The 56,780-nt window shown below is 65.6% G+C and carries 51 protein-coding genes (1 of these 51 running past the window's edge); 23 read left to right on the forward strand and 28 right to left on the reverse strand.

The genetic code is table 11. The features are described 5' to 3' along the window. Window positions 1-292 precede the first annotated feature (292 nt). Together AX672_RS09130 and AX672_RS09135 are read left to right on the forward strand one after the other, a co-directional pair. Entirely contained in the window at window positions 293-592 is a 300-nt protein-coding gene (locus tag AX672_RS09130; protein ID WP_066650836.1) for a hypothetical protein, read from the forward strand. Continuing rightward, window positions 589-954, forward strand: coding sequence for a hypothetical protein (locus AX672_RS09135; RefSeq protein WP_066650837.1), 366 nt, complete (start codon window positions 589-591; stop codon window positions 952-954). The genes AX672_RS09130 and AX672_RS09135 overlap by 4 nt, the downstream gene beginning before the upstream one ends. Here AX672_RS09135 and AX672_RS09140 read toward each other — a convergent pair. Together AX672_RS09140 and AX672_RS09145 are read right to left on the reverse strand one after the other, a co-directional pair. Then, entirely contained in the window at window positions 951-2,108 is a 1,158-nt protein-coding gene (locus AX672_RS09140) for a saccharopine dehydrogenase family protein (protein WP_066650838.1), read from the reverse strand. The two genes, AX672_RS09135 and AX672_RS09140, sit on opposite strands and share 4 nt — an antisense overlap. A gap of 188 nt (window positions 2,109-2,296) precedes the next feature. Further along, the gene (locus AX672_RS09145) at window positions 2,297-4,072 is read right to left on the reverse strand and encodes an ABC transporter transmembrane domain-containing protein (RefSeq protein ID WP_066650839.1); all 1,776 of its coding nucleotides are present in this window, start codon (window positions 4,070-4,072) and stop codon (window positions 2,297-2,299) included. 157 nt (window positions 4,073-4,229) lie between these two features. On the opposite strand from AX672_RS09145, the gene AX672_RS09150 reads away from it, so the two are divergent. Then, window positions 4,230-5,447, forward strand: a complete 1,218-nt coding sequence (locus AX672_RS09150) for a polyhydroxyalkanoate depolymerase (RefSeq protein ID WP_066650840.1) — start codon at window positions 4,230-4,232, stop codon at window positions 5,445-5,447. Window positions 5,448-5,516: 69 nt separating this feature from the next. On the opposite strand, the gene AX672_RS09155 is transcribed toward AX672_RS09150, so the two are convergent. From AX672_RS09155 to AX672_RS09170, 4 genes are all read right to left on the reverse strand, one after another. Continuing rightward, window positions 5,517-5,993: a pyridoxamine 5'-phosphate oxidase family protein gene (locus tag AX672_RS09155; RefSeq protein ID WP_066650841.1), complete on the reverse strand. Its 477-nt coding sequence runs from the start codon at window positions 5,991-5,993 to the stop codon at window positions 5,517-5,519. A gap of 405 nt (window positions 5,994-6,398) precedes the next feature. After that, window positions 6,399-7,577, reverse strand: coding sequence for an acetyl-CoA C-acyltransferase (locus AX672_RS09160; RefSeq protein WP_066650842.1), 1,179 nt, complete (start codon window positions 7,575-7,577; stop codon window positions 6,399-6,401). A 12-nt stretch (window positions 7,578-7,589) separates the two neighbouring features. Continuing rightward, window positions 7,590-8,138 carry a carboxymuconolactone decarboxylase family protein gene (locus AX672_RS09165; RefSeq protein ID WP_066650895.1) on the reverse strand — a complete coding sequence of 183 codons (549 nt, stop codon included), beginning with the start codon at window positions 8,136-8,138 and terminating at the stop codon, window positions 7,590-7,592. A 117-nt stretch (window positions 8,139-8,255) separates the two neighbouring features. Further along, window positions 8,256-8,693, reverse strand: coding sequence for a MaoC family dehydratase (locus AX672_RS09170; RefSeq protein ID WP_202189291.1), 438 nt, complete (start codon window positions 8,691-8,693; stop codon window positions 8,256-8,258). 156 nt (window positions 8,694-8,849) lie between these two features. Between AX672_RS09170 and putA the strand changes: the two genes are divergently transcribed. Next, window positions 8,850-11,798 carry a bifunctional proline dehydrogenase/L-glutamate gamma-semialdehyde dehydrogenase PutA gene (putA, locus tag AX672_RS09175; protein ID WP_066650844.1) on the forward strand — a complete coding sequence of 983 codons (2,949 nt, stop codon included), beginning with the start codon at window positions 8,850-8,852 and terminating at the stop codon, window positions 11,796-11,798. Here the strand turns inward: putA and AX672_RS09180 are convergent. Continuing rightward, window positions 11,795-12,952, reverse strand: a complete 1,158-nt coding sequence (locus AX672_RS09180; protein WP_066650845.1) for a mechanosensitive ion channel family protein — start codon at window positions 12,950-12,952, stop codon at window positions 11,795-11,797. The genes putA and AX672_RS09180 overlap by 4 nt on opposite strands. A gap of 176 nt (window positions 12,953-13,128) precedes the next feature. On the opposite strand from AX672_RS09180, the gene AX672_RS09185 reads away from it, so the two are divergent. Then, window positions 13,129-13,683 carry a type 1 glutamine amidotransferase domain-containing protein gene (locus AX672_RS09185; protein ID WP_066650846.1) on the forward strand — a complete coding sequence of 185 codons (555 nt, stop codon included), beginning with the start codon at window positions 13,129-13,131 and terminating at the stop codon, window positions 13,681-13,683. Window positions 13,684-13,686: 3 nt separating this feature from the next. On the opposite strand, the gene AX672_RS09190 is transcribed toward AX672_RS09185, so the two are convergent. The 4 genes from AX672_RS09190 to AX672_RS18870 form a co-directional block, all read right to left on the reverse strand. Further along, window positions 13,687-14,826 carry a cytochrome-c peroxidase gene (locus AX672_RS09190; RefSeq protein ID WP_168727416.1) on the reverse strand — a complete coding sequence of 380 codons (1,140 nt, stop codon included), beginning with the start codon at window positions 14,824-14,826 and terminating at the stop codon, window positions 13,687-13,689. Window positions 14,827-14,957: 131 nt separating this feature from the next. Further along, a complete protein-coding gene (locus tag AX672_RS09200) occupies window positions 14,958-16,091 on the reverse strand; it encodes an acyltransferase family protein (RefSeq protein WP_331711185.1) in 1,134 nt (377 codons plus the stop codon). Beyond that, a complete protein-coding gene (locus AX672_RS09205; RefSeq protein ID WP_066650849.1) occupies window positions 16,037-17,398 on the reverse strand; it encodes a putative O-glycosylation ligase, exosortase A system-associated in 1,362 nt (453 codons plus the stop codon). Before AX672_RS09205 ends, AX672_RS09200 begins: the two co-directional genes overlap by 55 nt. Further along, window positions 17,391-17,657: a hypothetical protein gene (locus AX672_RS18870; RefSeq protein WP_202189293.1), complete on the reverse strand. Its 267-nt coding sequence runs from the start codon at window positions 17,655-17,657 to the stop codon at window positions 17,391-17,393. The genes AX672_RS09205 and AX672_RS18870 overlap by 8 nt, the downstream gene beginning before the upstream one ends. Here AX672_RS18870 and AX672_RS09215 point away from each other — a divergent pair. Further along, window positions 17,656-18,897 (forward strand): TIGR04063 family PEP-CTERM/XrtA system glycosyltransferase, encoded by a 1,242-nt coding sequence (locus tag AX672_RS09215; protein ID WP_066650851.1) that lies wholly within the window; start codon window positions 17,656-17,658, stop codon window positions 18,895-18,897. The genes AX672_RS18870 and AX672_RS09215 overlap by 2 nt on opposite strands. After that, window positions 18,867-19,664 carry a hypothetical protein gene (locus tag AX672_RS09220; RefSeq protein WP_066650852.1) on the forward strand — a complete coding sequence of 266 codons (798 nt, stop codon included), beginning with the start codon at window positions 18,867-18,869 and terminating at the stop codon, window positions 19,662-19,664. Before AX672_RS09215 ends, AX672_RS09220 begins: the two co-directional genes overlap by 31 nt. Here the strand turns inward: AX672_RS09220 and AX672_RS09225 are convergent. Then, window positions 19,661-19,969, reverse strand: coding sequence for a hypothetical protein (locus AX672_RS09225; RefSeq protein ID WP_066650853.1), 309 nt, complete (start codon window positions 19,967-19,969; stop codon window positions 19,661-19,663). The genes AX672_RS09220 and AX672_RS09225 overlap by 4 nt on opposite strands. Continuing rightward, the gene (locus tag AX672_RS19195; RefSeq protein ID WP_269454045.1) at window positions 19,969-20,097 is read right to left on the reverse strand and encodes a hypothetical protein; all 129 of its coding nucleotides are present in this window, start codon (window positions 20,095-20,097) and stop codon (window positions 19,969-19,971) included. The genes AX672_RS09225 and AX672_RS19195 overlap by 1 nt, the downstream gene beginning before the upstream one ends. A 129-nt stretch (window positions 20,098-20,226) precedes the next feature. On the opposite strand from AX672_RS19195, the gene AX672_RS09235 reads away from it, so the two are divergent. After that, on the forward strand, window positions 20,227-20,844 hold the full coding sequence (locus tag AX672_RS09235) for a S24 family peptidase (protein WP_066650897.1): 618 nt from the start codon (window positions 20,227-20,229) through the stop codon (window positions 20,842-20,844). A 3-nt stretch (window positions 20,845-20,847) separates the two neighbouring features. On the opposite strand, the gene AX672_RS09240 is transcribed toward AX672_RS09235, so the two are convergent. Then, the gene (locus AX672_RS09240) at window positions 20,848-21,027 is read right to left on the reverse strand and encodes a hypothetical protein (RefSeq protein WP_066650855.1); all 180 of its coding nucleotides are present in this window, start codon (window positions 21,025-21,027) and stop codon (window positions 20,848-20,850) included. A gap of 123 nt (window positions 21,028-21,150) precedes the next feature. Between AX672_RS09240 and AX672_RS09245 the strand changes: the two genes are divergently transcribed. From AX672_RS09245 to AX672_RS09255, 3 genes are all read left to right on the forward strand, one after another. After that, entirely contained in the window at window positions 21,151-21,396 is a 246-nt protein-coding gene (locus AX672_RS09245) for a hypothetical protein (RefSeq protein ID WP_066650856.1), read from the forward strand. Between the two features lie 80 nt (window positions 21,397-21,476). After that, entirely contained in the window at window positions 21,477-23,456 is a 1,980-nt protein-coding gene (locus AX672_RS09250; RefSeq protein ID WP_082730471.1) for an autotransporter assembly complex protein TamA, read from the forward strand. Continuing rightward, complete coding sequence (locus tag AX672_RS09255; RefSeq protein ID WP_231731246.1) at window positions 23,453-27,562, forward strand: translocation/assembly module TamB domain-containing protein; 4,110 nt, start codon at window positions 23,453-23,455, stop codon at window positions 27,560-27,562. The genes AX672_RS09250 and AX672_RS09255 overlap by 4 nt, the downstream gene beginning before the upstream one ends. Here the strand turns inward: AX672_RS09255 and AX672_RS09260 are convergent. From AX672_RS09260 to AX672_RS09285, 6 genes are all read right to left on the reverse strand, one after another. Further along, complete coding sequence (locus AX672_RS09260; RefSeq protein ID WP_202189288.1) at window positions 27,556-28,380, reverse strand: ATP-grasp domain-containing protein; 825 nt, start codon at window positions 28,378-28,380, stop codon at window positions 27,556-27,558. The genes AX672_RS09255 and AX672_RS09260 overlap by 7 nt on opposite strands. Window positions 28,381-28,397: 17 nt before the next feature. Further along, complete coding sequence (locus tag AX672_RS09265; RefSeq protein WP_066650857.1) at window positions 28,398-29,822, reverse strand: aldehyde dehydrogenase family protein; 1,425 nt, start codon at window positions 29,820-29,822, stop codon at window positions 28,398-28,400. 339 nt (window positions 29,823-30,161) lie between these two features. Continuing rightward, a complete protein-coding gene (locus AX672_RS09270) occupies window positions 30,162-31,100 on the reverse strand; it encodes a hypothetical protein (protein WP_066650858.1) in 939 nt (312 codons plus the stop codon). Continuing rightward, on the reverse strand, window positions 31,097-33,028 hold the full coding sequence (locus AX672_RS09275) for a tetratricopeptide repeat protein (RefSeq protein ID WP_066650859.1): 1,932 nt from the start codon (window positions 33,026-33,028) through the stop codon (window positions 31,097-31,099). Before AX672_RS09275 ends, AX672_RS09270 begins: the two co-directional genes overlap by 4 nt. A gap of 134 nt (window positions 33,029-33,162) precedes the next feature. Next, a complete protein-coding gene (gene glnA, locus AX672_RS09280) occupies window positions 33,163-34,575 on the reverse strand; it encodes a type I glutamate--ammonia ligase (RefSeq protein WP_066650860.1) in 1,413 nt (470 codons plus the stop codon). 100 nt (window positions 34,576-34,675) lie between these two features. After that, window positions 34,676-35,014 (reverse strand): P-II family nitrogen regulator, encoded by a 339-nt coding sequence (locus tag AX672_RS09285; protein WP_066650861.1) that lies wholly within the window; start codon window positions 35,012-35,014, stop codon window positions 34,676-34,678. A 261-nt stretch (window positions 35,015-35,275) separates the two neighbouring features. Here AX672_RS09285 and AX672_RS09290 point away from each other — a divergent pair, with 261 nt between their 5' ends. After that, complete coding sequence (locus AX672_RS09290; protein ID WP_066650862.1) at window positions 35,276-36,436, forward strand: sterol desaturase family protein; 1,161 nt, start codon at window positions 35,276-35,278, stop codon at window positions 36,434-36,436. A gap of 54 nt (window positions 36,437-36,490) precedes the next feature. Here AX672_RS09290 and AX672_RS09295 read toward each other — a convergent pair whose 3' ends face one another. Then, entirely contained in the window at window positions 36,491-37,393 is a 903-nt protein-coding gene (locus AX672_RS09295) for a LysR substrate-binding domain-containing protein (protein ID WP_082730472.1), read from the reverse strand. A gap of 86 nt (window positions 37,394-37,479) precedes the next feature. On the opposite strand from AX672_RS09295, the gene AX672_RS09300 reads away from it, so the two are divergent. Beyond that, the gene (locus tag AX672_RS09300; RefSeq protein ID WP_066650863.1) at window positions 37,480-38,838 is read left to right on the forward strand and encodes a pyridoxal phosphate-dependent decarboxylase family protein; all 1,359 of its coding nucleotides are present in this window, start codon (window positions 37,480-37,482) and stop codon (window positions 38,836-38,838) included. Here the strand turns inward: AX672_RS09300 and map are convergent. Beyond that, the gene (gene map / locus AX672_RS09305; protein ID WP_066650901.1) at window positions 38,832-39,659 is read right to left on the reverse strand and encodes a type I methionyl aminopeptidase; all 828 of its coding nucleotides are present in this window, start codon (window positions 39,657-39,659) and stop codon (window positions 38,832-38,834) included. The two genes, AX672_RS09300 and map, sit on opposite strands and share 7 nt — an antisense overlap. 105 nt (window positions 39,660-39,764) lie before the next feature. On the opposite strand from map, the gene AX672_RS09310 reads away from it, so the two are divergent. Then, a complete protein-coding gene (locus tag AX672_RS09310) occupies window positions 39,765-40,520 on the forward strand; it encodes a competence/damage-inducible protein A (RefSeq protein WP_082730473.1) in 756 nt (251 codons plus the stop codon). Window positions 40,521-40,646: 126 nt separating this feature from the next. After that, on the forward strand, window positions 40,647-44,150 hold the full coding sequence (locus tag AX672_RS09315; protein WP_066650865.1) for an autotransporter domain-containing protein: 3,504 nt from the start codon (window positions 40,647-40,649) through the stop codon (window positions 44,148-44,150). Between the two features lie 48 nt (window positions 44,151-44,198). Here the strand turns inward: AX672_RS09315 and AX672_RS09320 are convergent, their stop codons facing one another. Continuing rightward, window positions 44,199-45,086 (reverse strand): LysR family transcriptional regulator, encoded by an 888-nt coding sequence (locus AX672_RS09320; protein ID WP_066650866.1) that lies wholly within the window; start codon window positions 45,084-45,086, stop codon window positions 44,199-44,201. 156 nt (window positions 45,087-45,242) lie between these two features. Between AX672_RS09320 and AX672_RS09325 the strand changes: the two genes are divergently transcribed. The 5 genes from AX672_RS09325 to AX672_RS09345 all read left to right on the forward strand — a co-directional run bounded on the left by AX672_RS09325 (window position 45,243) and on the right by AX672_RS09345 (window position 49,265). Further along, window positions 45,243-46,013 carry an enoyl-CoA hydratase/isomerase family protein gene (locus AX672_RS09325; RefSeq protein ID WP_066650867.1) on the forward strand — a complete coding sequence of 257 codons (771 nt, stop codon included), beginning with the start codon at window positions 45,243-45,245 and terminating at the stop codon, window positions 46,011-46,013. A gap of 40 nt (window positions 46,014-46,053) precedes the next feature. Next, on the forward strand, window positions 46,054-46,728 hold the full coding sequence (locus AX672_RS09330) for a peroxiredoxin-like family protein (RefSeq protein WP_066650868.1): 675 nt from the start codon (window positions 46,054-46,056) through the stop codon (window positions 46,726-46,728). 101 nt (window positions 46,729-46,829) lie between these two features. Then, a complete protein-coding gene (locus tag AX672_RS09335) occupies window positions 46,830-47,447 on the forward strand; it encodes a glutathione S-transferase family protein (RefSeq protein WP_066650869.1) in 618 nt (205 codons plus the stop codon). A gap of 4 nt (window positions 47,448-47,451) precedes the next feature. Further along, window positions 47,452-48,162 (forward strand): SDR family oxidoreductase, encoded by a 711-nt coding sequence (locus AX672_RS09340; protein ID WP_066650870.1) that lies wholly within the window; start codon window positions 47,452-47,454, stop codon window positions 48,160-48,162. 191 nt (window positions 48,163-48,353) lie between these two features. Continuing rightward, complete coding sequence (locus tag AX672_RS09345; RefSeq protein ID WP_066650871.1) at window positions 48,354-49,265, forward strand: AraC family transcriptional regulator; 912 nt, start codon at window positions 48,354-48,356, stop codon at window positions 49,263-49,265. On the opposite strand, the gene AX672_RS09350 is transcribed toward AX672_RS09345, so the two are convergent. The 3 genes from AX672_RS09350 to AX672_RS18875 form a co-directional block, all read right to left on the reverse strand. After that, a complete protein-coding gene (locus AX672_RS09350; protein WP_066650872.1) occupies window positions 49,229-50,134 on the reverse strand; it encodes a transporter in 906 nt (301 codons plus the stop codon). The two genes, AX672_RS09345 and AX672_RS09350, sit on opposite strands and share 37 nt — an antisense overlap. A gap of 120 nt (window positions 50,135-50,254) precedes the next feature. Further along, window positions 50,255-51,166, reverse strand: a complete 912-nt coding sequence (locus tag AX672_RS09355; protein WP_066650873.1) for a helix-turn-helix domain-containing protein — start codon at window positions 51,164-51,166, stop codon at window positions 50,255-50,257. Between the two features lie 176 nt (window positions 51,167-51,342). Then, complete coding sequence (locus tag AX672_RS18875; RefSeq protein ID WP_202189289.1) at window positions 51,343-51,636, reverse strand: hypothetical protein; 294 nt, start codon at window positions 51,634-51,636, stop codon at window positions 51,343-51,345. Between AX672_RS18875 and AX672_RS09365 the strand changes: the two genes are divergently transcribed. The 3 genes from AX672_RS09365 (at window position 51,626) to AX672_RS09375 (ending at window position 55,997) form a co-directional block, all read left to right on the forward strand. After that, on the forward strand, window positions 51,626-53,152 hold the full coding sequence (locus tag AX672_RS09365; RefSeq protein WP_168727417.1) for a hypothetical protein: 1,527 nt from the start codon (window positions 51,626-51,628) through the stop codon (window positions 53,150-53,152). The two genes, AX672_RS18875 and AX672_RS09365, sit on opposite strands and share 11 nt — an antisense overlap. 173 nt (window positions 53,153-53,325) lie before the next feature. Then, window positions 53,326-55,362 (forward strand): TonB-dependent receptor, encoded by a 2,037-nt coding sequence (locus AX672_RS09370; protein ID WP_066650876.1) that lies wholly within the window; start codon window positions 53,326-53,328, stop codon window positions 55,360-55,362. A gap of 83 nt (window positions 55,363-55,445) precedes the next feature. Next, the gene (locus AX672_RS09375) at window positions 55,446-55,997 is read left to right on the forward strand and encodes a hypothetical protein (RefSeq protein WP_066650902.1); all 552 of its coding nucleotides are present in this window, start codon (window positions 55,446-55,448) and stop codon (window positions 55,995-55,997) included. Here AX672_RS09375 and AX672_RS09380 read toward each other — a convergent pair. Further along, on the reverse strand, window positions 55,991-56,575 hold the full coding sequence (locus tag AX672_RS09380) for an NADPH-dependent FMN reductase (RefSeq protein ID WP_066650877.1): 585 nt from the start codon (window positions 56,573-56,575) through the stop codon (window positions 55,991-55,993). The two genes, AX672_RS09375 and AX672_RS09380, sit on opposite strands and share 7 nt — an antisense overlap. 120 nt (window positions 56,576-56,695) lie before the next feature. Further along, a protein-coding gene (locus AX672_RS09385) for a cupin domain-containing protein (protein ID WP_066650878.1) crosses the window boundary here: on the reverse strand, window positions 56,696-56,780 show its end. The gene runs 365 nt beyond the window's last position; 85 of the gene's 450 nt are visible here — the last part of the coding sequence; its start codon lies off the right edge, out of view; the stop codon is at window positions 56,696-56,698.

Below are 56,780 nucleotides of genomic sequence, written 5' to 3' on the forward strand. Positions count from 1 at the left end.
GGGCGGCGGTAATCACCGCGCACCCCCGCCCGACCGCGGCAAGCGCGTGATCAAACGCCGCGGCCGCCCCGCCAACATCCGGCACCAGGGGCGCAAGCGCTAGGGGGCCGTACCGATCCTTTGACCCGCTTGTTTCGAGCGAAGTCGAGAAACCGCCACAAGCGATGTACCCTTTGCTTGTTTCTCGACTGCGCTCGAAACGAACGGATGGGAGTCAGTGGGGGGCAGGTCGGGGGCGGAATTGCGATGCGCCAATCGCCGTGCCACACTCGGCCCTGCAAAGGAGTCGATCATGGCCACTGCCGCTGCCGCCGTCGTCGCAAAGGCGCGACGCACCGTCATTTCGCATTTCATGTCGGCCAATGCCGTGTCGGCGGACAGCGCAATTGCATTTGCGTCCGACCGCCGGATCGAACGCCGCATCTTCGATCGCTTCGTCGCCGCCAAGGTGCTGCTGCCGACCCCCGACGGCCGCTATTATCTCGATGTGCCCGCCTGGGACGCCTATTCGAAGAGCCGCCGGCGCCGGGTGGGCATGCTGCTCGGCGGACTCGCCGTCGCGGCGGGTGCCGCCGTGGCGCTGTTGGGGTGACCCTCGCGCTGCTCGCCCTGATCGCGGCTGTTCAGCAGGCCGCCAGCGAGCCGACCAACGCTGCCGGTCCCGAGCGCCCCCCGGTCCCCGCGCCGCTGGTTGCGCGCCAGCCGTGTCGCCCGGACGCTTCGGCGACCGATGTCACCGTCTGCGGATCGCGCCGTGCCGAGGAACGCTACCGCCTCAAGCCACTGAGCGACCGCTACGAGCCCAAGCCGCTGGTGGCTGCGATCGGTCTCAACGAGTCTACGACTGCCTCGGTCACTGCCGAACAGCGCGAGGTCGGCCCCGGCGGGACGACACAGGCGATCATGCTCAACTTCAAATTCGCGCTTGGCGGCAAGAAGAAGCGGAAGCGTTAGCCCGCCGTAAACGTCAGCCCCGCCTTCTCAATCAGCCGCTTGCGTAAAGGTGCCCCCATGATCGCGCCGGGGGTCCAGATGCCGCCCTTGGCGTCCGCCACGTCCTCGACCAGGCAGAGCGCCGCCTCGGCGATCATCTTGCTGGTGGAGCCATAGCCGGGGTCGCGGTCGCCGGTGACGACCGCGTCGATCCGTTCCCCGCCGCCCATCTCGCCGACGAACAGAATGTCGTAATGGCCGCTGTCGCGCTCTTCCTTCGACGGGCCTTCGCCGGGCTTGGGGCCCTTGTCGCCCGCGAGCGGATTGATCTTGGCGATCGCTTCCGCCGCGGCCTTGCCCATCTCGCCGAGCCCCGCGACCATCATCTCGTCGTAAACGAAATCGGCGCCATAGGCCTCGCCCAGCAGGAAATTGGTGCGGTGGACATTCTTGGTGTTGATCGGCGCCATGATGAACGGCGCGGTCCAGGCTTCGATCGTCCGGTCATATTCGGGCAGCATGCCGTTCGGCTGACTGGGCCCGGTAAAGCCCGGCGTCAGCGCGAAGGGATTGGTGAGCAGCGCGATGATGCCCGGATTGCGCGCCGCGGCGGCAAGCGTCGCCTTCAGGCTCGCGGCAGTGCCGCCCGAGAAACCGCCCTTCATCACCCGCACGCGGCCCTTCACGCGCGGGCAGGGGCGGCCGAAGCGCTCTTTCGCGGCTTCCTGCAAGGTCAGCACGCCGAGATCGAAGGGGATCGAATCGAAGCCGCAGCTGAACACGATCCGCGCGCCGGTCGCCTGCGCGCGGGCGTGGTGCTTGTCGATCATCTCGCGCATCCACGCGGGCTCGCCGCACAGATCGACATAGGCAGTGCCGCTGTCGGCGCAGGCCGCGACGAGATCATTGCCGTAAAGCTGATAGGGGCCGACGGTGGTGAGCACCACGGTGGTGCGTTCGCACAGCGCGCGGAGGCTCGCCGGGTCATCGGCATTGGCGGTGACGAGCGGCGTGTCGGCGGGTGCGCCGATCAGGTCGCGCACTTCCTGCAGCTTGGTGAGCGAGCGCCCCGCCATCGCCCAGCGCTGCGCGCCCGACTGCACGAGATATTCGGCGACGAGGCGACCGGTGAAGCCGGTGGCGCCATAAACGATGATGTCGAATTCGCGTGGCATGCTTGTCTCCCTTCCCCCATTCCTCTCCCTGAAGGGAGAGGGTTACGTAGACTAGGCAGCTTGCTGCCTGGTCGGCTTTGGGTGAGGGTGTCGCGTCATCGATGGCGCGTCACCCTCACCAACCTGCGCTAGCGAGCAAGCTCGCAAGCTTCGGTATCCTCTCCCTTCAGGGAGAGGATTCTTTGCCGTTACGCCGCTTCGCTGAACTGCAAGCTGGCCAGCCTAGCATAAAGCCCGTTCTGGCCGATCAGCGCGCCATGGCTTCCCGATTCGACGATGCGGCCTTCGTCCATGACAATGATCCGCGCCGCCGCCCGCACCGTCGCAAGCCGGTGCGCAATGACGATCGTCGTCCGGTTCGTCATCAGCCGTTCGAGCGCCTGCTGGACCAGCCGCTCGCTTTCGGCGTCGAGGGCGCTGGTCGCTTCGTCAAGCAGCAGGATCGGCGCGTCGCGCAGCAACGCGCGGGCGATCGCGACGCGCTGGCGCTGGCCGCCCGACAGTCGGGCGCCGCCTTCGCCGAGGAAGGTATCGAGCCCGTCGGGAAGCTTCTGGAGGAATTCGGCGGCATTAGCGGCCTCGGCCGCGGCCCACAGCCGGTCGTCGCTCGCCTCCCAATCGCCATAGCGCAGATTGTCGCGTGCCGACGCGCCGAAGATCACGGTTTCCTGCGGCACCATCGCGATGCGGCGGCGGATCTCGGCGGGGTCGGCGCTCGGCAGCGGCACGCCGTCGATCGACACCACGCCCTCGCTCGGGTCGTAGAAGCGCTGGATAAGCTGGAACAGCGTCGACTTGCCTGCGCCCGACGGGCCGACGACCGCGACGGTGTCGCCCGGCGCGACGTCGAGCGTGAAGTCGTGGAGCGCCGATACGTCGGGCCGCGTCGGATAGCGGAAGGTCACCTGATCGAACCGAACGGCGCCAAGCGGAGGTTCCGGCAATCGGACGGGCGTGGCGGGGGCGCGAATTTCGGGCACTTCGCGCAGCAGCTCGTCGATCCGCCCGGCGGCGCCCGCCCCGCGCAATAGATCGCCATAGACTTCGGTCAGCGCACCGAACGCGCCGGCGACGATGCCCCCGGTCAGCACAAAGGCCGCGATCGATCCGCCGCTGATCCGCCCGGCAGCGACATCGACCGCGCCTTCCCACAGCACCAGCGTGATCGAGCCGAAGATCAGCGCGATGACGATCGACGTCATCACCGCGCGCAACAGGATGCGGCGCTTGGCGGCGGCAAAGGTAGCGGCAACGGCAGCTGCGAAACGTCCGGCCTCGCGCTGCTCCTGTCCAAAAGCCTGCACGATCTTCATTGCCGACAGTGTCTCGACCGCCATCGATCCGACATCGGCAACGCGGTCCTGCGACGTGCGCGAGACGTTGCGCACGCGCCGCCCGAGCAGCACGATCGGCAGAATCATCACCGGAATCGCGAGCAGCAGCAGCCCCGCGAGCTTCGGCGACAGCGCGAACAGATAGACCATGCCGCCGATGCCGGTGAAGGCATTGCGCAGGGCAACCGACACGGTGGTGCCGACCACCGTTTCGATCAGCGCGGTATCGCTGGTGAGGCGGCTGGCGATTTCGGACGGGCGGTTCTCCTCGAAGAAGCGCGGTGCCATTGTCATCAGATGCGTGTGGACCCGGGTACGGATGTCGGCGACGACCCGCTCGCCCAGCCACGACACGAAATAGAAGCGGAGCGCGGTGCCGATCGCGAGCACGCCGACAATCATCAGCAGATAATGGAACGACGATGCGACGGCGTCAGTCCCGGCAGTACCAAAGCCGCGGTCAATCACTCGCTTGAAGCCATAAGGGATGGCAATCGTCGCAGCAGATGTGATCGTGAGCGCCAAGCCCGACATGATGAGCGCCCCCGGATAACGCAACACCTGTTGCCAGACGATGCGGAGACTTGCGAGGCGGCGCTTGGAGGCGGGCGCGGGATGTTCTTCGGCCATAACGACATGCCCTAGCAGCCGCTCCCGCGCCTCTCAACGGCTATGCCGTGGCGACGGCGCCTTGCGCTTGCTGAACGCGATGTTCATTGCTCCGCCACCATATGCTGCTATGCGGCGTTGGTGCGGGTGATAGCCTTTCGGGCGACGGGGATTTGCGATGCTGTACAATGCCTATGAATTGCAGAAATCGATGTTCGCAGGCGCGAGCGCGATGGCCAATTTTGGGGCGGGCGTGTTGCAGAACCCGGTCAATCCGTTCGCTTATTTCGGCGGCGGGCCGATCCTCGCCTCCGCGCTCGAAGTTTTTGCGCATGCCTCGGCGCCGCGCGGGAAGCCCGAATTCGGGCTGCATTCGACCCAGATCGACGGTCGCGAGGTGCTCGTTTCCGAACAGATCGTGCTGCGCCGTCCGTTTGGCCAGCTCAAGCGCTTTGCCCGCGAAGGGGTGGAGGGCGGCCCGAAGCTGCTGATCGTAGCGCCCATGTCGGGCCATTATGCGACGCTGCTGCGCGGCACGGTCGAGCGCATGCTGCCGTTTGCCGACGTGTACATCACCGACTGGCGCGACGCGAAGCTGGTGCCATTGGAAGACGGCAAGTTCGATCTCGATGATTACATCGATTACATCGTCGAGTTTCTGGAGCAGATCGGCCCGGGCGCGCACATGCTGGCGGTCTGTCAGCCGTCGGTGCCCTGCTATGCCGCGGCCTGCCTGATGAGCGCCGACAAGCATCCGTGCCGCCCCAAGACGCTGACGATGATGGGCGGGCCGATCGATACGCGCGAAGCACCGACCGCAGTCAACACGCTTGCCACCAAGCGCCCGCACGCGTGGTTCGAGCAGAATGTCATTGCGACCGTACCGATGACCTATCCGGGTGCCGGCCGCAAAGTCTATCCGGGCTTTCTCCAGCTTGCCGGGTTCATGTCGATGAACCTAGGCAACCACATGGTCTCGCACTGGGAGATGTTCAAACATCTCGTCCAGGGCGATGACGAAAGCGCCGATGCGACCAAGGATTTTTATGAGGAATATCGCTCGGTCTGCGACATGACCGCCGAATTCTACCTTCAGACGATCGAAGTCGTGTTCCAAAAGCACGCGATCGCGAACGGCACCTATACGCACCGCGGCCGCCCGGTCGATCCGGGCGCGATCACCGACATCGCCCTGCTCGCGATCGAAGGTGAGCGTGACGATATCTCTGGGCTCGGCCAGACCAAGGCGGCGTTGTCGCTCGCGGCGAACCTGCCGGTGGCCAAGAAGCGCTATCTGATGGCCGAAGGCGCGGGCCACTACGGCATCTTCAACGGCAGCAAGTGGCGCTCCAAGATCGCGCCAGTCGTCGAGGAATGGATCACCGCGCACAGTTAAGGCGAGCCGCACTCGGGTCGCCACCCCGGCGGCAACCGGGGCGGCGTGCCGCTTTGACGGTGCGGACCCTTACAGCGTCACTTCGGCATGGCTGCCCGCTTCCTGCGGCTTGATCGTGCCGCCGAACAGCATCTTGAACTGGCCGGTCAGCGAAACATCGCTCTGCCAGATCTCGGCATCCTCCAGATCATAGCGCATCAGCAGCAGATTGGGGTCGGCCTTGCCTTCGGGAAACCAGGCTTCGACTTGCTTCGACCAGAGCCGGTCGATCATCGTGCGATCGCTTTCCGGCGTCAGCGTGCCGTGCAGGCAGGCGAACAGATCATGCCCCTTGCCGACATATTGCGCCATCGCCGGACCACCGATCGACAGCTTGTTGTCGCGTCCCATGAAGATCCAGATCGCATGGCGCGCGCCGTCGTCGTCGAGCACCTGCGCGGTCATCGGCTGGCTGTGGTCGGGCGTGTCGTCGAGCCCGATCATGATGAAACCGCTGCTGCGCAGAGCCTTGAACAGATTGTCGGTGATCTGCTGCGGGTCGGTCATGCGGTCTCTCCTCGAAATGGTGGAGAGGAAACGGCGCGGGCCAAGAATGGTTGCCGCAGTCTGGCGAAAAGCAACCCGGTAAACGCAATCGATTTACCGGGTGAAGATAACATCGCTTCCGCCTATTTTGCCCGCGTCGGCAATCACGCCGACACATCGAAAGGAGAACACAATGTCATTCGCAGACTTGTGCCTGCTGCTCGGTGCGATGTTCGCTTTTGCGACCTTGATCCTCAAGGTCGTCGAAGTGTCTCGTAAGGAGTAGCGACACAGGGGCGGGGCTCGGGCTGCAACCCGGGCCCCAAACGATTTGAGCCCCGGCCGCTGCAACGACCGGGGCTCACATCGAAAGGCACAATGTCATTCGCAATCGTTAGATACACGAAAGCGGTGAAAATTTCAACCTCACAAAACCTCGAACAGCCCCGCCGCGCCCTGGCCGCCGCCGACGCACATCGTGATGACGACGTACTTCGCACCGCGGCGCTTGCCTTCGATCAGCGCGTGGCCGGTCATGCGTGCGCCCGACATGCCGTAGGGATGGCCGATCGAGATCGCGCCGCCGTTGACGTTCAGCAGCTCGTTCGGGATGCCGAGGTGATCGCGGCAATAAAGCACCTGCACGGCAAAGGCTTCGTTCAGTTCCCACAGGCCGATGTCGTCCATCTTCAGGTTGAAGCGTTCGAGCAGCGCCGGGATCGCATAAACCGGGCCGATGCCCATTTCGTCGGGCTTGGTGCCGGCAGCGGCCATGCCGATGTAGCGGCCGAGCGGGGTGAGTCCGCGCTTTTCGGCGAGCTTTTCCTCCATCAGCACGCTGGCCGAGGCGCCGTCCGACAGCTGGCTGGCATTGCCCGCGGTGATCGTCTTGTCGGGACCGAGCACGGGCTTCAGGCCATTGAGCCCTTCGAGCGTGGTTTCGGGGCGATTGCCTTCGTCCTTTGTGACCGTGACTTCGTGATGCGTGACTTCCTTGGTTTCCTTGTTGGTCATCGCCATCGTCGCGGTGACCGGCACGATTTCGTCGTCGAACTTGCCGGCGGCTTGGGCGGCGGCGGTGCGCTGCTGCGACTGGAGCGAATATTCGTCCATCACTTCGCGGCTGATGCCGTAGCGCGCGGCGACGACTTCGGCGGTCTCCAGCATCGACATGTAAACGTCGGGGTGCATCGCGACGAGCTCGGGGTCACCCTGCACGCGCATCTGCGGCGTCTGCACCATCGAGATCGACTCGACGCCGCCGCCGATCGTCACGTCCATGTTGTCGACGACGATCTGCTTGGCGGCAGTGGCGATCGCCATCAGCCCGCTCGCGCACTGGCGATCGATCGACTGGCCCGACACGCTGATCGGCAAGCCGGCGCGGAGCAGCGCGTTACGGCCGATGTTGCCGCCCTGCACACCCTGCTGGAGCGCGGCGCCCCAGACGACATCCTGCACTTCGGCAGGGTCGATCCCAGCGCGCGCGACGGCGGCCTTGATTGCGTGCGCCGACAGCGTGGGCGAGGGGGTGTTGTTGAAACCGCCGCGATAGGCGCGGCCGATCGGCGTGCGGGCAGTCGAAACGATGACGGCAGAGCGCATGGCTATTCTCCTTCAGGCGGCCGGGAAACGGGCCGCATTGGCTTCGAGGGGCAGGTCGAGCGCGCCGCAGATCAGCGACACGCCGTGGTAAAATCCGACAAGCTGGATGATTTCGAGCACCTGCGGCTCGTCATAGGCAGCGCGCAGCGCGGCCCATTCGGCGTCGCTCAGTTTTTTGCGATCGATCAGCGCGTCGACGGTGGCGATCAGCACTGCTTCAGCGGGGTCGGTCCAGGCCGGATCGCTCGCATCGCCGAGTACGGTCGCGCGGATCTGGTCGTCGGTCAGGCCGATATGGGCGGCGAAACCTGCGACATGGACCCCCCATTCATATTCGTTGCCGCAGCGCGCGCAGGTGCGGTCGATGACGATTTCGCGCACCCGCATCGACAGCGGCGATCCCTTGTCGAGCAGCGACCCGCCGCTGAACTTGGTCCAGGCGCGCTCGTTGGTGGCAAGGGTCGTGAACAGCACCAGCGGCTCGGCGCCGCGCATCAGCACCTTCATCCGTGCATCGAATTCGGGCGGGTAAGGCTTGGCGAGCGGGGCGATGCGGGTCATTTCGAACTCCACTCCCCTCCCGCTTGCGGGAGGGGTCGGGGGTGGGCGTGATCGAGGGTCCGCCTGTCCACCCAGGCCCACCCCCAGCCCCTCCCGCAAGCGGGAGGGGAGCAATCGTCAAACGAAAATCTGGCTGATCCATTCGGCGATCATCGCCGGCTTGTCCTCGCCTTCGATCTCGACCGTGAATTCGTTGGTCTGTTGCCACTGGCCGGGCCGCTTTTCAGCGAGTTCGAGCAGCTTGAACCGCCCGCGCACGCGCTTGCCCGAGCGGACCGGCTGGAGGAAGCGGACTTTGTTGCCGCCGTAATTGACGCCCATCTTCACGCCCTCGATCTTGGGCGCGTCGGTGATCTTCGACGACAGGAGCGGCATCAGCGACAGCGTCAGGAAGCCGTGCGCGATCGTGCCACCAAACGGCGTCATCGCCGCCATCGCCGGGTTGACGTGGATGAACTGGTGATCGCCGGTTGCGTCGGCGAACTTGTCGATCATTTCCTGGCTCACTTCGACCCAGTCGGAAACCTGTTCGGTGCCGACGCGCGTCGCGGCCATTTCCTGTATCGTGATCGTGGTCACGGCATTCCCCTCCGGCCTGTTTGCTTGCATAGCGCGGCGTTGAGATAGGCCCGCAAGGCTGGTTCCCGCAAGTCTTGCAAGACCGGATAATGGAAGATGTTGGCTGACGTAGCGTCCACCCCCCGTGAAACCATGAAAAAGCTGCACCGCGCGAGCGAACCCGATGTTCTAAAGGGCCTGCTCGAGCGCGCCGCCTCGACCCCCGACTCGCGCAACCGGATCTTGGGGCACGCGTCCGGGCTGCTGGCGGACCTGCGCGCGGCGCAAGGGAAAGGATGGGTCAATCGCTTCCTGCAGGAATATCGGCTGAACTCGTCCGAAGGCGTGGCGCTGCTGTCGCTCGCCGAGGCCTTCCTGCGCGTGCCCGATCCCGAGACCGCCGATCTGCTGATCGCCGACAAGCTGGGCGATGCCGACTGGCGCGCCCACACCGGACAATCCTCGTCGGCACTTGTCAACACCGCGACCTGGGGGCTGGTGATCGGCCGCGCGCTGGTGGGGGAGGGTGAGAAGCAATCGGCGCTGCGCCGCCTGATCGCGCGCGCGGGCGAGCCGTTCGTGCGGCAGGCCGTGGGCGCGGCCATGAAGATGATGGGCGAAATCTTCGTGATGGGCCGCAGCATCGACGAAGCGATGCGGCGGATGGCGAAGCCCGAACATGCGGGCTTCACCGCGAGCTTCGATATGCTGGGCGAGGCGGCGCGGACGACCGCCGACGCCGAACGCTATTTCCGCGCCTATGTGCAGGCGATCGATGCGGTTGGCGGCAATGCCAAGGCGGGGCATTCGATTTCGGTCAAGCTGTCGGCGCTCCACCCGCGCTACGAAGTCGCGCGCTGGGACGACTGCGTGCCCGCGCTGACCGAAATGCTCGAAGCGTTGGCGGTGCAGGCGGCGGGGAAGGGGATCGCGCTGACGGTCGATGCCGAGGAATCCGAGCGGCTCGAGATGAGCCTCGACATCATCGGCGCGGTCGCTGCGCTGCCGACGCTCAAGGGCTGGGACGGCTTCGGCATGGCCGTGCAGGCCTATGGCAAGCGCGCGCGGCCGGTGATCGCCTGGGCGAACGACCTCGGCCGGGTGATGAACGTACGGCTGGTCAAGGGCGCCTATTGGGACTCCGAGATCAAGCGCACGCAGGTCGAGGGGCTGAGCGACTATCCGCTGTTCACCCGCAAGGCGGCGACCGATGTGTCCTACCTCGCCTGCGCGCGCGACATGCTGGAGGCGGAGCATATCCGTCCGGCCTTTGCGAGCCACAACGCGCTGACGGTGGCGACGATCATCGACTGGGCGGGGAATGCCCGCGATTTCGAATTCCAGCGGCTCCATGGCATGGGCGACGGCCTGTATGAGCGGCTGGTGCGCGAGCATGGCTATCATTGCCGTATCTATGCCCCCGTCGGCGGGCACCGTGACTTGTTGGCGTATTTGGTACGACGGCTGCTGGAGAATGGCGCCAATTCGAGCTTCGTCCACCAGCTCGCCGACGAACGGCTGAGCGAGGACGAGATTCTCGCCGATCCGGTGGAGAAGATCGCGTCAGTCGGCGGCATGCGGCATCCGAGCATTCCGCTGCCGGTCGACCTGTTCGGCGCGCAGCGCAAAAATTCGTCAGGCGTCGATCTCGCTGATCGGTCGATATTGGCGCAGACCACTTCTTCGCTTCGTGCCTTTGCGTCTTCGTGTGAGTCAAAAAATGATCTCACACAAAGCCACGAAGACGCGAAGCAGGCCGTCGACCGTGCCGCCGCTGCGTTTCCGGCTTGGTCGACGCGGTCGATTGAGGATCGCTGCGCGATCGTCGAGCGCCTCGCCGATTTGCTGGAGGAACACCGCGATGCACTGATGGCGATCTGCGTGTCGGAAGCCTTCAAGACCATCCCCGATGCGCTCGGCGAGGTGCGCGAGGCAGTCGATTTCTGCCGCTATTACGCGCAGCAAGCACGCGACGGCCTCAAACCCGTCGAACTTCCCGGGCCGACGGGTGAGCGCAACGTGCTGCGGATGGAAGGGCGTGGCGTGTGGGCGACGATTTCCCCCTGGAACTTCCCGCTCGCGATCTTCCTCGGCCAGACCGTCGCGGCGCTCGTCACGGGCAACACGGTCGTGGCCAAGCCCGCACCGCAGACGCCGCGCATCGCCGAGTTCGCGCTCCGGCTCGCGCATGAAGCAGGCGTACCGAAGGACGCGCTGATCCTCGTCCCCGGCGGCCCCGACGTCGGCGCGGCGCTCACCGCCGATCCCCGCATCATGGGCGTGGCCTTCACCGGCTCGACCGCCACCGCGCGGAAGATCGCCCGCGCATTGCTCGAAGACGACAACCGCCCGATCGTCCCGCTGATCGCCGAAACCGGCGGCATCAACGCGATGATCGTCGATTCGACCGCACTGCCCGAACAAGTCGTGGCCGACGTCGTCACCAGCGCGTTCCGCTCGGCGGGCCAGCGCTGCTCGGCGCTCCGGCTGCTGCTGCTGCAGGAGGAAATCGCCGCGACCGTCATCGAGATGCTGTCGGGCGCGATGGACTTGCTGAGCCTTGGCGACCCCGCCGATCCGCGCACCGATGTCGGCCCGGTGATCGACCGCGCCGCCTACAACAAGCTGATGGCTTATCGCGCCGATCAGGAAGCGCGCATCGTCAAGACGCTCGACGCGCCGACCACTGGCCTGTTCGTGCCACCGACCCTGATTCGCCTGAACTCGCCCGACGAACTGACACAGGAATGGTTCGGCCCGATCCTCCATGTCGCGACTTGGCCCGCGGGCAAGCTCGCCGAGACGATCGAACGCATGAATGCCAAAGGCTATGGGCTGACGATGGGCCTCCACAGCCGCATCGCCCGCGCCGGTGAACTCGCGGAGGAGCGCGCCAAGGTCGGCAATCTCTACGTCAACCGATCGATGATCGGTGCGGTCGTCGGCTCGCAACCCTTTGGTGGCGAAGGGCTGTCGGGCACCGGGCCTAAGGCGGGCGGGCCGCACTACCTCGCCCGCTTCTGCGTCGAGCGTCACACCTCGACCGACACCACCAGCGCGGGCGGCAATGCGACGCTGCTCAGCCTTGACGAAGCCGACTAGGTCGCGGGCGGACTCGGCAGCGCGTATGGCATTACCATCGTGCCGTCCGGCCCGGCAGTGAACGTCGTCTGCGTCGGATAGGCGAATTCGATTCCTTCGGCCGCGAAACGGCGCAGGATGGCAAGGCCCACTTCGTGCCGGGCCTGATACCAGGGATCGAATGCCGGGCTCGGCGTGTCATATTCGAGCTCGATGTCGATGCTGCTCGCGCTGAACGCCGCGAAACCGGCTTGCACGAACTGCTGGCCGCACGCCTCGACTTCCTCGCGCAGCATGTCGGGGATGCGCGCAATCACCTCGGGCGGCGTCTGGTAGATCACGCCAAGCACGAACTTGTTCCGGCGATACGCGCGCCGGGTGATGTTGCGGATTTCCTTTTCCAGCAATTGCTTGTTGGCGACGATATGCTCTTCGCCGGTGGTCGGGCGCACGCGGGTTGATTTGAGCCCGATTTCCTCGACGGTGCCGGTGGTCTGATCGAAGCTGATGACGTCGCCGACGCGGAACGGGCGGTCGAGAATGATTGCCAGCGCGGCGAACAGATCGGCGAAAATCCCCTGTGCCGCCAGACCGATGGCGATGCCGCCCACGCCCAGACCCGCGATCAGGCCGGTGACGTTGACGCCGATATTGTCGAGCACCACCACCAGCGCGATCGCGAAAACCGCGAAAGTGACGATGATGCGGATGATGTTGATCGCGCTCGACAGCGCTTCGCCATTCGCGCGCGCGGGGCCGCTGTGATGCTCGACCGCGCCGATGATCAGCTCGCGCGCCCAGAGCGCCCCCTGGAAGACAGCGGCAATCGTGAACAGCGTCTTGATGACCGCGCCGACGCCTTCGGGCGGCATCGCAATGCCGCTCGCCAGCTCGAGCCCGACCATGACGATGAAGAAATTGCCCGTCCGCGCCAATGTCCGCCCGGCGATCCGCCACCAGCCGATGTCGCCTGGCCGGTCGCGGTTGCAGATGTGCACCGCAAAGCTGCGGAGCATCCGCAAGCCGATGATCGCGATTACCGCAACCGCGACCGCCACACCGATCCGCACCCAGTGGTGCTGCACCCAGTACAGGCTGTCGGCGTAGAGCCTGGCAAGGTCCAGATCGACGTCGGGAACCCTGATGGTCGGGGCAGGGGTGGAAGAATTGGCCATGATGATCCTCGTCGGATTGCTTAGGGCGCCGCTGCGCAAACAGAAAGGGTCAGGCGGCATAAGGGATTGCTCAGGCCGCAGCGAAGTCGGTCACCCAAATGCGTTTCGGCGAGCGTTCGTTCCTTGGAACACCCTCGCGGTCCAGCCGTTGGAACGGCGTCTTCAGGAGAAACGCCATGGCCGACATCACCGACACCCGGGTACTGATTCTTGCCACCGACGGCTTCGAACAGTCCGAACTGTTCGATCCGCGCGCCGCGCTGATGGATGCCGGCATCGAGGTTACGCTCGTCTCGATCAAGACCGATCCGATCCAGGGCATGCGCCACGACGAAAAGGGCGAGACGATCACGCCGGACATCACGCTCGGCGAGGTCGACATCGATGAGTATCACGCGCTTCTGCTGCCGGGCGGTGTCGCCAATCCCGATGCGTTGCGGCTTCAGCCGCAGGCGATCGAGATCATCCGCGGCTTTGCCAGCGCGGGCAAGACGATTGCCGCGATCTGCCACGCGCCATGGCTGTTGATCGAGGCCGATCTGGTGCGCGGCAAGCGCATCGCGAGCTGGCCGTCGCTGCGCACCGACCTGAGGAATGCGGGCGCCGAGCCGGTTGACGAGGAAGTCGTCACCGACGGCCAGATCATAACCAGCCGCAACCCGGGCGACATCCCGGCGTTCAACGACGCGCTGATCGCGGCGCTGCGCGAAGGCGTGCCTGCGACCGCCTGACCCCTAACGGAACGGGCTGCTGAACCGCGCGTCGGTGGCGAGCGTCGTGTCGTCGAGCGTGCGCAGGAAGGCGGCAAGCGCGGCCTTGTCGGCGGCTGACAGGTTCAGCCGTCGCGGCGCGCCACCTTGCTGCAACCGGTTGTCGAGCGCGGGGCCGTCCTGAATGCCATTGTCATAGAATTCGACGACCTGCTCGATGGTGCTGAACCGCCCGTCGTGCATGTAAGGCCCGCCAATCCCCATCGACTTGAGGCTGGGCGACTTGAAGATGCGCGTTTCCCCCGCATCGAGGCCGTTGCTGCGCGAATTGGCCGCGAGCGCAAAGGTCGGGGCCTGATGGCACGCCGAACAGCCGCCGGCGCCGGTCATGAAGATCGTCTTGCCGCGATTTTCCTGCGCGGTGAAATTGGGAAAATCGGTGTTGAGCCCGCGGTTCTGGGCATTGGGGTTGAACACCAGCGCATAACCGATGTCGAACTTGCTGTTCGATGAGATCATCGCGCGTTCGAACTGCGCCAGCGCCTGCTGGATGCGCGCCTCAGTGACGGTCGCGGTGCCAAAGGCGAAGGTGAACAGCTCCTGATAATAAGCGATCGCGCCAAGTCGCGCGACCAGCGCGTCGATGCCGCCCGCGCTGGTCGTCCAGCCCATTTCGACGGCATTGATGATCGGCTGGCTAGCCTGCAGCTCGACCGACGCGGTGCGCTTGTCCCAGAACATGCTGCCGGGCGCGTAATAGCGGATATTCCCCAACCGCATCGAATGCGCGCTGGTGAAGGCAGTGCCGCTGAACCCGGTCGAGAATTGCCGCGGGTCGCTGAATCCGAACGCCTGCTGGTGGCAGCTGGCGCAGGCGATCGTGTTGTTCACGCTCAATTGCTTGTCATAGAACAGCACGCGGCCGAGCGTCGCGACACGGTCTGTAATCGCGTTGTTGGCGGGCGTGTTGTCGAGCGCGGAGACGGTGTTGTCGTAATAGGCGGGCAGCGTCGGCGCGGCATAATTGGCAAGTGCCGCCAGATTGAGCGTCGTTGCGACCTGCACAGCCGTCTGTGCGGGAGTGGGCGTCGGGGTAGGGGTCGGCGTTGGCGTCGGGGTCGGTGCGGGTGCCTGGGCGGGCGTCGGAGTGGGCGTGACGGCCACCGTGGCCGCGGTCGTTGTCGAGCTTCCGCTCGGGCTGCACGCGGCCAGAACCGCAAGCGAAGCGCAAGCCATCCAATTGCGCCGATATGCCGACATCAAATCCTCCGTCGTTGTTGGAGGACCGGGCTAGGTCACAAAGATGGAGGAAATTTGAGGATCGGTGCGCGGCCGTTCCAACTTGCCAGCAGCCGCTGCGCGGGCCGCTCGACCCAGTGGAACAGCCAGATCGAGCTGACCAGCACCAGAGCGAGATAGAGCGCAATCAGCGGCAGCGGCACATTGCTGGCATCGCGCACCAGCACCAGCTTGAATGCGAAGAACAGCAGGAAATGGACGAGATAGGTCGAATAGCTGATCGTGCCGAGATAATGGATCGCGCCCCCCTCCAGCGGGTGTCGCTTCGCGCCCGATGACAGCGCCAGCGCGAGCAATGCCGCAGCGAACATCGCGGGCACGGCGAGCGTCTCGGGCCAGCCGAGCGCCCAGCAGGTAGCGGCCCCCGCTGACGTCGCGAGCGCGCCAGCCAGCGCCTCGCGCCGCCCGCGCCAGCGCTGCCACAGCGCCGCCACGGCTGTACCGGCACCGAATTCGGCAAGGCAACGCGCTACGCCCAGTCGGGTGATATCGCTGCCGAGCGTCGTCGCGCCGCTGCCCTGCATCACCAGATGCAACAGCGTGATCATGCCCGCAATCGCGCCGACCAACGCCCAGCCCTGCAACCGTCGCCAATCGACCGCGAACACTGCCCAGGGGAAGACAAGATAGGCCGCCAGTTCGCAACTGATCGACCAGGCCGGGTCGTTCCAGCTGAGCGCGTCGGTCATCCCCCAATTTTGCACCAGCAGAATGTGCAGCGGCAGCTCGTCGAACGGAAAGCGCGCAGGGTCGTGACGCCCGGTCGCCGCTAGCAGCAGCGCCAGCGCGACACCGCCACCCAGCATCACCAGATGCAGCGGCCAGATCCGCGCGATCCGCCGCCACAAAAAGCGCGGCACGCCGCCCGGACCCTCGGCGCGCAGCCGCTCGGCATAGGTCAGCCAGATCACGAAGCCCGAAAGCAGGAAGAAGAAGTCGACCGCCAGATAGCCCTTCGCCAGCACCGCTTTGGCCGCCGCTGGCAGCCCGGCCATGCTGCCGCGAATGTGGAACAGCACCACGAGCCACGCGGCGAGGCCGCGCACGCTGGTCAGCGCACGAAGCTCGGGCGACGTCATGTGGCGGCCGCCGCCGGCATCGCTGGGCGCCGTCGCCGGAACGGCTGCCACAAGGTCTCGGCTCGTTTGCGCGCGAGATAGGTGTCCAGTCCGATCTGTGCACCGATCAGCATGTAGATGAACGGCTGGAAGGCAATCGCGACGAAAGCCGCGCCGAGCAGATAGACGATGTGCGCGGTCTGCAGCGCGCTCGCAAGCTGGACCGCCCAGGCCATTTCGGGGAGCTTGCGGTAACGCTGGCGGATCACTTCCATCCGGAAAATGCCGCCCAGATTGATCAGCAGCCAGAGCGCTAGCCCCGGATATCCCTGTTCGCCCAGCATCTCGAAATAGGCGCTGTGATAGGCCCGCGCCTTGTCGGTCTCGAGCTTGCGTTCGAACGCGATATTATTGCCATCGCCGCTCGTCTTCACCGTTTCAAAGCGGATGTGGTTGCCGCGATAGGCTTCGAACCCGCCGCCGAACGGATGGGTTTTGGCGTATTCGACCGTCCATTTCCAGACCGCGACGCGGGTCGAGGCCGAGCTGTCGCCCTGATAGCCCTTGATCGTCTGCATCCGCTCAACGAACGACGGCGGCAGGAAGGGATAGACGACGATCGGTGTCGCGGCGATCAGCGCGAGGTAGAGCAGTCGCCGCTTGGCATCGCGCAGCATCAATACGGCCAGCAGCAAGATGCACAGCAGGCCGGTGCGCGTCGAGGTGCCGACCGGGATCAGCAGGCAGGCAAACACCAGCGCGTAGCAGTAGAGCGACACTTTCCAGTTGGGCGGAAAGATCGTGCCGTGCCGCACGAACCACAGGATCAGCGGCACGATCGCGACCGCAACGGTCGAAATCGTGCTGCCTTCGTACAGCCCCGAATTGCTCGTGACGATCAGGTTGAGCTCGCCATAGCCGCCGCCCGAAAAAATCGTCTTGATGCCACCGACGATGATGATCGACGCTGCCGACAAGATCATGAAAAGCAGCAACGCTTCGATCCGCAGTTTGGTGCGCAAGGTCAGCGGCAGGAAAATGGCAAAGGCGAGTGCCTTCCAAGCCCAGTCCCATTTGCCGACCGCATCGATCGGGAAGTCGGCGCTGCGCGTTGTGATCGCGCAGTAAACGAGCAGCGCAAGCAGCATCAGCTGGCGTGGGGCAACGCGGGTGTCGCGCTTGTCGTCGGCGATCAGCCAGCCGCCCCACGCCAGCACCACTGCGATCAGCGAGATCGGTACCGAATTGAGCAGCAGATAGGTCAGCCGCTGCGGTGAGACGAGATCGATATAGACATAGGCAAGCACGAACAGGAAAGGCCGCCGAAAGCCCATCCCGAACAGCGCGAGCAGGAAACCGACAAAGACGAGATCACGCACGCCGCCGGTCTTTCGGATCGTCCTTGCGACTATCGTCCGGGGCGGGACCTTCGTGATCGAGCGCAGGTCGGCGCAGCAGGATGATCGCCGCGATCATCATCAGCAAATGGCTGAGCCCCAGCGCGAAATTGTCGATCATGGCTTTGTTCGTCGCCTGCGCCTGTCGCCTGCGGACGGCAATCGTCGCGCGCCCTTTTTGTGGCATAGCCCCACCGGGTTGACGCGGCGTTAAACACTCGCGTGGCAAGGCGCTGGCCATGCGGATCCTGCATATTCTCGACCATGGCCTGCCGCTCCACAGCGGCTATACCTTTCGCACGCGCGCGATCCTGAAAGCCCAGATGGCGCGCGGGTGGCAGGTCGCCGCCGTCACCGGCCCGCGCCACGGCGAAGCGCCGACGCGCGCGGAAACCGTCGACAGCATCGATTTCCACCGCACGGCGCCGACGCCCGCCGCGCCGCCACCGTTCGGCGAATGGCGCGAAGTGCGCGCCTTTGCCGAACGTATCGGCGAGGTGATCGATGCGTTCCGTCCCGACGTGCTCCACGCGCATTCGCCGGTGCTCGACGCGCTGGCAGCGCTCATCGCACGTCGTCGCTCGCGCCTGCCGCTGGTCTATGAAATCCGAGCCTTCTGGGAAGATGCCGCGGTCGGCAACGGCACCGGCACCGAAGGATCGCTGCGCTACCGCGCGACGCGCCTGCTCGAAAGCTGGGCAGTACGCCGCGCCGATGCGGTCGCTGTCATCTGCGAAGGATTGCGCAGCGACCTGATCGCGCGCGGCATCGATCCGGCAAAGATCATGGTGTCGCCCAACGGCGTCGACCTGACCCTCTTTGGTGAGCCTGCGCCCTATGACGCCGCGCTTGCCGATCGGCTGGGCGTTGCCGGGGGCGATGTCGTGGGTTTCATCGGCAGCTTCTACGCCTATGAAGGGCTCGACGACCTGATCGCGGCGATGCCCGCGCTGGTCGCGGCACGCCCGCGCGCGCAACTTGTGCTGGTCGGCGGTGGGCCGTGCGAGGAGGCACTGCGCGCGCAGGCCGCAGCGTCACCGGTCGCAGGGCATATCCACTTCGTCGGCCGCGTGCCGCACCAGCAGGTCGAGAGCTATTACAGCATCGTCGACGTGCTCGCATACCCGCGCAAGAAGATGCGGCTGACCGATCTCGTCACGCCCCTCAAGCCGCTCGAGGCGATGGCGCAAGGGCGGCTGGTCGCAGCATCCGATGTCGGCGGCCACCGCGAGCTGATCGACGACGGCGTCACCGGCACGCTGTTCGCGCCCGATGATCCGCCAGCGATTGCAGCGGCGCTGGCGGGCCTGTTCGCGGATCGTGACGGCTGGGAAGCGCGTCGCGCACGCGGCCGGGCTTTTGTCGCCGCCGAGCGAAATTGGGCAATCAATGTCGGGCGTTACGAGCCTGTTTACCAAAAGCTAACCGAAAGCGCCGATAGGTTGAAGCCATGGTCTCGTCCCTCCGCCGCTCGCGCCTGACGCTGCCTGTTGCGTCCACCGCCGCCGTCACCCTTGGGCTGGCAACCGCAATCGGCTTCGCGCTGATCCAGGACACGATGCTCGACCGGTTGGTGATGGCAAGCGGCCTGCCCGCTGTGATGGCCGCGGCCGAGCCGCCCTTGGGATTTACGGCCAGAGCCGTGCTGATCACGCTGGGTGGTGGCCTCATGGGGATGCTGGCCTGGTTCGCGCTGTCGCCGCTGCTCGGTGGCAAGCGCTTCACATTGCGATTCCCGGGTGCGGGGCGCGAGGAAGTCAATGCCCCTCCGGTGCTCCGTCGCGGTGATGCCCATCCCGATGCGCCGCCGCGTGCGCCGCTGTTTGCGAATCGGGACCTCGGCACGCCGTTCCTCGATGTCCATGCGCGCATGGTTGCAGGGCCGCTCGACGAGCCGGCCAGTCCGATGCCGGACGTCGAACGCGCGGTGCCCGACGATCTCGACCTGCCACTGTCGGCATTCGATCCCGCCGCCTTTGCCGCCGCCAGCCGCGAGCCGGCGCCGCTGCCGCGCTTTGCGCCGGGCGAGCGCATCGAGACTTTCGAACTGACGCCGATCGTGCGCGGTCGCCCCGATGCCGACCCGGTCGTGGCACCGCCCCGGCCCGCAGCGCGCGATACCGAAGCAACGATTACCGCGCTGCTCGAGCGGCTCGAACGTGGTGTTTCCACTCGCACCGACCGCGCGTCGCGGGTCAGCGCTGATGGGGCGATGAACTCGCTGCGCCGCTTCGCTTCGGGCAATTAATCCGCCTCGACGGTCAGCACTTCCAGATCGACTTCGATGCGTTGCGGCGCGCGGCGCACCGCGGCGACCGTCAGGTCAGCGACGAGATGGCCGGGCATCGCCATATCGGCATCGCCCAGCCGAGCCAGCCAGTCGTCGAACGCGGGGCAGGGCGATCCCGCCAGCGACAGCCGGTGCCGCGCGCCCGAAAATGTTGCACTTGCCCACCGCCGCCAATCGCCTGCGGTGACATCGATCGGGCACCCGGCTTGCGCCGCTGCGCCCATCAGGCTGCGCGTCAGCACCGCGCCGACATCGCGCGCCATCACGCCTGCCTCGCCAGAAAGGCCGTGATCCGCGCGATCGTCGCCGGGCGCGGCGTGCGTCCACGGCGAAGGTCACGCACAAGACTGGGATCGCCGACCGCGAGTCGCCCGAACCGTGTCGCGCTCATGCCGCTAGCCCGCAAAAACCGATCCACTTCCACCAGCATCGTCATCCTGCTCCCGACTCGATCAATGTTCTTGGTGTGTTCCATCATTTCCTACTTGTCTAGGAAAAATCCTACGACTAGGAGATGCGCATGCAGAGCGATGATCCGCGCGCGGCGCTGGCCGCATTGGCGAGCGAGCGCGGCGTGAGCCTCGCCGCGCTATCGCGGCTGATCGGGCGCAATGCCGCCTATCTGCAGCAATTCGTCCAGCGTGGAACGCCGCGCCGTCTGGCCGAGGACGACCGTCGGCTGATCGCCGCTTATCTCGGCATCGACGAAACGCGGCTGGGCGGCGCGGATCGCCCGCCGCCGCTGGTGCGCGTGCCGCTGATCGACGCTGCCGCCTCGGCTGGCCCGGGGGCACTAGTCGACGATGATCGGGCGGCGGGGGGTGAGGCCATCGACCCGGCACTGCTGCGGCGACTGGGGGTGCGTGCAGAAAACCTGTCGATCATTACGGCGCGCGGCGATTCGATGCTGCCGACAATTGCCGATGGCGACGAATTGCTGGTCGATTGTGCCGATCGCACGCCCGGCGGCGACGGGCTGTTCGTTGCGCGCATCGACGGCGCGCTGGTGGTCAAGCGCCTGACGCCCGTGGCCGAGGGCATGATCGTCACCAGCGACAACCCGGCCTATCCGCCGCGCCGCGTGGCAGCCGTTGAGGTTATCGGGCGGGTTGTCCGGCTGACCCGGCGGCTGAAATAGGGGTCAGCGCGCGCGGTCGCGTAGCCACACAGCAGTCGCCAGCGCGATCCCGGCCGCCAGCCCCAGCAGAAAGCCGAAACTGGGCTGGCCCTGCGTCGCGCCCACAAACGCACCGACGATCGCGCCAATCGCAATCAGCACACCACCGGCCATCGGCGCCGGACGCTGGGGTCGAGTTGTCATGCCCCGCGCCCTGCCACGATCGGACGACTGGCGCCAGTCCGCCGACGACGGACAGACATGGCTTTCGCAATCTTTACCAATTGGCGTAATCCGAAGGTTGTAGGCGGTCGCGTAGACGGACGTATGCACGCCGATTCCTTCGACCTTTTTCCCGATGAGCCGCGGCTCGCCTGCTACATCGCCGATCGCGCGACGCTTGAAGCGGCAGTGACGCTGATGTCAGATCACGGCCATCTCGCCGGGATCGAAGCCGCAGCACGCGCCGACGCCAGCCGGGCGCGGGGCAATGTCAACGGCTTTTGCCGCTGGCGCCAGATCGAACGGCTGATCGAGACCCTGTCGGCGCCGCGCGACGGCACGTTGCACTGATCGACCAAGGCGTTCGGTCGCGCGGCATCGTTGCGCGTCCGGGCCTGTTGCTGGGCGTGCCGTCCCGCTAGAGCGGGGGCATGATTGGGCGCGTCGGATGGCATAAGGGCTGCGGGCTGGCCGCGATGATCGCGGCAATCGCGGTGCCCGGCACAGCCTGCGCGCAGGAAGCGCCGCCCCAGACGCCTGCGCCAGCACCGGTGCCGCCGGCCGAATCGCCGATGCTCGATCCCGATTCGCCGCTGGCGCCGCTGCCGGAATTGGGCGTCGACTGGCCCGATCTCAGCAAGGTCGACGCCACCGCTACCGACGGCACCGCCAAGACCGACATCGCCGAACTGACCCGATATGAGTACCGTATCGAGGGGATCGAGGGGATCACCGACGCGCTGTTCCTGCAACGTTTCAACAGCCTGTCGGCGCTGAAGGCTCATGTCGGCGACCCGTCGAACGCCGCCCAGATCGATCGTCGCGCGCGCGAGGACGTGACCCTGCTCCAGACGCTGCTGCGCGGCATCGGCTATTACGACGCCCGGATCAGCACCAGCATTTCGGCCGAAAGCGGCAAGCCCCGCGTGACGCTGCTGGTCGAACCCGGCACGCAGTACAAGCTCGATACGGTTTCGACGCCCGGTCTGGCGGCAGCAGGGGAAGTGGCGCCGGCGCTGCGCGACGCGCTTGGCGTTGGCGTCGACGATCCTGTCGATGCCGACAAGATCGCTGGGGGCACCGCCGAGCTGCGCGCGCAACTCGGCGAGCGCGGTTTTCCGTTCGCAACCGTCGAGGAGCCGAGCGTCGTCATCGACCATGCAACTGGCAAGGCAACGCTCAACGTCGCGGTCGAACCCGGCGGCGTGCGCGTTTTCGGCCGGATCGTCACCCCGCCCAACAAATTGTTCGACGCGCGCCACATCCAGCAGATCGCGCGCTTCAAGCCCGGCGAAACCTATAATGCGACGGCGCTCGACGATCTGCGCCGTGCGCTGATCCAGACCGGCATTGTCTCGTCGGCTGAGGTCAAACCCGTCGAGGGCGAAAAGCCCGGCACGGTCGATATCGCGGTTGCGCTCCAGCCCGCACCGCCGCGCACGATCGCCGGCGAACTCGGCTATGGCACCGGCGAAGGCATCCGCGCCGAAGTCGACTGGACGCACCGCAATCTCTTCCCGCCCGAAGGCGCGCTGACGCTGCGGGGGGTAGCGGGCACGCAGGAGCAATCGGCATCGGTGATTTTCCGCCGCAACAATTTCCAGGGGCGCGACCGGGTGCTGACGGCGCAGCTGGCGGGCGCCAACATCAATCGGCCCGCCTTTCAAGCGCGCACCTTCTCGCTGTCGGGCAGCCTTGAGCGCCAGACGACAATCTTCTTTCAGAAGAAATGGACCTGGTCGCTGGGTGCCGAGCTTGCGGCCTCCGACGAGCGCGACGTCATCATCACGACGGGGGCGTCGCGGCGACGGACGTTCTTCATTGCCTCGCTGCCGACCAGCCTTTCCTATGACGGGTCGGACGATCTGCTCAATCCCACCAAGGGATTCCGGCTCGGCGGGCGGCTGTCGCCCGAATTGTCGCTGCAAGGGTCGGTGTTCGGCTATGCCCGCATCCAGTTCGATGCGAGCGCGTACAAATCGCTGGGCGAGCGGGTGGTACTTGCCGGCAGGGTGCGGCTCGGCACGATCCTCGGCGCGCCGCGCGATGCGATCGCGCCGTCGCGGCGCTTCTACGCCGGCGGCGGGGCGTCGGTGCGCGGCTATGGCTTTCAGGCGATCGGCCCGCGCGATCCCAATAATGATCCGATCGGGGGACGCAGCCTGACCGAATTTTCGCTCGAAGCGCGCATCAAGGCGTTCGGGCCGTTCGGCATTGTGCCCTTTTTCGATGCGGGCAACATCTATACCTCGGACCTGCCCAAGTTCAGCGACTTGCAATATGGCGCGGGCGTTGGCTTGCGCTATTATTCGAACTTCGGCCCGATCCGCATCGACGTCGGCACGCCGATCAACCCGCAGCGCGGCGATCCGCGCATTGCCGTTTACGTGTCGCTGGGGCAGGCGTTTTGAGCGAAGATACCGCGCCCCCGCCGCGTCGTGCCCCGCGCCTTTTGCGCTGGGTCGCCGTCATCGTCGCGCTGCTGCTCGCCACGGCAGCACTGGCGTTGTGGCTGGTGGATACCAGCATCGGCCACCGCTTCATCGCCGATCAGATCGCCGCGCAGCGCCCCGCGAGCGGCCTCCGCTTTTCGGTCGGGCGGATCACCGGGTCGGTATGGTCGAAGGCGACGCTGATCGACGTGCGTGTCAGCGATCCGAAGGGGCCAGTGCTGGCGGTGCCGCGCGCCGAACTCGACTGGCGCCCGCTGGCGTGGCTCGGCAACCGGCTCGATATCAACACCCTCGCCATTCCTGAAGCGACGCTCATCAAAGCGCCGACGCTCAATCCGGGGCAGAAGCGCGGGCCGATTCTGCCTGGGTTCGACATCCGCGTCGGCGGGCTGCGGATCGACCGGCTGGTGGTGGGCCCGCGCGTCACCGGCGCCCAGCGCGTCGGCAGAGTCGTTGCAAGTGGCGACGTTCGCAATCGCCGCGCGATGGTGCAACTCGCCGCGCGGATCGAGGGAAGCGACGACATCCGGCTGATGCTCGATGCCGCCCCCGATGCCGACCGGTTCGACATCGACCTGCGAGCAACTGGTCGAGCGAACGGGCTGCTGGCGAAGCTGAGCGGCATCGCTCGCCCGCTGGCGTTGAGCATCGCCGGCGAGGGACGCTGGGCGCGCTGGCGCGGCACCGCCAAGGGGAAGGTCGCCGGTGCCGAGGCACTTGACCTCGCGCTTGGCAATGATGCCGGGCGCTACACGCTGGCCGGTACGCTGGCGCTCGACCGCGTGGTGGGGGGCAAGGCTGCACGGATTTTCGCGCCGCGCGTGACGGTGCAGGGCGCCGCGACGCTTGCTGCGCGCGTGCTCGACGGCAATCTGGCGCTGCGCTCGCGCGCACTGGCGGTCGACAGCTCGGGCGCGATCGATCTCGCCACCAGCAGCTATCGCAACCTGCGGACTCGCGTGCGGGTGCTCGATCCTGCCAGCGTCGTCGACCGCGCAAGCGGCCGCGCAATCGAACTGCGCGCGGTGCTCGACGGCACGTTCGACACGGCCCGGTTCGATTACCGGCTGACCGCCGACCGCGTGCAGTTCGGTGGCAAGGAAGGATTCGAAGTCGTGCGCGCAAGCGGGGGCGGGCGGCTGTCGCGCTTCCCGGTCGCTGTACCGGTGCGGCTCGAGGTCGGGCGAGTGACCGGCGTCGACGCGATGGTCGGCGGCATCTTGCGCAACCTGTCGGCGCAAGGGATTTTGCGCGCGACGCCTGCCCTGATTACCGGCGACAACATTCCGTTCCGGTCGGACAAGCTCACTGGCACGCTCAGCCTGATCGTCGACCTGAAGGCTGGTCGCTTCGACGTCGGCCTGAGCGGCGGCCTGCGCAAATTCCTGATTCCCGGGCTGGGTGTGGTCGATGTCGCATCGAAGCTGCGGGTGGTGCCCGCGCCCGGTGGCAGGGGTGCGCTGATCACCGGCAATGCGACCGCGCAGTTCGTCCGCCTCGACAATGAATTTTTCGCGTCGCTAGCGCATGGCCAGCCGCGCATCACCACGGCGCTGCGCCAGTCGACCGACGGCGTACTGCACTTCGACAATCTGCTGCTGACTGCGCCAGACATCCGCATCACCGGCAATGGCTATCTGCGCCGCGACGGTAGCGTCCATTTCGAAGGCAGCGGTACGCAGCGGCAATATGGCCCGCTGGTGCTGAAGCTTGACGGAAGGCTCGAACGGCCGACGGTCGACCTCAAACTGGCGCGCCCGAACGAGGCGCTTGGTCTGCGTGACGTGACCGCGCATCTCGATCCCACGGCGGAGGGTTTCATCTTCGCCGCCAGTGGCGGGTCGACACTCGGTGCCTTTGCCGGGCGCGGCGCGATTCTGTTGCCGAAGGGGGGCACCGCAACCATCGCCATCGCCGCACTCGACGTGGCGGATATGCACGCGAGCGGCAGTCTGCGCGCCGTGACCGGCGGCTTCGACGGGCAGCTCGACGTCAGCGGCGCAGCGCGCGGCACGCTCGCCTTCGCGCCAGTTGGCAAGGTGCAGCGGATAGAAGCGCATCTGCAAGCGAGCAACGCCAAGGTGACCGACGCGGCGCGGTTGCGACGCGGCAAGCTCGATCTCGTCGCGCTGCTCGATCCCGATGGCGTGTCGATCGAGGCCAAGGCCGAAGGCGTCGGACTGCGTCAGGGCAGCCTTGTGCTCGGGCGGTTCAACGTCGATGCATCGCTGCGCGGCGGCACCGGCACGATCAGCGCGCAACTGCGCGGTACCCGCGGCCGCGCCTTCGATATTCGCCTCGCCGCCGATGCGAGTCCGGATCGCTACAGCGTAACGGCATCGGGCACGATCGACCGGCGTCCGATCGCGCTCGTATCGCCCGCCGTCGTGACGCGTATCGGCGACGGCTGGCGGCTCGGTGAGCTTTCGGGCGACCGGATGGCGCTGGACGCGACGCTCGCGCGGATGCCGCTGTCGGTGCTCGACATCGGTTATCCCGGGCTGGGGCTTTCCGGCAGTGCCTCGGGCAAGCTCGCCTTTGCGCAAAGCGGCGATGCCGCGCCGACCGGGCGGATCGACATGACGGTCAAGGGTCTCAGCCGTTCGGGCCTTGTGCTGACTTCGCAGCCGGTCGACATGGGGCTCGCCGGAGTGCTGGGTGCCGACAGCCTCGCCTTGCGGGCGATCATGGCATCGGGCGGCAAGACGATCGGCCGCGCGCAGGCACGTCTGTCGCCACTGGGTCAGGGTGATCTGGTCAAGCGGCTCGCCAACGCCGGGTTGTTCGCGCAGGTGCGCTACGACGGCCCCGCCGATACGCTTTGGCGGCTGACGGGGATCGAGCTGTTCGATCTGTCAGGCCCCGTTGCGATCGGCGCCGACCTGACCGGTCGCGTCAACGACCCGCGCATCACCGGCGCGCTGCGGGCCAAGGGCGCACGGATCGAAAGCGCGCGTACCGGCACCGTGCTCACCAATGTTCAAGGCGCGGGCAATTTCAGCGGATCGGTGCTGCGGATCGACAGTTTTACCGCCGACGCCGGGCGGGGCGGGCGCGTTGCCGGCAGCGGCAGCTTCGATTTCGCGGCCGTCCACGGCTTCGGCATCGACCTGAAGCTGCAGGCCGAGCGTGCGGTGATGATCAACCGCGACGACATTGGCGCGACGATCACGGGGCCGATCACGATCCATTCGGACGGTGACGGGGGACTGATCAGCGGCGACGTCGTGCTGAGCGCGAGCCGCTACCGCCTGGGGCAGGCAACCGCCGCGGCTGCCGTGCCCAAGCTCAACATCCGCGAAATCAACCTGCCGGGCAGCGAGGACGAGGTCGACACCGTGCCGCTCAAGCCCTGGCGGCTCGATGTGTGCGCGCGGGCGCCGGATAGTCTCGACGTGTCGGGGCTTGGTCTCACCAGCCGCTGGTCGGCGACGATGCAGCTGGGCGGCATTGTCGAGGAACCGACGATTTCAGGCCGCGCCGACATCATCCGCGGCACTTATGAATTTTCGGGCCGCGAGTTCGCGATCAGCCGCGGCACGATCCGCTTCCTTGGCAATTCGCCGCCCGACCCGGTTATCGATATCGCCGCCAGCGCCGATACGACCGGCCTCAGCGCGACGATCCGGGTGGCGGGGCAAGCGACCAAGCCCGACATCAGCTTCTCAAGCACCCCCGCGCTGCCGCAGGACGAATTGCTCTCGCGGCTGTTGTTCGGCACCTCGATCACTCAGCTATCGGCACCCGAGGCGCTCCAGCTCGCCTCGGCGGTGGCGGCGCTGCAGGGCGGCGGCAATGGGCTGAACCCGATCAATGCGTTGCGCCGGGTGGCGGGGCTCGACCGGTTGCGCATTCTGCCTGCCGACAAGACCATCGGGCGGACGACCTCGTTCGCAGCGGGCAAGTATATCACCCGGCGGCTCTATGCCGAAATCATCACGGACGGGCAGGGCTATTCAGCGACGCAGGTCGAGTTCCAGATCACGCGCTGGCTGTCGATCCTGTCGACGGTCTCGACGCTGGGGCGCCAGAGCGCCAACGTCCGCGTGTCGAAGGATTATTGAACGAGCGCCGCGACCAGTGTGTCGGCAAGCTTGCCCGGAACATCCTCGCCGAAATCGACGTAGAGGTCGGGCTCGATCGCTTCCAATTCCATCAGCGCGAGCCCGCCGCCGGGTAGGCGGATCAGGTCGACGCGGGCGTAGAGCGGCGCGACCGGCAGTGCCGCCAGCGCCTTCGCCGCGACTGCGCGGGCTTCGTCGCTGGCCTCGGCGCGCGAAAGCTGCCCGCCGAACTGCGGCTGAATGCGGAAGTCGCCACCCTGCGCGACTTTCCGGACCGCGTGGCTGAACGCGCCACCGATGAACAGCAGCGACAACTCGCCTTCCTCGCCCACAGCGGGGAGGAAGGGCTGGACGATCGCCTCGGCGAGCGGCTCGACCGGATCACCGCGCCGGACACGCGCCGTGCGATAGCTGCCGCCCGAGACTTGCGGCTTCACCACCAGCGTGTCGACCCCAAAGCGATCGAACGCCGCCGCGACGCTCACCGCATCGGCATCGCCGAACCAGCTCGGCACGATCGGCACCCCCGCGCTCTCAAGCTCGGCGAGATAGGTCTTGCGCATGTTCCAGCGCAGCAGTGCGGGCGGGTTGAACAGCGGCGCGCCGTCCGGCCAGTCCGCCAGCACGCCCGCCCAGCGCGCCGCATCAACATGATAACCCCAGGAAAACAGCACGAGCGCCGCCGCGCCGTTGCCCGGCCCATCCGTCCACGGTCGCGGCGCCAGCACCAGCCCGCGTGCGGCGAAGGCGGCGCGATAGTCCTCCACCATCTCCACCGCTTCCGCCGCATAATCGCTGTCGGCGGCGGGCATCAGCATGTCGATGCGCATGGCGATCAGGCAGGCGCGCCCATGATCGTCTTCACTTCCATGAAATCGACGAGGCCGTACTTGCCATTCTCACGGCCATTGCCCGACTGCTTGTAGCCGCCGAAGGGCGCCGCGCCATCGGGGCTCCAGCTGTTGATCGTGACGAGGCCAGCGCGCAGCCGCGGCGCCACCTTCGCCGCTTCGGCCGGATCGCCCGAGATCGTTGCCGACAGACCGTAAGGCGTGTCGTTGGCAATCCGCACGCCTTCGTCGAGGCTGTCATAGCGGGTGATCGTCGCCACCGGGCCGAAAGTTTCCTCCTGTGCGATCCGCATGTCGGGGGTCACATCGGCGAACAGGGTCGGCTTGATGTAATAGCCCGAATTGCGGCCGTCGGGGCGCCCGATGCCGCCCGTGACGAGCGTCGCGCCCTCGTCGATCGCCGACTGGATCAGCCCCTGGATCTTGTCGAACTGCGCCTTGTTGACGACCGGGCCAATGTGCGCGCCCATCTCCGCCGGATCGCCGACCTGCGTCGCTTCGAACATTGCCTTGGCGACCGCCGTCGCAGCTTCGACCTGCGATTCATGGACGAGCAGCCGGGTCGGCGCGATGCAGCTCTGGCCGGTGTTGGCGAGCACGCCCATCAGCGTCGGCGGCAGCACCGCCTGCAGATCGGCGCCTTCGAGCACGAGGTTGGGCGCCTTGCCGCCGAGTTCCTGATGCACGCGCTTGACCGTCGCGGCGGCGGCTTGCGCGACCGCAATGCCCGCGCGGGTCGAGCCGGTGAAGCTCACCATATCGACGTCGCGGTGCGCCGACAGCGCCGCGCCCACGCCGGGGCCATCGCCGTTGACGAGGTTGAACACGCCCGCGGGTACGCCCGCTTCGTGCAGGATTTCGGCGAGGATGACCGCGCAGCTCGGCGCTTCCTCCGACGGCTTCAGGATCATCGCGTTGCCCGCCGCGATCGCCGGCGCGACCTTCGCGGTGATCTGGTTGAGCGGCCAGTTCCACGGCGTGATCATCGCCACCACGCCGATCGGCTCATGCACCACCTTGGCGCGGCCGAGCTTTTCCTCAAACGCGAAGTCGCCGAGCGCTTTCAGGGTCGAGATGAAATGGCCAAGCCCTGCAGGCACCTGCGCGGCGCTGGCGAAACCGATCGGCGCGCCCATTTCCTCGCTCACCGCCTTGGCGAGATCGGGCATGCGGCGCTTGTACACGTCGATGATGCGGGTCAGCAGCGCGCTGCGCTCCTCGATGCTCGTCTGCGACCAGCTTTCGAACGCGCGGCGGGCAGCGGCCACGGCCTTGTCGACATCGGCCGCCGAGCCCAGCGTAATCTCGGTGCAGGGCTGCTCGGTCGCCGGATTGATGACGTGGTGGCGCGTGCCGCCCTCGCTATCGACCCAGGCGCCGTCGATATAATGCTGCGTGTAGCTCTGCATCCTCTGCCTCCGTGTTTTCGAGATTACGGTATGGCGGATAGATGGCGGGGCGGGAAGCGGGTTGCAAGGCGAAACCGGTGAGGTGGGCAAGCAGCTTAAGGTCACGAAAGGCCCTGCGGTTGCGGGCGGAGGCGTGACCTTAAGCCGGGATTGTCGCCCGGTCGCAAGCACATAGCCGCCTGATACTCCCGAAAAGGACGGGGTTTCGACGCGCCCCATGTGCGGCACAGTCCCCCCAGACCCGCGCGCGAGCCTCATAACGTGCGCACCTTCGGGCTGTACCGTTCGCTGTAATCCGCCCGCGCCGCCGCGCTTCCCAGATTTTGAGCCGATCGCCGGTCATTTGACGTAAATCTCTTTCAGCTCGCTCCCCCGATAGGCAATGTCGCATTCGGCGCTGCCCGAGCCATCGGGCTCGAATGACGCGACCCGCGCGCGTACGACACGCCCCAAATGATTACGCGCGGCGAGCGTGCACAGCCGGTCTGCTTCGGCTTGAGCCGCCTTCTGCGAGCCCGCATACAGCGGCAGCGTTTGCGTCGTTTGCTTGTTGACCGCTGTTTCGCGCATCTGGCAATTGGCGAGAAACTCGGTGACGCTCGCCTTCCAGCCACTGCCGCTGTGCTTGTTGGCAAAGGTGTGCATCGCTTGGCAGTCACGTGCGTCGCGGGCACGCGCAAACTCGGCGGCGACGGCATGGTCCATTGCGCGCTCAAGCGCGTCGTCGTTCCACAATGACCAGACAGTAGCTGCCGTGCCGAGCAGGGCGAAGAAACCGACGATGGCGACCCAGCCGCGAGCGCGGATCAATTGCCAAATCGCGGCGGGCGGCGGTGGGTCCTGGCCGCTGACCTTGCGCGCGGCGGCAACCGCGATTTGCGCCCGGTGAATGTCTCCGAACAGGAAGCGAAGGATGACACCGGGTTTGCAGCGCCAGCCGAACGCAGGATAGATGGTCGATCCTGCCATTTCCGGCGGCGTTGCACCGCGATCCAGCTCGATCGACACCGCCGTCTTGCGCGCGAGCAGTTCGGCACCGAGCTCACGCAAAGCCGCACCTTGCGGCGCCGACGTGGCGTTACTCCAACAGAACAAGACGCAGCGGCTCGTGCGCGCGAGCCGCGCCACCTGCACCCATTCAGGCGTTTGTGGCGCGGGGGCTTCGATTCGCGTCGAGTGCACGCCAGCGACCTTGGCCTCGTGCAAGCCGTCCAGCACCATTTCGGCGCGCGCACGGTCTGCAGGGAGCGCGAGAAGAAAAATATCGAGCGGCGTCATCGCCGTGTAGCCTCCAAAGCAGCTTGCTGCCTGATCAGCGTCACGATACCCGCTTGTAAAGGGGCGCTCATGTCGATGTTGCGCGCTAGCATCGCATCGATCTGGCGCGCTGCCCTGGCCCATGTGAACCCGGGCGCACCAAGGGATGCAAGCCCTCCCAACGAAACAAGCAAGTTTCGCTGGGCCAAAACCGAAGCAGGTTCCAACTTGGCAAGCCGATCTGAGATTTCGAATTTGCGGTAATAATAGGGCAGGGCGCTGCGCTGGTCACCGCGCATGACCAATGCGCCCCCAACCATTTCCAGACTGAGCAGCAGGTCTTGCTGCGCCTCGATCGACGACGCATCCAACGTGGCCAGCTTTTGTGTGATGTCGAGGCTGCGTTGAAAGTGATCGAGCGCAGCGGCCAACTCACGGCGTTGCACAAAAATGCTTCCGGTCTTGATCAGACTGATCGCCAAATCGCGCTTGGCCTCGGCGGAAGAGGGGGCCAGCTTGGCGAGCCGCTCTACAATGTTGAGGCTGCGTTGATAGCGCTCGAACGCGCCAGTCAAATCTTGGCGCGAAAACAAGACATCACCGATCTTGTTCAGGCAGTTCGACAAATCCCGCTGCGCCTGGGAAGATGAAGCGTCTCGTCCGATGAGCCGCTCTGCAATGTCGAGGCTCCGCTGATAATAGGCAGCGGCATTTGTCAGGTCTTGGCGTTCCTCGAACATCTGCCCGACCTTGAGCAGGGCAATCAGGACGCCGCGCTGAGCCTCGATCGAGTCTGGATCAAGCCTTACCATGCGCTCGCGAATGTCGAGGCTGCGCCGATAGCGTATGAGGGCACCCGCCAAGTCTCCTCGTAGCGCTAATTGGTTCGCAACATTTTCGAGGCTGCGACTCACGTCCAATTGAAGCTCGGTCGATGTTGGGTTCTGGACCGCCAGCCGCTCTGCAATCATGAGACTTCGCTGATATTGCGCATAGGCGCCCGGCAAGTCGTGCCGCTTTTCCAGCACATTGCCGACTCTCATGATGCTGAGCAGCAAGTCGCGCTGCGCCAGAACAGAGGATGGATTAAGCTTCGCCTGCCTTTCATCGATTTCGAGGCTGCGTCGATAGCGTTCGAGAGCGCCGGACAAGTCTTGACGCAACATCATAATGTCCGCGTCAAAGCTGAGCGCGACGGATCGATCACGTTCGCCTTGTGCTGTTTGCAACGCCATAGCGGCCGCGCGCGATGCGTCATCGAGCCGTCTTTGGTCACGGTAGAGTCGCCCGAGCGTGATCCAGTCCCAATGATTCCCAGCGCCGCCGGCGACGACTTGCTCCCAGTCCTCGGTGACTTGCGCGATCGTCAAATTACCCTTGTTGCGCTGGTTTAGCGTTTGCACGGCGGTATCGCGCCAGCGGGCGGCGTTGCGGACGGCCGCAGCGCGGGCATCTGCGGCTGCTTCGCGTTGAGCGGTCAGACGAAGAAGGTCCCGCGCCTGACTAGCAGCTTGCGGCGTGTCGAGCAGCAGCAGCTCGAGCGCAGCCGCGCCATCGCGGGTCTCGAAAATGCGGGCGGACGCTTCTGCAAAGCGATCCCTTTCACGGGCGAATTCGGCATCCCGTGCGGCGAGCCTGTCGTTCCATGCAGCCTTCTCAGAGGCAAGGCGACGTTCGAGTTCGTCGGCGCGAGCGCGGGCGGCAGCAGCGGCGCCGCCGGCGGCTTTGCCTTGAAGCCGCAGACGGCGCAATTCGCCGTCGCGAGCGATGATCATCCGCCTTTGCTCATTGAGTTTGGCGTCATGCGCCCGCTTCAGCGCTGCCTCGCTCGCGGCAGACTGAAAGGTGATCGATTGGACCAGATAGGCCTCGCGCGACGTCAGCGCCGGTGCCGCCATTGCGCCCGCTGGCGCCAATGCAACAGGAAGCAGCCACATGATGGTGCGCATCTCAATCCCCCCACGGAATTGGTACTAAATTGACTGATCGCGCCCGGGCTGCGCAAGCGTGATTTGCTAAGCGACGAAAACGGCGCGGGATACCGAAGCACCCGCGCCGTGAATTGACGAATATTAGAGAATGTTTACGAGCTGTAATACATATCGAACTCGACCGGCGACGGCGTCATTTCCCACCGTGCGACGTCTTCCATCTTCAGCTCGATATAGCTTTCGATCTGGTCCTTGGTGAACACGTCGCCCTTCAGCAGGAAGTCGTGGTCGGCGGCGAGGCTTTCGAGTGCTTCACGCAAGGAACCGCACACCGTCGGCACTTGCTTCAGTTCCTCGGGCGGCAGGTCGTAGAGGTTCTTGTCCATCGCCTCGCCCGGGTGGATGCGGTTCTGGATGCCGTCGAGGCCGGCCATGAACAGCGCGGCATAGGCGAGGTACGGGTTCGCCATCGCGTCGGGGAAGCGGACTTCGACGCGCTTCGCCTTCGGGCCGGTGCCATAGGGAATGCGGCACGATGCCGAGCGGTTGCGCGCCGAATAGGCCAGCAGCACCGGCGCTTCATACCCCGGCACCAGCCGCTTGTAGCTGTTGGTGGTCGGGTTGGTGAACGCATTCACCGCCTTGGCATGCTTGATGATACCGCCGATGAAATAGAGGCAGGTGTCGGAAAGGCCCGCATAGCCATTGCCGGCGAACAGCGGATTGCCCTTGTCCCAGATCGACATGTGCGTGTGCATGCCGCTGCCGTTATCTTCCTTGATCGGCTTGGGCATGAAGGTCGCGGTCTTGCCGTAAGCGTGCGCGACCTGGTGGACGACATATTTGTAGATCTGCATGCGGTCGGCAGTCTGTGTCAGCGTGCCGAAGGTCAGGCCGAGTTCATGCTGGGCAGCGGCGACTTCATGGTGGTGCTTGTCGCAGGGCAGGCCCATTTCCATCATCGTCGACACCATCTCGCCGCGGATGTCGACGCAGCTGTCGACGGGCGCGACCGGGAAATAGCCGCCCTTGGCGCGCGGGCGGTGGCCGAGGTTGCCGCCTTCATAATCGCGGCCGGTGTTGGTCGGCAGTTCGATGTCGTCGATCTTGTAATAGCTGGTGGCGTAGCTGGTTTCGAACTGGACATTGTCGAAGATGAAGAACTCGGCCTCGGGGCCGACATAGACGGTGTCGCCGATGCCGGTGTTCTTCAGATACGCCTCGGCGCGCTTGGCGGTCGAGCGCGGATCGCGCGAATAAAGCTCGCCGGTCGAAGGTTCGACGATGTCGCAGAAGATGATCAGCATCGGCGTTGCGCTGAACGGATCGACATAGACCACGTCGAGATCGGGCTTCAGGATCATGTCGCTTTCGTTGATCACTTTCCAGCCGGCGATCGACGATCCGTCGAACATGAAGCCGTCGGTCAGCTCATCCTCGCCGACCACCGACGACACCATCGTCAGGTGCTGCCACTTGCCCTTGGGGTCGGTGAAGCGCAGGTCGACCCACTCGATTTCGTCGTCCTTGATCATCTTCAGGATAGTGCTGGGGTCGTTGGCCATGAAATGATCCTTTCAGCTGATGATGTTGCCGAGCCGATCGAAACGACTCGGGGGCGCATTCAAAACTCGCGCGCAGTTTGGAAGAAAATGTTGCAGCGCGTCAAATCGCGTTTTCGTCGCGTTCGCCGGTGCGGATGCGGAGAGCACTTTCGACCGGCAGGACGAAGATCTTGCCGTCGCCGATGCGCCCGGTGTGGGCCGCCGCAGCAATCGCTTCGACCACGCGCGGCGCCATCATGTCGTCGACGACGACTTCGAGTTTCACCTTGGGCAGGAAGTCGACGACATATTCGGCGCCGCGGTAAAGCTCGGTATGGCCCTTCTGCCGGCCGAACCCCTTGGCCTCGATGACGGTGATGCCCGACACGCCGACTTCGTGCAGCGCTTCCTTGACCTCGTCGAGCTTGAAGGGCTTGATAATCGCCTCGATCTTTTTCACGCGGCTCCCCCTGGCGCGGCGCCGGACGCCGCTGGTGTTTGCATGGTTCCTATCAACGATCGTGCCAGATGCCGCCGCACCCGGCAATGCACGGCGCGCAGGTTGAGCGACCGCAGGAGGGCTGCCCAATTGTTGGGCAGTTGGGCTGGGCCTGCTGCATTGCTGGGCGGATGCCCGCGCAAAGCCGCCGTTGCCTTAAAGGATTATTGGCGCCTCCCGGGGCAATGGTAAAAGCCGGACACTGCGGGCGGGAGCGAGTGAATGGCAAAGCGATTCGAGCCGGTAAAGGACTTGGTCAGCGATCTGGAGGCGCCGCCGACGGTCCGGCGCTTCGGCAGCGGCTGGTACTCGGGCTTCTTTGCGCTGGTGCTGGCGATCACCGGGCTTGGGCTGGTCGCGGTGCTGCGTTGGCCTGGCTGGCTGTCGACGCCCGAGCTGGTTGCGTTCGAGCAATCGAGCTGGTTCCGGCCGATGGTCCATATCGTCCTGCTCGCCAGTTACGCGCTGGCGTTGCTCAGCCTGATGCTGCGGCCCGTCAAGGTGCTGGGCTTCAGCGCGCTGGCGATCGGGCTGAGCGCCGCGCTGCTCGGCGGCGCCAATGTCACGCCGCGCGAGACCGCCGATTGGGGGATTTTCTTCGGGATCGACTTCTTCATCGTCAATCTGATCGCGACCGGCATCATGTTCGCGCCGATCGAGCGACTGTGGCCGCAGCGCCCCGAGCAGCGGCTGTTCCGCGTCGAATGGCGCGAGGACCTGTTCTATTATCTGGTCAGCTCGATGCTGGTGCAGGTGTCGACCTATCTCGCGCTGGCGCCGTCGACTTGGCTCAACGCGCATACCGATAGCTGGAGCGCGATGCGCGCCGCCGTCGCGTCGCAGCCATGGGTGCTGCAGTTCATCGAAGCGGCGCTGATCACCGATTTCGCGCAATATTGGTTCCACCGCGCCTTCCACCGCGTGCCGTTCCTGTGGGGATTCCATGCGGTCCATCACTCGGCCAAGTCGATGGACTGGCTGGCGGGCGCGCGGATGCATCTGGTCGAAGTCGTGCTGCTGCGCGGGGTGACGTCGCTGCCGCTGCTGACGCTGGGGTTCCTGCCGTCGGTGATGCAGGCCTATGTCGCGCTGGTCTATGTCTATTCGGCGCTGGTCCACGCCAATCTGCGCGGCGATTTCGACCGGCTGGGGCATTGGCTGGTGACGCCGCGCTTCCACCACTGGCACCACGGGCTGGAGGAAGAAGCGATCGACGTGAATTTCGCGATCCATTTTCCGATCTGGGACAAGCTGTTCGGCACTTTCCACATGCCGCCCGGCCGCTGGCCGCAAGGCTATGGCGTGCCTGAGCGGGTGCCGCAGGGCTATTGGCGCCAGTTCGCCTATCCCTTCGTGCGCAAGCAGCCGCCAGAACTGGGCTGAGGGGCGGGCATCAACCATGACTCTGCCAGACTTGTCGGGCAGTTAGTCGATCGTTCAATCGAGCAAGCTTTCGGGCTGCTCGCGGCGAAGCGTTGCGCGGATCCATTCGGCGAGCCGATCGGCATGGGCATTCGCGCGGTGCGGGGCGGCGGGCCGCACCAGATAGTAAGCGCTATGGTCGACGATCCGCTGGGCAAATGGCGCGACCAAGCGGCCGCTCGCCAAGTCGCGCGCCACGAGCAGCCCGCGGGCGAGCGCCACGCCTTCGCCCCCTGCTGCCGCTTCGAGCAGCAAGCCCGCATCCTCGTACAGCGGCGTGTCGCGTGGCTCGGCGATCGATATGCGGGCGGCGGCGAACCATGGCGCCCACTGCTGGCGGGCGTGGCGCAGCAGCACGGCGCGCGCGAGATCAATTGGCTCGGCGAGCGCCACGGCATCGCGATAGGCGGGTGCGCAGACCGGTAACAGCCATTCGCCCGCCAGGCGCGTGGCGACCAGCCCCGGCCAATCCCCCAGTCCATAACGCAGCCCGGCATCGATGCCCCCGCTGCCCGGCAGGGCGAGTTCCAGCCGCGCGTCCAGATGCAACTCAATCTCGGGATGCGCCGCGCGAAAGCCGGCCAGGCGCGGCACCAGCCAGCGATGCGCGAACGAGGGCAGCACGCTGACGCGCAGCGGCTGGCGGGCCGGACGGGCGGGCGGGAATGTTTCGGTCAGCAGGGTGAGCGCCCGCGCGACCGGCTCGGCAATCGCGCGCGCGCGCGGGCTGGGGACCATCCGCTGGCCACGGCGTTCGAACAGCCGCGTGCCGAGCCGCGCTTCCAGCTCGCGGAGGCGGTGGCTGATTGCGCTGTGCGTCAGCCCGAGTTCGCGGGCGGCGGCGCTGTAGCTTTCCAGCCGCACCGCCGCTTCCAGCGCGCGCAGACTTTGCAGCGAAGGGATTGTCACGCCCGCCATTGTGACGATCCGTCACATCCTGGGCAATGCCAAATCGCTGGCGTTGCGGCGCGCTGGCGCGGACAAGCGGGGCGAGGAGACCTGCGATGACCGAACTCGATCTGCTCGCCGATGCCGACGCGCGGGCGCGCGCTTATGTCGCCGGCGCCGAAGCCCGGCGCGCCTATCCCGATGGCGCAGCGCTTGCGGCGCTTGCGGGCTTTGACGAAGCGCTGCCGGACCGTGGCGCGCCGCCTGCGCAAACGCTCGAATTGCTCGACCGGCTCGGCTCGCCGGCCACGGTTGCGTCGAATGGGCCGCGCTATTTCGGCTTTGTGAAGGGCGCGAGCCTGCCGGTTGCTGCCGCTGTCGAGCGGCTGGTGCTTGCCTGGGACCAGAGCGCGGCGTCGGCCGTAGGGGCGCCAAGTGCTGCCGCCATCGAACGCGTTGCCGGGCGATGGATCACCGAGATCCTCGACTTGCCGCGCGGCAGCGCCGTCGGCTTCGGCACGTCTGCGAGTGCGTGCACGATCGGCTGCCTCACTGCCGCCCGCCGCACCTTGCTGGGCAGACTGGGCTGGGACTTCGATGCTCAGGGGCTGGACGGTGCGCCATCGCTTCGCGTCGTGATCAGCGAGACGGCGCACATCACCGTCAAGAAGGCGTTGCGGCTGCTCGGTTTCGGGCTCGACCGGGTGATCGTGGCGCCGGTCGATGCTGCCGGCCGAGTTGATCCTGCGCGGCTGCCCGCGCTCGACGATCGGACGATCCTGTGTCTGCAGGCAGGCGAAGTGAACACCGGCGCATTCGATCCATTTGCCGCGATCCTGCCTGTTGCGCGAGCGGCGGGAGCATGGACCCATGTCGATGGCGCCTTTGGGCTGTGGGCGCGCGCCGCCCCTGCCTCCAGGGCGCTGACCGAAGGTGTCGAGCTGGCCGATAGCTGGACCACCGATGGCCACAAGTGGCTCAACACGCCCTATGACGGTGCGATGAGCATTTGTCGCGACGCAGGCGCGCTGGCAGCGGCGATGAACAGCGATGCCGCTTATGCGGCCGCCGAGCCCGACGCGCAGAAGAATCTGACGCTTGAGTTTTCACGCCGCGCGCGCGGCGTCGCGATCTGGGCGGCGCTGCGCTCGCTTGGGCGGGAAGGGGTTGCGGCACTCGTCGACAGGCATCGCGCGCAGAGCCGCAGGCTTGCCGATGGCTTGGCGGCGGCGGGATTCGAGGTCTTGAACGAAGTGATGCTCAACCAGGTGTTGATCCGCGCCGACTCGCCTGCCGAAACCGAGCGCGTGCGCCGCGCGGCCGAGGCTTCGGGCGAAATCTGGTTCGGCCCGACGATCTGGCAGGGAGCGCCGGCGGCACGGCTCAGCGTCTGCTCGTGGCGGACAAGCGACGACGACATCACGCGAGCGATTGATCTGCTTGCGCAGCTGTTGCGCGCGAAGGCCGCTCAATAAGGCGGCTTGTCCAACCCCGTCGGGCTGCTCGTGAAAATCTCGCAGCCGGTCTCGGTGATGCCGATCGAATGTTCGAACTGCGCCGACAGCGATCGGTCGCGCGTCACTGCCGTCCAGCCGTCGTCGAGCAGCTTCACATCGGGGCGACCGATGTTGACCATCGGTTCGATCGTGAAAAACATGCCGGGCTTGAGCAGCGGGCCGGTGCCCGGGCGGCCGACATGGACGACTTCGGGCGCGTCGTGAAACAAGCGACCGAGCCCGTGGCCGCAGAAATCGCGCACCACGCCGTAGCGATGCCGCTCGGCATGGTGTTGGATCGCGTGGCTGATGTCGCCCAGATGATTGCCGGGGCGCGCCTGCGCGATGCCGAGCATCAGGCATTCATAGGTTACGTCGACCAGCCGCCGCGCCTTCAGCGGCACATCGCCGACCAGATACATGCGGCTCGAATCGCCATGCCAGCCATCAAGGATCGGCGTCACATCAATGTTGACAATGTCGCCCGACTTCAGCGCCTTGTCGCCGGGGATGCCGTGGCAGACGACATGGTTGATCGAAATGCAGCAGCTATGGGTATAGCCGCGATAGCCGATCGTCGCCGGCACGCCGCCGCGATCGACGATGAAGCGGCGGATCATGTCGTCGAGCGCACCCGTCGTCACACCGGGCACGACATGCGGCACGATCATGTCGAGCGTTTCTGCGGCAAGCTGCCCCGCTGCGCGCATCCCGGCGAAGCCTTCCGGCCCGTGGAGCTTGATCGCGCCGGTCCGCGCCATCGGCGTGTCGGCATTGGTGACGGTCATGTAATCGGTCATCATGCCGACATAGCGACTGAGGCCGGCTTTTGCGAGAGGCGTGCTGCGGCGGGCAAATCAGGATCAGGCTAGGCGCGGGCGGCGGATGGCTCTATCGCAGGCGGCATGACCGACCGCATCTGGACTGCCGCCATCGTCGTCATCGGCGACGAAATCCTGTCGGGGCGAACCCAGGACAAGAATGTCGCGCAGATCGCGGTCTGGCTCAACGTGCAGGGCATCCGCCTCGCCGAAGTCCGGGTCGTCGCCGACCGGACCGAAGCCATCGTCGAGGCGGTCAACATCCTGCGTGCGCGCAACGACTATCTGTTCACAACCGGCGGCATCGGGCCGACGCATGATGACATCACCGTCGATGCGATTGCCGAGGCGCTCGGGGTGGGCGTCGTGCACCATCCGCGCGCGCTGGCGGTGCTCGATCGCTATTATGCGACGCGTGGCGGGCTGACTGAGGCTCGCAAGCGGATGGCGCGCGTGCCCGACGGCGCCGATCTGATCGAAAACCGGGTGTCGGGCGCGCCGGGCATCAAGATCGGCAACATCTTCATCATGGCGGGTGTGCCGCACATCACGGCGGGCATGCTCGACGCGCTGACCGGCACGCTCGAAGGCGGCAAGCCGCTGGTCGCGCGGACGATCGGCTGCTGGGTTGCCGAAAGCGAAGTCGCCGACCTGCTGCGCGAGGCCGAGCGCGCCGGGGAAGGTGTTGCGATCGGCAGCTATCCGTTTTTTCGCGAAGGGCGGGTCGGTGCCAATTTCGTGGTGCGCGCAACCGATCCCGCGCTGGTCGACCGCTGCGTGGCAGCGCTGGCCGATGCGCTGGCGGCGAGTGGCCACCCGGTTGTCGATGGTGGCATTTAAGTCTCACTTGCGGGTGATTTGCGTAATTTGCAGTCGCCACTCTTGACCTGATTGTCGCAGAAATTACCAATTGGCGTCTGACAACCTTTCAGCCATGCCGCTGAAATTCCAAAGGGGATTCAACACATGATCATCGCAACCGGCTCGGCAGCCACGCGCCTCCGCCCCTATCTGCTCGCCAGTGCCGCCATCATGGGCATTGCAACGGGCGGAATTGCTCAGGCCCAGATTGCTGAAACGTCTGCGGTTTCGGCGGCGCCCCGCGCTGGCGAAGGCCGTGTCGATGCGGGCGGGGTGCTGCTGGAAGCGCACGACGCCGGTCCCCGCGTCGATGTGGTCGTGCCCGATCCCTATCTGCAGATCGCCGACCCGGGCACGCCGACGACGGCACGCGACCCGGTCAACATCACCGGCGTCGGCCAGATCGTGGTCGATACCGGCAATGGCAACGGCTCGATCGGGCTTTGCACTGCGTCGCTGATCAACCCGCGCACCGTCTTGTTTGCCGCGCACTGTGTCAACTCGGCGCCGGCGACGAGCTATGGCCGACTCGGGCCGGGCAGCACCGGAACGGCGGTCAGCGTCGGCTTTTCGAACAACAACCTGTCGGCATTGCAGCAGTGGCTGTTCGCCGGCGCCAACCAGTATCGGACCAACCCGAACACCTTCCTCTACAATCTGAGCCAGGTGGTCTATCACCCGCGCTCGACCGAGCCGGGCAATGGCTTCCGCTATGCCGATATCGCGATCGGTACGCTTGACACGCCGACGCGGAACATCCCGACCTGGGCGCTGCTGTTCTCGGCACTTCCGGCACCGGCGACGATCGGTGCGGCGGGCACGGGCTATCACGTCAATATCACCGGCTATGGCAACAACGGCACCGGCATCAGCGGCGCCAATGGCGGGATCGACTTCCGCCGCCGCATCGCCGAAAACACGCTCGGCGGCTTGACCTCGCTCGACACGCTCCAGAATTTCCTGTTTGGCACGCCCACAGGGCCGCTGCCGCAGAATCTCTACTGGATCGACTTCGACGATCCGCGGCGCGGCACGCCGGCGGCGAGCCCGTTCGACTTCAACAGCTTCCGTGACAACGCGCTGCCACGCGAAGGCGGCACGGCGCCGGGCGATTCGGGCGGTCCACTTATCCTTGACCGCACCTTTGCGCGTCAGGTCGTCATCGGCGTGCTTTCGGGCGGGTTCAGCCGCTTCTTCACCAACCAGCCGGCGCAGAGCTTTGGCACGAACAGCTTCTACCAGCCGCTTTACCTTTATTGGGACTATATCGCGGCGAACAATCCGTATCGCTATGTCACTGCGGTGGCCGGCGATGGCAACTGGACCGATCCGACGCGCTGGGTGACCAGCATCGACCCGAATTACCAGATCATCGGCCCCAACGGTCAGTTGGTGACCGGCGTGCCCAACAATCCGGGCGGCACCACCATCGACAGAAGCGGCGCCTTCGGCCAGATCTGTTTCCAGAACCCGACGCTGAGCGATTGCCTTGATGTCCGCACGAACATCGAGACGGTCACCGGCGGTCCGATCGGCACCGATGGCAGCGGGCTTGCCAACAATGCGGCCTCGCTGACGCTTTCGGCGCCCTCCAGCCAGCCGGGAACGGGCGTGCTCGGCGCGGGGTCGGATGCGCTGCTCGAAGCGCAGGCGACCCAGCCTGCGGCAGCCCTGCCTGCAGCGACGATCGCCAACGGCCTGCCGGGTGCGACCAATTTCGTGCCGAACAACATCGATCCTGTTCGCACGACGGGCGCGCTCGGCCGTTACTTCGACGTGACGCTGGCGGCGACCGGCACGATCACGCTCAATTCAACCGTGACGATCGACCGCTTCACGCTGAATGGCGCGGGTGCACGGCTCAATATCGATACCGCCGGCTCGCTGACCAGCCTGATCGACATCACCCAGACGATCGGCACGATGCAGGTCAATGGATCGCTGACGTCGCGGGGCGATTATTTCCTGATGGCCGGCGGGCTGAACGGCACCGGCACGATCACGACGCCCTTCTTCACCAACATGGTCGGCGTCATCTCGCCGGGGGCGTCGGGCAATGCCGGGTCGTTCGGCACGCTCAATTTCCGCGGCAATGTGATCCTGACTTCGGGCAGCACCTATCTGATCGATCTCGGCGCGAGCGGCATGTCGGACCGGATCGCGGTGGTATCGAACGGCGTCGCGGGTGACGGCATCGCCAACATCGGTGGCGGGCTGAATTTCAACTTCTCGGCAACGACGCTGCGCGCGGGCAACAGCTACACGATCCTGACCGCGCAGAACGGCGTCACCAGCCGTTTCGCCAATCCGGCCGCGTTCAGCGCGATCCTGACGCCGACGCTGACCTATACGGCCAATGCCGTCCAGCTGACCGTGACGCCGGGCCTCTACGGCAATGTCGTCGGCAATTCGTTCGTGCAGCGGACCTATGCCCAGCTGCTCGACCAGAATCGTGGCAATGCAGCAGCGCTCGACTCGATCTATGGTCCGCTCGACCTGCAGAATGCCGCGACGATCCAGGCAACGCTCGATGGCCTCGCGCCGCGGAGCGAAGCGTTGCTCGCCGGGATCGCAACGACGGTGGTCGACAACAACGCGCGCTTCCATCGCGACCGGCTGGCGCAGTTCGATGCCTCGGTCTCGCATGGCGGCACGATCGCGGTCATCGGTCGGCCGATCCAGCTCGCTGCGGCCAACGCGACGAGCCTGAACGGCGGCCAGCCGGTGCAGAGCGACAGCCAGGAGGCCCGCGTCCAGAAGGCGAACCTGCCCGATGACGTCGGCGTCTATCTGGCCGGTGGCTATATCGACGGGTCGAGCGCACCGGCACGCCTGACCGTTCCGGCAGGCGCGCGCGACCGTTTCAACGGCTTCTACATCCTCGGCGGCATCGAAAAGGATCTGGGCGACGGCATCATCGGCCTGTCGTTCGGCTACACCGAGCTCAACGGCAATGTAACCGGGTTCGCGCAGTCTGCACGCGGCAGCCTTTATCAGGGCACGCTCTATGCGCGCAGCGAACTGGGCGGCGGCTGGTCGATGGACGGGCAGGTCAATGCCGGCGTGTTCGATTCGACCACGATCCGCAATGTCGGCTTCGTCGGCACCAATTACCGGCTGGTTGCCAACAAGGCAGCGTTCGCGCTCGGCGGTGAAGTCGGGTTCCAGAAATCCTTCGCGCTCGGCTTCCTGAACGTCGCGCCGCGCGTGTCGGTGCGGTCGAATTTCATCGATTTCGGTCGCGTCACTGAATCGGGTGGCGGTCCGGCACTTCTCTACACCCGCGACAATCTGTCGTCGGTGCAGGGCCGTGCCGGCTTCAACTTCACGGCAACGAAGGGCAGCGCGTTCAAGCCGTTCCTGTCGGCGAACTATGTCCATGAATTCGACCAGCAGCGCCCGAACAGCGTCGGTGCGAACTTCGTCGGTGGCACGGGCCCGAACCCGCGCTTCCTGCTGGCAAGCATCGACCGCAACTGGTTCGAAGTGAGCGGCGGCGTCAGCTACACTGCCGGCAACATCGAACTGTCGCTGACTGCCGACACGACCGCGGGCCGCGACGACGTGCAGAACCAGAGCTATCGCGGCGCGATCACGCTGCGTTTCTGATCGCCTGACCGGACCGCCGCTCGCGTGTCGCGAGCGGCGGTCACGGGGTCAGCCGGACGCTTTCATCGCGGCAGCGACCGTATCGGCAAAGGCGCGTGCCTTGGCCGAAGCCAGTCGGCCTGTCGGGAAAACGGCCCACAGGTCGATCGGGTCGAGCGCCCAGTCGTCGAGCAAGGTGCACACCTGGCCCGATGCCAGTTCTGGCGCGAACATCCAGTGCGACGCGATCGTCAGCCCCATGTCGGCGAGCACCGCCGCGCGGATGCCCTCCGCACTGCTGACACGCAGCCGCCCGCTGACGGCGACCGAAATCTCGGCACCGTCGCGCCGGAAGCGCCAGCTGCTCGATCGGCCCTGCGTGTAGATGACGGTGTCATGCGCCGCGAGGTCGGATGGCGTCTGGGGCACCCCTGCGCGGTCGAGATAGGCGCGGGTTGCGATCACTGCGCGCGGGCTCGACCCCAGCCGCCGCGCGGTCGCCGATGAATCGGGCAGGTCCCCCATTCGCAGCGCCACGTCGATCCCTTCGCCAACCAGATCGATGATGCGATCGTCAAGGATCAGCTCGACGCTGAGCCCCGGATGTGCGGCAAGGAAATCAGGCAGCAGCCTGACAATATGCAGCCGCGCAAAGGTGGTCGCGGCCGAGACTCGCAGCGTGCCCGCAAGGCCTGCGCCTTCGCCGCGCGCGGCGAGATCGGCCTCGTCGGCTTCCTCGATCGACCGGCGCGCACGCTCGTAAAAGCGCTGGCCAGCCTCGGTGGGTGTCAGCCCGCGCGTCGAGCGCGTCAGCAGCCGGACGCCGAGCCGTTCCTCAAGCTGGGCAATCGTCTTGGAAATCGCCGGCTGGCCGACATTGAGCTGGCGTGCTGCCGCCGAGAAAGAGCCAGTGTCGACCACCCGCACCAAGGTCGCCATTGCGCCAAGCCGGTCCATGCCAATCTCCCGCCAGATTTGGCCGCAGACTAGCCGGGGTCATTCCAGGACGGAATAGAGCATATCGCCACAAGCCGTCGTCCGCCGCGACGCCGATCGGCCTATCTCCACGTCAGCGCCGCCCGATCCCCGGACGGACATCTGATGGAGGTTCCGATGGCCAAGTTCGACACTTATGCAAATGCTTTCCCCAATGCGAAGCTGAACCGCAAGGACAATGGCGTGCTCGAAGTCGCGCTGCACACCGGCGGCGGCAAGCTGGTCTTCAACGGCCACACGCACGAACAATTCGTCGACCTGTTCCACCAGATCGGCGAAGATCGCGACAATCGCGTCGTCATCCTGACCGGTTCGGGCGATGCCTTCATGGACGCGATCGACCCCGAAGGCTTCGATTTCTTCACGCCCGAAGGCTATGACAAGATCCTGCGCGAAGGCCGCAAGGTGCTGTCGAACATCCTCGACATCGAAGTGCCGATGATCACCGCGCTTAACGGACCGGTGCTGCTGCACAGCGAATATGCGCTGCTGACCGACATCATCCTCGCGACGCCCGCAACGGTGTTTCAGGACAAGCCGCATTTCGACTTCGGCATCGTCCCCGGCGACGGCGTCAATCTGCTCTGGCCCGAAGTGATCGGGTCGATCCGCGGTCGCTATTTCATCCTGACGCGCCAGCTGCTCGATGCGCAGACCGCGAAGGACTATGGCGCGGTCAACGAAATCGTTCCCGCCGACCAGTTGCTGGCCCGCGCGCATGAAATCGCCGACAGCATTGCCGCGCTGCCGCCGCTCACCAGCCGCTACACGCGCATCGCGCTGACGCAAAAGCTGCGCCGCATCATCGACGAAGGCGCCGGCTATGGCCTCGCCCTCGAAGGGATCAGCGCCGCCGATGTCGCCCGCCGCATGGCCGCGCAGGGCTGATCCACCCCGCGTCCACGCCCTCCGGACAAGGAGCCCCGGCATGACACTTCAAGCCCGACTCGACGCCTTCAAAGCCGACTTCCGTGCTGGCAAGGCACCGTACAACGTCCCTGCCTCGGTGATCGCGACGATGGAGCGGGGCACCAGCGAGCTTATTGCGAGCGGTGCCGCGGGTCGGGCGTTGAAGGCCGGGGACATTGCCCCCGACTTCACGCTGCCCGCTGCCGACGGCATGCTGGTGTCGTCACGCGATCTGCTGGTCCTCGGGCCGTTGATCGTCAGCTTCTATCGCGGCGTCTGGTGCCCCTATTGCAACATGGAGTTGCAGGCGCTGCAGGCCGTGCTGCCAGCTTTTCGCGAGGCCGGCGCGCACCTGATCGCGATTTCGCCGCAGACCCGGCCGAACAGCCGCAAGTCGATCCGCGAAAACCGCCTCGATTTCCCGATCCTGTCGGACGCGGGGAACGACGTGGCGGCGGCATTCGGCCTGCGCTTCCAGCTGCCCGACTATCTGGTCGACCTCTACAAGCAGCTCGGGAACGACCTGCCGGGTGTCAACGGCGATGCCAGCTGGACGCTGCCGATGCCGGCCCGGTTCGTGATCGGGCGCGAAGGAGTGATCCGCTACGCCGAGGTCAACCCCGACTATACCCGGCGCCCCGAGCCCGCCGATATGCTGCCGGCGGTGCGTGCGGCATCGCTGATCTGGAGCTGATCCGGCGGCGCCGCCGCTCGCGTCAGCTGTCCAGAGTGGGCTGACATTCCTTCCCAACCAGGCCCCCGGCTCAGGGGCCCATTTCTTCCGGAGTATCGACCATGATCGACGTCTATGCCTTTTCCACGCCGAACAGCGTGAAGGTTCCCATCGCGCTCGAAGAGATGGGCCTCGACTATCGCCTGCACGCCGTCAACATCCGCCAGGGCGGACAGAAGGCGCCCGATTTCGTCGCGCTGAACCCGAATGCGAAGGTGCCGGTGCTTGTCGACGGCGCGCTGACGCTGACCGAGAGCGCCGCCATTCTGGTCTATCTCGCTGAAAAGACCGGCCAGTTGCTGCCTGCCTCGGGCGAAGGCCGTGCGCGCGTGTTCGAGCAGCTGTTTTTCCACGCCTCGGGGCTCGGGCCGGCCTTCGGCAATGCCGGCTTTTTCCGCAAATTCGCGCCCGAGCCGATCCCGCTCGCGATCGATCGCTTTGGCGGCGAAGCGCAGCGGATCATCGGCTTGCTCGACGATCTCCTCGGCCGTCAGCGTTTTGTCGCGGGCGACGAGCTGAGCATCGCCGATGTCGCCCACTTCGGCTGGCTGTGGCGGCGGCAGTTCGCCGAGGTCTCGGTCGAGGGTGCGGCCAATGTCCAGCGCTACATCGCCGAGCTTGAGGCCCGCCCCGCGTTCCAGCGCGGGATCGCGCGGACGATGGCGCTGGCAGAGGGCTGATCGGGTGGCACGCAGCATCGTCGTCACCGGTGCCTCAAAAGGCATCGGTCGGGCAGTCGCTGAGGCGCTTGCCGCGCATGGCTGGCACGTCATCGGTATCGCCCGCAGCGCGCCCGGCGCGTTCCCCGGGGAGTTTCTTGCCACCGATCTGAACGATCCGGTCGCGGTGGACGGACTCGCAAGCGGGCTGGCAGCGCGCGGCGACGTGCTGGGCATCGTCAACAATGCGGGTGCGGCCCGCGGAGAAGCATTCGGCAGTGTCGATGCCGACGCCTTCCTCGATCTGCTCGGGTTCAACCTGCGGCCCGCGCTGGTGCTGACGCAGGCGCTGTTGCCCGCGATGCAGGCCGCGCGTTTCGGCCGGGTCGTCAATGTCACCAGCCTGGTGACGCGCGGGCTGCCGTTGCGGACAAGCTATGCTGCCGCCAAGGCCGCACTCGAAAGCCTGACGCGGACGATTGCGATCGAGCAGGCGGCCAATGGCATTACCGCCAATGCGGTTGCGCCCGGCCCGACCGAAACCGAATTGTTCCGCACCAACAATCCGGCGGGCAGCGATGGCGAGGCGCGCTATCTGGCGCAGGTGCCGATGAACCGACTCGGCACTCCGGCAGAGATTGCGGCCGTCATTGCCTTCCTGGCATCTGACGCAGCGGGTTTCGTGACAGGCCAGACGATCTCGGTCGATGGCGGCGCGAGCCTCGGTCGCAATTAGCGCGGTGCCGATACCGTCAGATCGGGCATGATCGCGTGCCACAAATGGACTCGTGCAGCGCCAACGTCTGATGACGGCGCTGATTGGTCCCGATTCGGGTGTAGCTGCCCCCCCTGATTGTTGCTTTTGCCTTCGCAAGCGCACAATCCGCTCCGAGTTTGGCCAAGTGTCGGCCCGGGGTTGGGGACGTGATGACGCCGCAGAACGAACGACCGTTGTTGCTGCACCCCGAACTGTGGCGGGGATGGACCGCGACCGAGAGCTCGATTGCGACCGATCCCTGCGTCTTGCGGGGCGGCTTTCTGCGATCGTGGCAGAATACCAGCTCGACCATGTTGCAGCCGCCGCTCGATCATCATCTGATCGTGCTGCACCAGGGCGGGCCGAAGCGTGTGCGTCGCGACGGGGGCGGGGGCAGCCGGGTGGCTGACGTCGAGCTGCGCGCGGTCACCACCGCGGAGGCGGGCAGTGCTTATCGCTGGCGCACCGAAGGGCCGATCGCCTTTTCGCACTTCTATGTCCGGCCCGATTATTTCGCGGCGCTAGTCGGCGAGATGTTCGATCGCGATCCGGCTTCGGTGAGCTTTGCCGAAACGCTTGGCCGTGCCGATCCGCATGCCGCCAACCTCTTTGACTTGCTGCTGGACCGCCAGCATGACCCCGACTGGGCGCTGTCGGCTGATTTCTACGTCGATGCGCTGTTGATCCGGATGGCAACGACATCGACGTGGGGTGGCGAGTTTCGGCAATATCGCCGGCTGACGCTGGCGCCGCATGTCGTCACCCGCGTGCGCAATTTCATCCGCAGCAACATCGGCCAGCGCATCACGCTCGAGGATCTGGCGGCCGAGGCGGGCTATAGCCGGTTCCATTTCGTGCGGTCGTTCAAGCATAGCACCGGGCTGCCGCCCTATGCCTTTGTGCTGCGCGAGCGCATCGATGCGGCCCGCGAGCTGCTCGACCACACCAATTTGCCGATCGCCGAAATCGCCCAGCGTTGCGGCTTTTCGACGCACACGCATTTTTCGACGCGCTTTCGCGAAGTGATTGGCTTGACGCCTGCCGACTACCGCCGCCGGTCGACCGGCGGCGGAGACGACTGACCCGTCAGAAACCCTGAACGAGCTGCAGGATATAGCGCTGGCTGAACGTGTTCCGGGGTCACCGGAAACTCGACTCCGCCGAGCAGGAACAGATTGCGGCCGAGATGGGTGCGCATGCCCGGCGTGATGCTGACAAAGCTGGTGCCGACACCGCGGATCGGCTCGCGCCAGTTGGCCGCGACATACCAGGTCAGGTCGCCGAACGGCGCGCGGCTATGCGGGGTCACGGTCTGGCCGATCGCGGCATTGAGCACGAAGCTGTCGGGCACGTTGCGCGTCGCGAATTCATAAGCGACGCGACCACGTAGCGAGAATCCGCGACCGACATCGGTCCAGATGTTCAGCTGCGGCTGGGCGGCGAAGACATTGTTGCCCTGACGCAGCGATCCCGTCGGCAAGCGCCAGCCGACCCCGCCGTTGATCGACAGGTTGCGCTTTTCGACCAGCATCACCTGTGTGGTCAGCGTGATGTCACCAAAATTGCCGCTGGTCCCTGAGTCCTGGTAGAAGGGGACCTCGATCCCCGCCCACAGGCGGCGCGAGAAGGGATAATGGAAGCGGCCAAGCACGCCCCAGGAATCTGGCCCGGGACCACTTGTGTAATTCGCCGCGAGGTGGACTTCGCGCGTGAAGAAGCCGTCGGCGGTGGCGAGCCAGCCCTGCCGCGGGGCGCCGCTGTCGCCATTGGGAACGGGGATCCATTTCTCGCTGAGCTCGGCACCGAAGCGATTGCTGTCGAGTGGGGTCCACTCGGTCGCGGGCGGGGCAGGCGGAGGCGGCGCATCCTGAGCCATGGCGGCAGCCGAGCTGCCGAACAGCAAAGTCGTGGCAAGCGCTGCGTTGAAGATGTTGAATTTACTCCGATACATGGTCAAGCCCTCCTCTAGGCGGGATTGATCTATCGCCTCGCGGCTGGGGCTTCTTTCACGGCAGCGAAGCTTTATCTGCAAATTGCTTTGCCGGACGGCAGCGCGGTGATGCAGACCGGATCAGCGCCCGCGCTGGCGGCGATAGCGACCCGGCGGCGTGCCGATCGCCTTGGTGAAGGCAGCCGTGAAATGCGACTGGCTGGCAAAGCCGCAGGCGAGCGCCAGCTCGGCAAGCCCCAGATCGCCACCGACCAGCATCGTGCGCGCACGGTCGAGCCGACGCGATCCGACGAAGTGATAGGGAGTCTCCCCGGTCGCCAGCTTGAACATGCGTGAGAAGTGAAAGGGCGATAGGCCGGCCACTTCGGCCAGATCGTTCAGGTGTATCGGCTGGTCGAGTCGCGAGTCGATAAACTCGATTACCCGCGCAAGCCGGACCGGCGACAGATAGATGCGGTCCTCTGCCCCGGTCGATGGCGAGCTGTTCTGGCGCAACAGTGTCGCGCCGACCGCGCGGACAAGGCCCTCGATCATCAGATCAGAGGCAAAGCCCGGCGACCGCAGCTCGGTTATGCACATCTGGATGAGCTGGCGCAGCCGGTCGTGGCGTTCGCTGGCGATCGGCTGAAGCTCGCCGACGCCCAGATCGGCGGCAACGCGGGCCATGTCGGCCTTCGGAATGAACAGCGCAAGCACGCTGTGTTCCCATGGAAATTCCAGGTCGATCGGACAGTGATTGGGGACAAAGCTCACCTGACCGCGCTGCAAAGGCCGGTCGATGGCGATGTTGCCGATGTGACCCCGGTGACGCCGCGACGCATTGAGATTGACGAGCAGCGTATCGACCGTGGCCACGCTGCCAACGACATGGGCCGTCCCCGATGTGCCCACGCTGATCTGGCGCACGGCCTGGAGGCGGTCGCCCGTGCGCGACAACAGCTCGGCATTTGGAATTGCCGAAAAGCGGATGGAATCATAAGGACTCCCACCGGTGACGGCGTGATGATCACGGACATTGGCCGGCAGGTCCATATGACCTCGCATGTCGCGGGAGAGGAGCGAACAATTCGCCAGCAAAACCTCCCGCCCGAGCGAGGTAATAGCATAACAAAGGCTGCTTGCGGGGGCCGTCCGGCGGCAACCCATTAGATTTGCGCAATATTGCAATAGTGCTCGCCCCTGCGTCGGGCGATCGGTCGACTGGCCGGCTAGTGTAGCGACGCGACCGGATTGACCAGTCGGAGCATGGAAACCAGCCGGATATCGGCTTGCGCCAGTCCGGCGGCAACCAGCGGCAGGTGGCTGACATGCGCCTCCATTATCGCCACCGGTTCGGTGCATAGCAACGTCAGTTCGTCCCGCTCGCGCCCGACGAAGGCCATGACAAACCGTCCATTCATGGCCCAATCGACCAGCGCGTCGAATTCGGCGCGCGAATAAAAGGCGAGTTCTTCCTCGCTTGATCCGGGAATGCCGCGCAAGGTGACGAGCGTGAGCGGCATCGCCTGCTCACGCTCGCCGGGCCGCATGCTGGCATACCAAGAATGGAACAGATTCCAGGGCATTGGGAGCGATCCTCCAAAGCCCGACATAATCACGATCAAGCATGGCGCGCTATCAGGATGTTGCGCAGCGTTGGGCCGCAAGCCGCATCAAAAAACGCTGACGGGCCCATTGCCGCAAGCTTTCGCAAAACAACCTTGCATCGTGAAAGCAAATCGGCGCGCCTTGTGGCGACATGATGCTCAGCGGTCGCCGGGATCTTCCGGTCGAGTGCCGCATGTCAATTACCGGGAGCAGTCCATGTCCAAACTGATCGATACCCGCTTTACCCTGCTGGCCGGAGCGGCCGTGCTGGGTGTTGCCGTCGCCACGCCCGCGGCAGCCGAAGTCGTCGTCCGCGGCAAGGAAGGCAAGCCCCTGGATGAAGTGCGCCGCGCGCCTGCTTCGATTTATCAGGACCAGCGCACGATCGTTGCCCAGCCTTCGCCGTCCGAAGTGAAGCCGGAATTTCTGGGTCCGGTGCTGCTGATGAAATCGGCGCATGTCGATCTGGAAAAGGGCACCGCCACGCTGCCGCTGCGCAAGGGCAAGCTGAAGGATGGCCGCCCGGTCTGGTTCATCATCACCGACGCGACCGATGAAAACCTCGCCAACCTGCACGGCGTGAACTACTCGCCGAAAATGGCCTATGCGCTGACCGGTGCGGCGACCCGCCATGCCACCATCGAGAAGGACGGCAGCTTCACGTTCAACGCCGGCTCGGTGGATTTCAAGCCGGTGCTGTCGATTACCCCCGGGCCGGCTGGTGCCGTGTTCCCGCCCAAGGCTTTCCAGCCGGGCGCGGTGGGCGATGCTGCCTATACGCCGATGGTGTATATCGATAACTCGTCCAAGTCGGTGATCCTGAACGCTCCCGTCGTTTCGATGGCAAGCGAGGCCGAACTCAACACCATGTGTGACGGCAATGCCGACCACAGCAAGGTGCATGACAAGGTGGTGGCGATCTGCCCGCGCGACGAGACCGTCACGCTCAAGCTGACGCTGGGTTATACCTTCGACAAGCCGATCCAGTATCTGTCGACCGAGGCCAACAATCCGCTGGTGGCGACGCTGGAAAACGCCATCTATGCGCCGGCGCTGCAGGATCTGCCGTTTGCGCTGGAAGATGCCTCGCCGGGTGAATCGGCCGAGCGCATCGTTGTCGTCGTGAACGGCCCAACCGGTAAGGACAATCCGCACCGCCAGGGTCTGGTGAGCGCGCTGAGCGGCGAAGGCGGCCCGTTGAACGTGCTCGGCGGCATCCCCACCATCAATCTGGACTATTCGCCGATGTGGCGCATCTTCCCGCTGGTGTGGACCGACGAGGCGATCCAGAAGGGCTATCGCTATCGCATCACCAGCGCGCTGCAGGCAGCCGAAATGGATACGCGCGGCTTCTTGAAGAGCCTCGACGGTGGTCCGTTCCGCGCAGTCGGCTTCGTGGTGAACTGCCCGGTCGTCTACCGCATCAACTAAGCTCTGAACGACGATTGGTATAGGCGATGATTCGGCGATCCCCCCGCGCCCCACGCATCATCGTCTGGGCGGCGCTGTCCCTCAGCGCCGCCCCTTGGGGGGCGCAGGCCCAGCAGGCTCCAGCGCCGCCCAGCCAGCCATTGCCCGACGCGAGCCGCAAACCGGACGCGCAAATGGCAGACATGGTCGCCGGCATGACCGTCGATCAAGCGCTCGAAATGGTCGCGATGGCCGACATACCGCCCGAAATCGTCGTGACGGGCTCGCGACTGCGCTCGCGGACCAGCGAGATTGCGTCGAACACCGTGTTGACCGGCGAGGCGCTGGCCACTCAGGCGCGCTCGACCATCGGCGAAACGCTTGCCCATCTGCCCGGCGCATCATCAACGTCGTTCGGGCCGAGCGCGTCGCGCCCGGTGCTGCGGGGATTCGCGGGTGAGCGGGCGCGGTTGCTGATCGACGGGATCGGCACGCTCGATGCCTCCAACACCAGCCCTGACCATGCGGTCGCGCTCAACCCGCTGGTGGCTGACCGGATCGAAGTGCTGCGTGGCCCGGTTTCGTTGCTCTACGCATCGGGCTCGGTCGGCGGGGTCGTCAACACCGTTGGGGGGCGCATTGCGCGACGTGATCCAACGGGCGGCATCGACGCCGTGGCGGCGGCGGGTTTTGGCAGTGCCGCAAACGAAGCGTCGGTCGGCTTTCGGGTCGACACCAGGGCGGCCAACCGCGTCGTGGTGCATCTCGACGGCCAGTATCTGAATGCCGGTTCGGTCCGCACCGGCGGCACTATCCTCGGGCCGGTTGCTGCCGCTCAGGCGCGCGCCGTGGCCGACCCGACAATCTCGGCGCTGGCCGATCTGCGCGGCGTTCTACCCAACACCCAGTTCGAGACCTGGGAGCTTGCCGGGGGCGCCTCGCTGATTCTGCCCAATGGCCACATCGGCTTTTCATTCGGTAATTATGAAAGCGTCTACGGCCTGCCGACGCGCTTCTCGCTCGATCCCGCGGCGCCAGTGCCCGATACCCGCATCGACCTCGATCAGCAGCGGGTCGATTTGCGCTTTGAAATCAACGGCACGGGCCTGCTGCAGGCTGTGCGCGGCCGCTTCGGCTGGGCCGATTACAAGCATAACGAGGTCATTGTTAGGGGCCCGATCACGGCGACCTTTCTCAACCTCGGTTATGAGGCGCGGCTGGAGGCGGTGCTGGGCCGACCGAGCAGCCGATGGAAGTCGACGATCGGCGCGCAGTTTTACGGGCGCGATTTCCGCGTCACCGGCGCGGCGCCGCTGCTGCCGCCGAACACGACCGAACAAATCGCCTTCTTCACCTTGCACGAACTCAACCTGAAACCGCTGAAGCTGGAAGGTGCGTTCCGCTATGAACGGGTCAACATTGCCTCGGCAGTCGATCCGATCCTCGCCAATCCGGCGATCGAGCGGCGCTTTGACCTCTTCTCGCTGTCGGGCGGCGCTAGCTATGCGCTTTCCGCCAACTGGACGGTCGCGGCCAATGCGCATTATTCGCAGCGCGCGCCGGTGGTCGAGGAATTGTTCACGCAAGGCGTCGACCCCGGAACGCAGGGGCAATTGATCGGCAATCCCGCGCTGGGCGTGGAAAGCTCCTATGGGATCGAGGCGATTTTGCGCGGCAAGGGGCGCGGCTGGTCGGGCTCCGCGACATTTTATTATACGAAGTTTTCGAATTACATTTTTGCGCGTGAAACGGGCGTCATCGTCGACGGGCTGCCGGTCTTTCAGTTTCTGGAGGAAGGCACGAACTATCTGGGCTTTGAGGTTACCGGTTCGCTGGATGTCGCGCGGATTGAGGACTGGACCGTGCAGATCGACGGCCTGATCGACTACACCCGGGCGACCTTGTTGAGCGGAGCGCCGGTGCCGCGGATCCCGCCGCTGCGCGTGCTGTTGGGTGCGCAGGCCGGACCGTCGCACCTCAATGGCCGTGCCGAGGTCGAATATGTGTTCGACCAGACCCGCATTTCGGCTTTCGAAACGACGACGTCGGGCTTCGCAATGGTCAACCTGTCGATGGCGTGGCGTCCGCTGGGGCCGGAATCGCCGTTCCAGTTCCGGCTTTCGGCGAACAACCTGCTTGACGCGACCGGGCGGCGGCATGCCAGTCTCCTGAAGGATTTTGCGCCGCTGCCGGGCCGGGATATTCGGATCGGTCTGCGCTTTTCGTTCTGACGGTAGCGCGCGATGGTCTGTTATTGGGCGTGACTTCCCTGTCGGCCTCGCCCGCCGACGACTTGTTCGAAGGGCAAGATGAGATGACTGTGCACGCACCGGTTACCCTCACCAACTTCGTCGGCGGCGATGCCGGTCAGTGGCAGATCACCTCGATCGCGCCGGTCCAGGGCGAAGGCCTGCCGCCTGCGCGCTTCCTGTCGATCGGCGGTGCCGCCGACGGTGGCGCGTGGACGCTGCGCGGGGCAGGGAGCAACCTGCGCTACACCACCGCTGACGAGCGCGCGTCGCTGCAGGCAAAGCAGGAAGGGCTGGGGCGGGCGGGTTCGACGCGCGCAGCCCTGATCCCGATTTCGAAATCGGCGGTTTGGTGGGGCATGGCGCAGGACGAGCGGCGCGCGGTGTACGAGCGCGGCGCGCATCTGCCGATCGGCCTCGATTATCTGCCCGGCGTCGCACGCAAGCTCTACCATTCGCGCGATCATGGCGAGCCGTTCGATTTCCTGACATGGTTCGAATTCGCGCCCGAAGAGGAGGCCGCGTTCGATCACATGCTGGTGCGCCTGCGCGAGTGCGCCGAATGGGATTATGTCGAGCGCGAGGTCGATATCCGGCTGACCCGCGTCGATCAGTAGGGCGTCGGCTTGGTCGCGCGCTGATTTGCGGCGGCTTCCGCCCACCATTCAAGATCGGCGGCGAAACGCGGGAAACGCTGCTCGAGATACTCGCCGCCCGAACCCATGGGCTTGCCGTCGGCATCGAGCGTATGGCTGATCTGGCCGACGTTGAGCGTGCTCGAAATCACGATCATGCCCATTTCGGAAAGCGTCGGGAGCCAGGCCATTGCGGCGCGCGCACCGCCGAGCTGGCCGGGCGAATAGCTGACGACGGCGGCGGGCCGCCAGAACCATTCCTCAAGGAAATGATCGGTCAGGTTCTTGAGCCCCGGCTGCATCCCCCAATTATATTCGCCGGTCACGAAAACGAAGCCGTCGGCGCCCCGGATCTTGGCGGCCAGTTCGGCCATTGCGGGCGGCGCTTCGCCAGCCGGATATTCCTTGAACATGCGGTCGAGCATCGGCAGGTCGACGGCCTTCGCGTCGATTAGCTCGGCGTCGTGGCCGCGACTGGCGAAACCGTGCCGCAGATATTCGGCAAAGCGGAGGCCGACGCGGTCGCGGCGGTAGGAACCGTAGAAGATCAGCAGCTTCATCGTCTCACCTGTCGGTTGGCGGCGGGCTCGGGCGCTCCCTTGGGCCAGCGCTCGCGCTGCGGCAAGGGGTCCCGCTCGCCTGCGCGAACGAGACCCCGCCGGTTGGTTGGCTACGGGCGATCAATTGCCGTGGTGGACGTCCGACGACAGCAGCACGGTCGGCACCTTGCCGCGATTGATCCAATAGTGCGAAATGCCATCGGCT

Source organism: Sphingomonas sp. CCH10-B3 (genome assembly GCF_001556185.1).
In the GTDB taxonomy this organism is placed as follows: Bacteria; Pseudomonadota; Alphaproteobacteria; order Sphingomonadales; family Sphingomonadaceae; genus Sphingomonas; species Sphingomonas aquatica.

Excerpts from the sequence above, each read along its gene's own strand:
- AX672_RS09130 (WP_066650836.1), top strand. The coding sequence starts at position 293 with ATGGCCACTGCCGCTGCCGCCGTCGTCGCAAAGGCGCGACGCACCGTC.
- AX672_RS09140 (WP_066650838.1), bottom strand. The coding sequence starts at position 2,108 with ATGCCACGCGAATTCGACATCATCGTTTATGGCGCCACCGGCTTCACC.
- AX672_RS09145 (WP_066650839.1), bottom strand. The coding sequence starts at position 4,072 with ATGGCCGAAGAACATCCCGCGCCCGCCTCCAAGCGCCGCCTCGCAAGT.
- AX672_RS09150 (WP_066650840.1), top strand. The coding sequence starts at position 4,230 with ATGCTGTACAATGCCTATGAATTGCAGAAATCGATGTTCGCAGGCGCG.
- AX672_RS09155 (WP_066650841.1), bottom strand. The coding sequence starts at position 5,993 with ATGACCGACCCGCAGCAGATCACCGACAATCTGTTCAAGGCTCTGCGC.
- AX672_RS09160 (WP_066650842.1), bottom strand. The coding sequence starts at position 7,577 with ATGCGCTCTGCCGTCATCGTTTCGACTGCCCGCACGCCGATCGGCCGC.
- AX672_RS09165 (WP_066650895.1), bottom strand. The coding sequence starts at position 8,138 with ATGACCCGCATCGCCCCGCTCGCCAAGCCTTACCCGCCCGAATTCGAT.
- AX672_RS09170 (WP_202189291.1), bottom strand. The coding sequence starts at position 8,693 with ATGGCCGCGACGCGCGTCGGCACCGAACAGGTTTCCGACTGGGTCGAA.
- putA (WP_066650844.1), top strand. The coding sequence starts at position 8,850 with ATGAAAAAGCTGCACCGCGCGAGCGAACCCGATGTTCTAAAGGGCCTG.
- AX672_RS09180 (WP_066650845.1), bottom strand. The coding sequence starts at position 12,952 with ATGGCCAATTCTTCCACCCCTGCCCCGACCATCAGGGTTCCCGACGTC.
- AX672_RS09185 (WP_066650846.1), top strand. The coding sequence starts at position 13,129 with ATGGCCGACATCACCGACACCCGGGTACTGATTCTTGCCACCGACGGC.
- AX672_RS09215 (WP_066650851.1), top strand. The coding sequence starts at position 17,656 with ATGCGGATCCTGCATATTCTCGACCATGGCCTGCCGCTCCACAGCGGC.
- AX672_RS18870 (WP_202189293.1), bottom strand. The coding sequence starts at position 17,657 with ATGGCCAGCGCCTTGCCACGCGAGTGTTTAACGCCGCGTCAACCCGGT.
- AX672_RS09220 (WP_066650852.1), top strand. The coding sequence starts at position 18,867 with ATGGTCTCGTCCCTCCGCCGCTCGCGCCTGACGCTGCCTGTTGCGTCC.
- AX672_RS09225 (WP_066650853.1), bottom strand. The coding sequence starts at position 19,969 with ATGGCGCGCGATGTCGGCGCGGTGCTGACGCGCAGCCTGATGGGCGCA.
- AX672_RS19195 (WP_269454045.1), bottom strand. The coding sequence starts at position 20,097 with ATGAGCGCGACACGGTTCGGGCGACTCGCGGTCGGCGATCCCAGTCTT.
- AX672_RS09235 (WP_066650897.1), top strand. The coding sequence starts at position 20,227 with ATGCAGAGCGATGATCCGCGCGCGGCGCTGGCCGCATTGGCGAGCGAG.
- AX672_RS09240 (WP_066650855.1), bottom strand. The coding sequence starts at position 21,027 with ATGACAACTCGACCCCAGCGTCCGGCGCCGATGGCCGGTGGTGTGCTG.
- AX672_RS09245 (WP_066650856.1), top strand. The coding sequence starts at position 21,151 with ATGCACGCCGATTCCTTCGACCTTTTTCCCGATGAGCCGCGGCTCGCC.
- AX672_RS09250 (WP_082730471.1), top strand. The coding sequence starts at position 21,477 with ATGATTGGGCGCGTCGGATGGCATAAGGGCTGCGGGCTGGCCGCGATG.
- AX672_RS09260 (WP_202189288.1), bottom strand. The coding sequence starts at position 28,380 with ATGCTGATGCCCGCCGCCGACAGCGATTATGCGGCGGAAGCGGTGGAG.
- AX672_RS09265 (WP_066650857.1), bottom strand. The coding sequence starts at position 29,822 with ATGCAGAGCTACACGCAGCATTATATCGACGGCGCCTGGGTCGATAGC.
- AX672_RS09270 (WP_066650858.1), bottom strand. The coding sequence starts at position 31,100 with ATGACGCCGCTCGATATTTTTCTTCTCGCGCTCCCTGCAGACCGTGCG.
- AX672_RS09275 (WP_066650859.1), bottom strand. The coding sequence starts at position 33,028 with ATGCGCACCATCATGTGGCTGCTTCCTGTTGCATTGGCGCCAGCGGGC.
- glnA (WP_066650860.1), bottom strand. The coding sequence starts at position 34,575 with ATGGCCAACGACCCCAGCACTATCCTGAAGATGATCAAGGACGACGAA.
- AX672_RS09290 (WP_066650862.1), top strand. The coding sequence starts at position 35,276 with ATGGCAAAGCGATTCGAGCCGGTAAAGGACTTGGTCAGCGATCTGGAG.
- AX672_RS09295 (WP_082730472.1), bottom strand. The coding sequence starts at position 37,393 with ATGGCGGGCGTGACAATCCCTTCGCTGCAAAGTCTGCGCGCGCTGGAA.
- AX672_RS09300 (WP_066650863.1), top strand. The coding sequence starts at position 37,480 with ATGACCGAACTCGATCTGCTCGCCGATGCCGACGCGCGGGCGCGCGCT.
- map (WP_066650901.1), bottom strand. The coding sequence starts at position 39,659 with ATGACCGATTACATGACCGTCACCAATGCCGACACGCCGATGGCGCGG.
- AX672_RS09310 (WP_082730473.1), top strand. The coding sequence starts at position 39,765 with ATGACCGACCGCATCTGGACTGCCGCCATCGTCGTCATCGGCGACGAA.
- AX672_RS09315 (WP_066650865.1), top strand. The coding sequence starts at position 40,647 with ATGATCATCGCAACCGGCTCGGCAGCCACGCGCCTCCGCCCCTATCTG.
- AX672_RS09320 (WP_066650866.1), bottom strand. The coding sequence starts at position 45,086 with ATGGACCGGCTTGGCGCAATGGCGACCTTGGTGCGGGTGGTCGACACT.
- AX672_RS09325 (WP_066650867.1), top strand. The coding sequence starts at position 45,243 with ATGGCCAAGTTCGACACTTATGCAAATGCTTTCCCCAATGCGAAGCTG.
- AX672_RS09330 (WP_066650868.1), top strand. The coding sequence starts at position 46,054 with ATGACACTTCAAGCCCGACTCGACGCCTTCAAAGCCGACTTCCGTGCT.
- AX672_RS09335 (WP_066650869.1), top strand. The coding sequence starts at position 46,830 with ATGATCGACGTCTATGCCTTTTCCACGCCGAACAGCGTGAAGGTTCCC.
- AX672_RS09345 (WP_066650871.1), top strand. The coding sequence starts at position 48,354 with ATGACGCCGCAGAACGAACGACCGTTGTTGCTGCACCCCGAACTGTGG.
- AX672_RS09350 (WP_066650872.1), bottom strand. The coding sequence starts at position 50,134 with ATGTATCGGAGTAAATTCAACATCTTCAACGCAGCGCTTGCCACGACT.
- AX672_RS09355 (WP_066650873.1), bottom strand. The coding sequence starts at position 51,166 with ATGGACCTGCCGGCCAATGTCCGTGATCATCACGCCGTCACCGGTGGG.
- AX672_RS18875 (WP_202189289.1), bottom strand. The coding sequence starts at position 51,636 with ATGCCGCTCACGCTCGTCACCTTGCGCGGCATTCCCGGATCAAGCGAG.
- AX672_RS09370 (WP_066650876.1), top strand. The coding sequence starts at position 53,326 with ATGGCAGACATGGTCGCCGGCATGACCGTCGATCAAGCGCTCGAAATG.
- AX672_RS09375 (WP_066650902.1), top strand. The coding sequence starts at position 55,446 with ATGACTGTGCACGCACCGGTTACCCTCACCAACTTCGTCGGCGGCGAT.
- AX672_RS09380 (WP_066650877.1), bottom strand. The coding sequence starts at position 56,575 with ATGAAGCTGCTGATCTTCTACGGTTCCTACCGCCGCGACCGCGTCGGC.